The organism is bacterium, from assembly GCA_037127815.1.
Taxonomy (GTDB): domain Bacteria; phylum Patescibacteriota; class Minisyncoccia; order Phycocordibacterales; family CAIZLB01; genus CAIJKW01.
Genome location: JBAXXP010000002.1, coordinates 173014 through 214829, shown reverse-complemented (window position 1 = coordinate 214829; position 41816 = coordinate 173014). Strand labels below are relative to the sequence as shown.

The following is a 41816-nucleotide window of genomic DNA, read 5'->3' as shown; positions in this document are numbered from 1 at the left end:
TATGCCATATCACTTAATATTATATCAAGTGGTGCACTTACTTGTTGAACTCGCAATAAATATTTATGAACTCTGAGTGAGGCCTTTGTGTTTTCTTATTGACGATATAATCAGGGTAATATTTCAGGAGAAGGAGAATTCGGATGGTAAATAAAAACCCCCGGCAAGCGCTAGCGCTTGCCGGGGGTATCGGGAATTAGAAACTACTAGGATTCAAACGAGTTTACCGTGGGCCGTCCATGTCGAGTGAGTCCATGATTTCCAAACTTCGCATGGTCTCAAATTGCTCTCGGGTCATGTAGGTGACAACATATCCCTTGCGAATGAAAGCGGCTGGCACCTCAGACAGTTCAGGAAAGGCATCAATCATTGCCAGACGAAACGTCCTATTGAACCAACCCATCTCCTCTCGTAGATTGAGTTGTTGATCACGAAGCTCATCGATTTCCTGAGCAAGAGCATTCTGTACATTGATGCTCGAGGATGACAATCGGCGAATCATATCATTTTGCTTATCGATAACGACTTGCGGCATACTCATGGTCAGCTCGTAGCAGTCCTTGTACGCGTGAACCAACTGTTTCAGGTAGTCCGTCAAGACTGCTCCTTCAAGCACGGTTTCGCCGTCTTGAACTTCCTCAAAAATACTCGAGTCAACTTTTGTGAGGTCAATCTCGGCGATTTTTTCAGTGGAGGTTTTTGCGGTTTTTTTGCCGGCTGTTTTGTCTGCTGTTTTTGATAACGTACTCATCTGTGTGTTGTTTTCTGGGGTGATAGAATTGACCTGGTATTAGCAAAAGGCAATCAACGTTTGTTGATAGCTTGAATTGAAAAGGAACCGGTTTGGTAGAACAATACCACTAAAAATTCATCTGTCAATAAATTTAGGCTGAATTATTGCCCGGCATGAATATGAAAGGAACGCACTATCTTGACTTCATTACTGATATCCCATAAACTAATTATATGAACGGACACGGCATTAATAAATTAAACCTTCTCAACCTCCTTAAAAATGGTGGAGATTTTGCTTGTGTTTTAGCTAAGAATAAATAGTAGACAGATACAAGCCAGCTCTTCACCAAAGGAGCTGGTTTTGTTTTGCCTAAACGAAGGAGGTGATACAAAAGAAAATCGTAAATAGTTCTTTAGAAACATAACACATCAACAACAACCCCAACATCATGAATCCTACAAATAAATATAAAGCATTTCCAAGTATAGAATTAGAAGATAGAAAATGGCCGTCTCGTCAGATCACAGAAGCTCCAATATGGTGTAGTGTTGATTTGCGCGATGGTAATCAATCTCTTGCAATACCTATGACGGTTTCTCAAAAGACAAAAATGTTTTTGTCGCTTGTTAAATGTGGTTTTAAGGAAATTGAAGTTGGATTTCCAGCAGCTTCACCTACGGAATTTGAATTTGTTCGTCATTTAATTGAAGAAGATTTAATTCCCTCCGATGTGACAATTCAAGTTTTGGTTCAAGCAAGAGAAGATTTAATAATTCAAACAGTTAAATCTTTACGAGGTGTTAGAAAAGCTATTATTCACTTGTACAATTCAACATCCCCAGCACAAAGACGTGTTGTTTTTGGATTAGAAAAATCGGACATTGTTAAAATGGCGATACAGGGTACAAAGTGGGTTAAGGAATATTCATCGAAACTATATGGAACAGAGATTATATTTCAATATTCACCAGAAAGTTTTTCTGCTACTGAGGTAGATTTTGCACTTGAAGTTTGTGAGGCTGTGATGGACATATGGCAACCAACTGTTGAGAAAAAGATGATTATTAATTTGCCAGATACTGTGCAAGTTGCAATGCCAAACATATATGCAGATCAAATTGAATGGTTTTGTAGGAACATGGCTCGCAGAGATTGTGTTGTTATAAGTGTTCATACACATAATGACAGAGGAACTGGAGTTGCTGCAACTGAGCTTGGAATTCTTGCTGGAGCAGATAGGGTAGAAGGAACTCTTTTTGGAAACGGAGAGAGAACTGGAAACTTGGATATTATAATTGTTGCACTTAATCTTTTTACTCAGGGTATTGATCCGGGTTTGGATTTTACAAATATTGATTCTTTGCGCGGTGTATATGAGTGTTGTACAAATATGACTGTGCCACAACGCCATCCATATAGTGGGGAATTAGTATTCACTGCTTTCTCAGGTTCACATCAAGATGCTATTAGAAAAGGTCTTAATGCAAGAGAATCAGAAAATTCAATTGTGTGGGATGTTCCATATCTTGGTATTGATCCAAAAGATATTGGTCGTAGATACGATGAAGTTATAAGAGTTAACGGTCAATCTGGAAAGGGTGGTGTTGCTTATTTATTGGAGAATGAATGCAATATTCATTTACCAAAGGATATGGTTAGGGAATTTGGCGTAGTTGCTGGAAAGGAAATTGATGCACTTTGCCAAGAGGTAACAGCTGATGATTTGAGAAAAATGTTGTGGAAGGAATATATTGAAAAGAAATCACCTCATAAACTTTTGAATTTCTATTTTGTAGATGATGTTAAGGGCTGTAGTTGTACCGCCCTAATTGAATCGGACAATAATGAAAGAATTGATTTATCAGGAACTGGAAATGGCCCTATTGATGCTTTTGTTAATTCATTGCGTACAAAAGGTATTGCTGATATCAGTGTTATTAATCAATTTGAGCACGCATTAAGTGAAGGGGCAGAAGCAGAAGCTATTGCATATGTACAAGTTAGATTTGCTGATGGAAGTATTAAATGGGGAGCGGGAGTTGATAATAGTACGCCGCTAGCATCTGTTAGAGCTGTCATTAGTGCGTTGAACCGGTAAGTTTTGCTTTTTGAAATATAAACAAAAACAGACCTTAATATTATTTAACCACCGGCCCGAAGGGCCGGTGGTTTCTCTTTATAAATTTGGTATTCCTCTCTATTTTTTTAATGATATACTTCTGTTATGAAAATACATCCCGAAGTTACAATAGGACATGTTCACCTTACCGTTGCCAACCTTGATAGAGCGTTGGGCTTTTATAGAGATATATTAGGATTTGAAGTGACGACCAAATATGGAGACTCTGCAGTTTTTCTTTCAGCTGGTGGATATCATCACCATATTGGTTTAAATACTTGGTCAGGCCCTGGGGCTACACCTCCACCAAAAGGTCATAGCGGCTTATATCACTTTGCTATTTTGTACCCAACTAGGAAGGAACTAGCGGGAGCGTTGAATCGTTTGATTAATGCAAAGTACCCAATAACTGGCTCTGCTGATCATGGGGTTTCAGAAGCCTTGTATTTAACAGATCCAGATGGTAATGGTGTCGAGTTGTATGTGGATCGACCTCGTTCTGAATGGAAAGTTAAGAATGATGGGGAAGTTGAAATGGTTACCGAAGCACTGGACATTGATGATTTACTAAGTGAGTTAGAATAAACAAAACAGGCCCCGACACATGTGTCGGGGCCTGTTTTGTTTCCATACCTATTTGCTATTTGAACTTACAAACAAAAATTCTTGGATATAAATATATATTTTGAACAGATGTTGAAACAACAAGATCAAGAGTCTTAATAGTATCAAATTTAGAATCTTCCAACGCCTTCTCTAAAACTTTGTATTCAGTTGTACAGATTACCAACGTTCCATCCGCATTCAATGTCTCTTCACAATACTTTACAAAAGTACCGTAAAGACTATCTAGATTCACCTTGCTAGAAATTTGCATTCCAAAAGGTAAGTCGGATGCGATAACATCAAATTTTCCAAGATGGGGTTTGTTATAAATATCTGCAGTTTGTAAATGAATTTGTTTTATCAAACCCGCCTTCTTTATATTTAGTATCGCAAGCGCATTACTTTTACCATCGATATCAAATCCTATTAATTTCAAATCTGGATTAGAAATGCCAGCTTCAATTAAAAGAGTCCCGCTTCCTGAGAAAACATTCAAATATGATTTTGCAGTTTCAAGATTACAAAATGTATTCATCGCATATGCAATTGTAGGATTCAGCCCTCCTTTAATATTTGCAACTCTATAGTTTCTAAGTGATAGAGGCCTTGGAGAAAGTCTAACACCAACTTCCCAAATAAGACTTGGTTTGTTGATATAAATTTCCATATCAGCATCCTCAGTATTATTTAGTTTGTAAGTGGTTGTAATATAATTTTGAATTTCCTTTACCTCCTTAGTATCTGATCCTGCACATCTTAGTCTAAAACTCTTAAATGGAGTCTTCAAACTTTCTTGTTTGATTTTATTTAAGCGGGACTTTTCAGCTGGGGTAAGAGGGGTCTTACTTTTCCTTGGTTTTACGTCCTCAACTTTATTTCTTCCAAGAGCAATTTCAACAAGGTCCCCAATAGTTGCCTTGTGATTTGAAATATAGAATGGATTGTACTTTTCACCTCTTCTTATTACATAGGCATTAAGTACGCCTCTAAGTAATAGAACGTTTTGAAAATTTGGGATGTAGTCAAGAAATAGCTTATCTTCACCTTGTTCTGCAATGTTAAGTTCTGGATATTTTGCCAACTCATCAAGTACAGTTGCCTTAAGTCCTGGAATAAGTGTTATTTTAATAAGAATAGGCTCAATTACAGGGGCTACTTTAGGAGCAGCTGGTGCCACGATTTTTGACTTAGGTGTTGGTGATTTAGTTCTATATAACATAGTTGGCAAATAGTACATCATTTTTACGATTTTGTATAGACCTCGAGTCATTCGCGGTATTTGTCATCTCTCAATTGTAACCAATCCCAATATGATATAATAATAGGTATGACAACAAACCAAGAATTAGCAGGTATGCAAGAATTCGGTCCACAACTTCCATCAATGGATCAAGTTATTGAAGTTATAAAATTACACGGTGCTGAGGCAAAAGAATCAAAAGATACCATGTCTTTGTGGATGACAGAGCAACAAGAGCTATCTGATAAATCCACCAATAGGTATTCAAGAATTGAATTTAATATAAATTTAATAAAAATATATTTTGAATCAGGATTAATGAAGGATGCCAATGAAGTGGCATATGATACTTGGGATATGATTAATAATGAAATGCCGAAAGAAGGAGAAAGTTCATCCCCAGAATTTAGTGCTGTATATGATGATCTTCTGGAATTAAATATTCAAATCACAGCAGCTATAGAAAATAAACAATAGGTGGAAGTAGCAAAAATCGATAATAAAAAACACAAAGTAATCCTTCATATAGATGGAGATGCTTTTTTTGTGGGGGTGGAGATTGCAAAGAATCCAAAGCTTAGAGGTCTCCCCGTTGTTACTGGTGAGGAAAGGGGAATTGTATCCGCACTTTCATATGAGGCAAAGGCACTCGGAATAAAACGAGGGATGCCAATTTTTAAAGTACAAAGAGAGTATCCGAGTGTTCATATTTTGCCGGGGGACTATAAGTCCTATGTTAAATATTCAACAATGATGTTTGATATTGTTCGCAGGTATGTCGACGACGTAGAAGAGTATAGTATTGATGAATGCTTTGGCGATTTAACTGGCTTAGATAAACCACTTGGCATGACGTATAAAGAAATTGCTGAGAAAATTAAAAAGGAAGTAAATGAGGAGCTTGATTTGTCAGTTTCTATTGGGCTCGCTCCAACAAAAGTTCTTGCAAAGGTTGCTTCCAATTGGGTTAAGCCAAATGGTTTAACGGTGATGGAGCCAGATTCTGCCCCAGATTTTCTAGTGAAAGTTCCAATAGGAAAAATCTGGGGCATCGGTCCAAAAACCGCCGAGCTCCTAATAATGAAGGATATAAGAACAGCCAGAGACTTCTACGATAAAAGTATTGAATGGGTTAGATTAATACTATCAGCTCCGTATGAGGTTATTTGGCAAGAGCTTCATGGGGTAATGATAAATGAAATAAATAGTGAGGTGAAGGACTCGTATTCATCGATACAAAAAACCAGAACATTTCACCCTCCCACAAATGACAAAACTTTTTTATGGTCACAGCTTTCAAAAAATATTGAGGAGGCTTGTAGAAAAGCAAGACACTATAAATTGGTACCAAAAAAGATTTCATTGTTTCTTAAAACTCAAGAGTTTGAATTTGCAACAGGCTCAGTGCACCTTCCTGTTCCTTCAAACTCACCTGAGATATTATTACCATTAATGTATGCAGAGTTTGAAAGAATGCATACAAGAGGTGTGATGTATCGTACAACTGGAGTGACCTTGCAAGACTTAACACAAAATTTTGTACCACAAGCTGATTTGTTTGGAGGAACTAATAAGGCGGATAAGTTCGATTTAATTCATAAGCAATTAGATTCACTGGAAGACAAGCTTGGAAAGCGCGTTGTGTATCTTGCTTCAACTCACAATGCACTTGAAAATAAAGCTGGTGGAACAGATTCTGAAGATTTGGATCGGGACTTACTATTCTTATAGAAAATATATTCCCCGCACATTGCTGTGCGGGGAATATGTCCGAATGTATAGGTACGTGCCTATAAAAACGTACTTAGCAAAAATCCATTTCTTCGTAGAAAAGACATCCAAGAAGGCTTTGTTTTTTTGCCCACCGTACAATTGAGCTGTCATATGAACTTGTATGTTCAAAGGCTTTGATTGCTAGGTATTCTCGAGTCCATTCGCGAACCTGACCCTCATTAAGAAGTTCCTTGATTACTTGTGCATAATCATTTGGATCGGTGACTACAGTAACAGAAGCCCCATTTTGAGCTGCTGCCCGAATAAGTGCTGGTCCACAAATATCAATATTCTTGAACCCTGGCGCTTTCTTGAAGTCAGGGAGGTTCATTACAACCATGTCAATAGGCATAATTCCATAGGTTTCCAAATCCTCCATATCGCCAAGCCTCTCACGATTGGCAATGATTCCCACCAAAATATTGGAATCGAGTATTTTCATTTGCCCATTCAATATTATTTCTGTAAAACGGGAATCATCTACAGGTTTGCATGGTATACCAAGCAACTTAAGTCTGGCCGCAGTTTTGCCAGTTGAAATAATATTCCAACCACTATTGATTAATTGTCCAAAGTCCTCAACGGCCGTTTCATCTTCGACGGAAATAAGAACGTTTTTTTTAAATTTAACACTCATAATGTTTGTTTGTTTTGCGAATTGTTTTGTCAAGATTCTAGCCGGTTGGCTACCTATATAGAAGTAACAAGATATCCACTCGGATCTCTCTAATTAGCATGGTAGCACTAAAACGCCCTCTGTAAAGAGGGCGTTTTAGTTATCTGAAGATAGATTTATTAAATAGACTTGATAATCTTTCTACTTTACAAACATCTTTGTTAACCATCCAAACAAACTAAATGCATTTTCATTTTGAGTTACATAATTTGTCAGCTTTGTCTGTTCACCTTCTAATACCTTAATTTGGGCATCAAGCGCAGTACGATCAGTGTTTGTTGCTGCCTTATCAAGAAGTAATTTAAGCTGAGCGATATTTGCTGTTGTCGTTGCCATCTCATCCTTAATTACATTCAGATTTCTATAATCACTTCCAAAGAAGAATTTACTTATAGAACCTTTTTTCTCAACCTTTTCTATTGATGATGCTGTAGTAGTTGCTGAATCATTTTGATTTCTAGCAATCTCTCTTACTTTGCTTCCGATACCACCTTCTCTGTCTGCAACACTTAATAATGATTTAACAAAAGTTGCTACCGTACTGCGATGATCCTCTGATACGGACTTACCGTTACTGTCTTCTTTATTTGTACTTGAGGCTGTAGTGGAAGACTTTTCAGAGCGCCTACCGTCAGAAAATTGTTTTGTGTTGTTCCCATTATTTTTCTCAACAGATCTAATTTCCATTTTGTTTTGTTCTTTAATTTGGACTGCTGATGTGGCTGACGAGCTACCGTTTGTCTGACGATAAAGTTCAGACTGATTGTTTTCGATTTTATTCTTCTCCATTTCTCTTTCTGTGCTTGTTGATTCAAATTGCTCGTTCTTATTTGAATTTTCGTTCAATTCTTTTTGACTGTTCTCGCCTCTTGATTGAGACTCTGCGTTAGCAAGGGAAAAGCTTGAGACTAATAATGCAATAGCTAGGGTTGATAATATTTTCTTCATGTTTTATGTATGTTTAAAATTTTAAAGCCGATGTCTAATTATACCACCGATTCCTATAGTCAAGAGTTATTTTTGCACAACCAAGTTTATTTCCTAGGTGCTTATTACTTGGCCAAGAGTTGTGAATTTCTTTGTTTGCTTAAAAAAAACTGTGCTATAATTTATGCATTAAAAAATAATAAAAATTAAAATGGCTAAAGGGAATAACGCTCAAGGTAAGAATAAGAAAAAAATGAAGGCAAAGAAGATTGTAATAAAGCCTTAGATAAAAAAGACCCGGCCGGCGCCTTCGCGCCGGCCGGGTCTTTTTTATATTTAAGTACATAATTCCATATGCTATAATCATACATAGTAATGAAAAAAAACAAGAGAGAAAAAAAGGAAAATCCGAGTCTATTTGGTACTCTAAAGCCATACTCATCACTGATCTCCTTACTCGTTATACTAACTATTATTGCAAATGGTCTTACGTTGCTTGTTCCAAAAATAATCGCTAGAGCTATTGATACATATGCAAAAGGTTCTTTTGATATTAATGTTGTAACTTTAGAATTTTTCACAGTAGCGATTTTGATATTTATCTTTACATACCTTCTTGGTGTTGCCCAAATTTATACTTCTGGCAGAGTAGCAAGAGACCTTAGGAGAAAATTAATGGCCAAGATATCCGTTCAGGATTATTCATATATTCAGAAGGTGACACCGTCAAAACTTCTAACAAACTTAACATCGGACATTGATAATATTAAAACCTTTGTCTCTCAATCCGTTTCTTCGGTGGTCTCATCTATATTTTTAATAGTTGGTTCGATGACCCTTCTTTTGCTTATAAACTGGAGGTTAGCCCTTGCTGTTCTTTCTGTGATTCCAATAATTGGATTCACATTTTATTTCGTTTTTTCCAAAGTTAGAAAACTTTTTAAAAAATCACAAGAAGCAATTGATGCACTGAACAAAGTAATCAATGAAAGTATACTTGGTTCTGCATTAATTAGATTATTGAATTCACATGATTATGAATATCAAAAGTTTTTAATCGTAAATACTGAAGCAAAAAATATTGGATTAAGAATCTTAGGTCTATTTGCAGGGCTTGTTCCAGTAATTACATTTTTTACAAATATCGCAACACTTATAATATTAACACTTGGGGGTCATTATGTAATTGCAGGTACGATGACTCTTGGAAGCTTCAGTGCTTTTAATAACTATTTGATTATTTTAATTTTTCCCATAATGATTCTTGGTTTTACTAGTGCTGTTATTGCGCAAGCTACACCTTCTTGGGAGAGAATTTCAGAAGTCTTAAATGAGCCTAGGAAAAAAGACACAGGAACAACAGTTGCAAATATTGACGGTAATGTTTGTGTTAAGCACGTTTCTGTTACGCTAGGAAATAAGATGATTCTAAAAGATGTATCCTTTAGTGTAAAAGCTGGGACAAAGACAGCAATCATTGGTCCAACAGCTGCTGGCAAGACTCAATTGCTATATTTACTCATTGGATTATTTTCTCCAAACTCTGGAATTATTGAATATGATGAAAGGGATATAGATTTTTACAGCAAGGAATCTCTACATAAACAAGTAGGGTTTGTATTCCAAGATAGTATAATGTTCAATTTAACTCTAAGAGAAAATATTGCTTTCAGTAACACTGTAAAGGATGAAGATCTAGAAAAGGCTATTCAGACAGCAGAACTTTATGACTTTATAGATAGTCTCCCAAATAAACTCGATACTATAGTTTCAGAAAGAGGAACCAGTCTTTCTGGTGGTCAAAAGCAAAGAGTCATGCTTGCTCGTGCACTTGCTTTAAATCCAAAAGTCTTGCTACTAGATGATTTTACAGCCAGAGTGGACAATACAACTGAAAAAAAGATTTTGAAGAATATTGAAAGGAATTATCCAGGTATTACTCTAATATCAGTTACTCAAAAAATCGCTCCCATTGAAAACTATGATGAAATTATTCTACTGATGGATGGGGAGATTTTAACCACTGGTACACATGAGGAGCTTATGAAGACTTCTCCAGAATATGTTCAGATTTATGATTCTCAGCAAAGTACAAATAATTACGAAAGTACAAACAAACATGAAATACCAGCTTAATAAAACAGAAAAAAAAGACAGAAAGGTGAGTTTGTGGAGTGCTTTTAAGAAAATGAAATCCTTCATTAAGGGAGAAAAGCGTAATTTAATAATGGCTTTAATCGCTACAATAGTCACTTCATCTGCTGCCCTAGTTGCCCCGCTTATAATTGGTTATACAATAGACAATTATATTCAAAAAGGTAACTACAGAGAAGTTCTATTAACAGCTGTATTATTATTCATAATTTATTTCATTGGATTATTTTCGAGTTATATACAGACAACAAGAATGGGCGGAGTCGGAAGAAGGATTTTATTCAATTTACGTAATACTGTTTTCAATAAGCTTCAGGAGTTGCCCTTGGTTTTCTTTAATCAAAATAAAGTCGGAGATTTAATTTCTCGTATTAATAATGACACAGACCAACTGAATCAATTTTTCTCTCAGGCTTTGATGCAATTCATGAGAAACTTTTTCTTGATAGTTGGTGCTGGAATATTTCTTCTTGTGTTGAATCCTAAGCTTGGTATAGTAGCTTTAATTCCAGCGATTCTAGTTTTTATTATTTCAAGAATTATTTCTGGTTGGGTGAAGAAAAAAAATCTAGAAAATTTACAAAGTCTTGGAGGAATGAGTGCTGAGATTCAAGAAAATATAGATAATTTTAAGGTTGTTGTTGCTTTCAATAGAATGGATTATTTTCGCAAAAAGTTTGACAATGTTAATGAAACAAATTTCAAAGCTAACTTTGGTGCTGGTATTGCAAATAACTTGTTTACACCAATATATAGTTTGGCATCAAATATTGGTCAACTTCTTGTTTTAGTTTATGGTATTTATCTTATTTCCGCTGGACAGCTTACCATTGGTTTGCTGATTGGTTTTATGCTTTATACAACAAGCTTTTATGGGCCATTGCAACAGCTTGCTTCTGTGTGGTCATCTCTACAGCAGGCGCTTGCCGGCTTAGATAGAATATCGGAAATTCTTGTCCTTAAATCAAATCTAGAGGTTTTAGATCTAACAAAAGAAGATAAACAGAAGGGTATTCCATCCGGAAATTTACCCACAAAAAATGAGAGCCTTATTATCGAGTTTAAAAATGTTTCATTTGGTTATCCTGATGGAGGGAGCGTGTTAAGTAATATTAATCTTAAATTTGATAAAGGAAAGACCTATGCACTTGTAGGTCCAACTGGCGGAGGAAAGACAACAACAGCTTCCTTAATGGCTAGATTATTTGATCCAACAGAAGGAACGATTTTTCTAGACGGCATTGATATTAGGTCGTATCAGCCAGCAGATAGAGTTAAAAAAATTGGTTTTATTCTACAAGAACCATTCCTTTTTTCAGGTACAGTTAAAGATAATATTATTTATGGTAATGACAATTATGCGAACTATTCAAATGAAATGCTTCGCGATGAACTTGAAAAAGCTGGATTATCAAAGTTGTTAGCAAGATTTGAAAACGGTCTTGATTCTAAAGTGACAACATCAGGTGATGGTATTAGTTTGGGACAGAAACAATTAATTGCGTTTATTCGTGCAATTTTGCATAAACCAGAGATTTTAATTTTAGATGAGGCAACAGCAAACATTGATACTGTAACCGAGCAATTATTGGAAGAAATACTTATGAAGCTTCCGTCTGAAACTACAAAAGTAATTATTGCCCACAGGCTAAATACAATAGATAGGGCCGATGAAATTTGTTTTGTAAATTCTGGAACAATAACCGTTGCTGGTTCAATGGAACATGCTGTGAAGATGCTTATGCATGGCGGGCATAATTAGCTTTTATTTGGGGTCAGGCACCATGGTGCCTGACCCCAAATATATGATACAATAAGTGTATGGAAAACCCTGGAGAAAAATGTGCAGTATTTGGAATCTATGGTAAAGGTCTAGACGTAAGCCGTCTGACCTTTTTTGGTTTATACTCTCTACAACATAGAGGGCAGGAGAATTCAGGAATTGCAACAACAGATGGGGAAGAAATATTTTGTCATAAAGGAGTTGGATTAGTATCGCAAGTCTTCAATGAGAAAATAATACAAAGTCTACCAGGATACATTGGAATAGGTCACAATAGATATTCAACCTCGTCAGGTGCCGGAGTTGAGTACGCACACCCCATAGAAACTTCTGACAAGACAATCACCTTGGTGCACAATGGAAACCTACCTAGCACAACGCTATTAACAAAGTTTTTGAAGGATAGGGGAATAGAATTGCAAAAAGCTTCCGACTCTATGATAATCACAGAAGCACTGCACGCCCTTGTTACTAAAGGTAAAACAATAGAAGATGCTATAGAAGAAATTTTCCCGCTAATGACGGGATCTTTTTCTATATTAATAATGACTAAGAATAAGTTGATTGCACTTAGAGATCAATATGGAATTAGACCACTATCTATTGCCAAGTTAAATGGAGGCTTTGTTTTTGCATCAGAAACCTGCGCCTTTCATCCAATTGGTGCAACTTTTATGAGAGATGTGAATCCAGGAGAAATGGTTGTTGTAGATGAGAGCGGGCTTAAGATAAAACAAATCGTAAAAGGAATTCAGAAGCTGGATATTTTTGAATTCGTATATTTTTCCCGACCTGACAGTACTTTGCTTGGCAAGTCAATTTATGATGTTAGAAAGAATTTTGGAAAGCGCTTAGCAGAGGAGTATTTAATTGATGCAGATGTTGTTATACCAATTCCTGAGACTTCAATTCCTGTTGCTATAGGTTATGCAAATGCATCTGGAATTCCATTTGAAATGGGAATTATTAAAAGTAGATATATTCACAGAACTTTTATCGAACCAGAACAGCATATTAGAGAACAGGGTGTTAAGTTAAAACTAGCACCACTTAAAGAGATGATTGAAAATAAAAGGGTTATTGTTGTCGATGATTCAATTGTTAGAGGAACTACATCTCGCCAAATTGTTAAAATGCTTTTTGAAACGGGCGCAAAGGAGGTTCACTTTGTTATAAGTTCTCCGCCAGTTAAATATCCAGATTTTTATGGAATAGATTTACCAAAGCAATCTGACTTACTTGCATCTAAAATGAGTATTGAAGAGATGAATAAATATTTAGGTTCTACATCTTTAAATTTTCTGTCCTACGATGGAATGATAGAATCAACTGGACTTAGCGAATCACTATTTTGCACATCATGTTTTAATGGAAAGTACCCAATTGATTTAAGAGAGAGAAAGGATGAGGTTTCGTACGAATAATCAGGGTCCATACACTGTAGTACATGAGTTCTGTGTGATATAATATTTCTATGACTGAAAATGTAGAAAATGAAATACCAGCTTTGGTGCCAACTACAGTTGAACCATTGTTGGAAAAAGCAAAGGATCCATCTTCAGAACTAGAACAAAAGGATATTCTTGTTAGACATATTACAATTAGTATTACAACTGTAATTGTGCTAATGGGACTTTTGTTTTGGGTCACCCCTTTCTTCACTGATATATTTTTATATCCTCAAAAATATTTTAATCTAGAAGGAGCGGGTACTGGAGGAGGAATGTTCACTAGTTTCTCTGCTTCTGGATTTGAAGCATTGATATTGTTGATTTCTGCCTATATAACTACAGTACTTATTGGTTATATAGTGTATCTTCTTTTAACATCAACAACGCGAGCAGAGCTTATCTCTTCATATAAGACAAAAAAACTACTAGGTTCAAAGATGGAGCTTGAGGAAATATATGAAAATGCACCAATACCATATTTAACAATTAACGAAGAAGGTGAAATACATGGATGTAATAAATCTGCTCTAAGATTTTTTGGAGTTATACCAGCCGAAATTTCAGGAAAAAATTTCTTTTTTTATACAGCAGAAGAAGATAAGGAACTGGGTGAGAAATTCCTTAATTTTTACAAATCTAATCTACCAATCAATAAGGAGGAAATTAGAATGATAACAAAAGAAGGTTCAGTTAAATGGGCTTCAATTTCAATATTTCAAAGTAAAGATTTTTCAACAGGTAAGAAAAGTGGTTTGGTTACAGTTTTTGATATAACAGAGCAAAAGCAATTGGATCAAGCAAAGACAGAATTCGTCTCCTTAGCTTCACATCAATTGAGAACACCTCTTGCAACAATTAAATGGTATACAGAAATGCTTTCATCTGGAGATTTAGGTGTCTTAACAGATAAGCAAAAAGAATATTTAGGTAGAATGGCTAGGGTTAATAAAGATATGGTTGATTTAGTAGAGACTTTATTAAATGTTTCAAGAATAGAAATCGGTACACTTGCAATAACAAAAGAATCTACAAATGTGCCCCTAATTGTTGATGGAATTATCGTTGAACTTGCGTCGCAAATTGATGCAAAGAAAATCGTATTTAATAAGAAATACAATAATGCATTATCAAATGTGAATAGTGATCCAAAACTTCTCAGAATTGTTATTCAAAACCTGATTACAAATGCCATTAAGTACAATAGAGACGGCGGAAGTATAACAATTGATTTGCAGGATGGAGTAAGTCTAGATCAAGGAGAAATAAGCGTAACAGATACTGGTCTGGGAATTCCAAAGGATCAGCAAAACAGAGTTTTTTCAAAGCTGTTTCGTGCGAAAAATGTACAGGATGTTAGTAGTAGCCAAAGTACTGGACTTGGTCTATATCTTGTTAAATCAGTTGCTGAGGCACTTGGCGGAAGTATTAGTTTTGCATCAGAGGAGAATGTTGGCTCAACTTTCACTTTGAGGTTATAATATATTAACAAAAATATGCGAATTTTTAAAAAATACAAAGAGGAAGGAATCTCAAAACTGATAGGGGGGGGCTCTAGATCTAGGTTCAAGAAAGCTGGCTTCACTCTAATTGAACTTCTGGTGGTTATTTCAATTATTGCTTTGCTTTCATCTGTTGTTTTGGCTTCAGTAAATACAGCGAGACAAAAGGCTCAGATATCAAAGGTGAGAAGTGATATGGAGGAATTTGCCAAGGCCTTGGAGTTATATAGGACAAGTTTTGGATCATATCCGAAATTTCCTCTAGGCTCTTGGCTTCAAGATCAGTACCAACTTGGTGTACCCGCATCTACCTTAACTGAAGTTACTGATAATGTAAGCGCTTTACTTAAAACAAAAAAGCTATATATGGGTGATTTGACTAAATCACTAATCTCTCTTCCTAAGTTGGGTTATATGTATATAGCTTATGTCACCGATCCTGTTGAGTTATCGGAGTATTTTTCACGCTACTACTCTTGCGGTGGTATTAAAACATTTAATAATTATTATATACAAATTTATCTTCAAGATATTGATAGTCAATTGTATGGTCAACCTTCTTTTCCATTTACGAGTTCCTACTGGAATAAGGAAATAATAGATTGGGGAGAAGGGCCTTCTGAATTAGGTGATTATTGCATGGGAAACTGATTTAACTACTTACCTTGGCCAAAACCCCAAATTAAGGCTATAATATAACCATCATGGAACAACAAAACACAACAAATCAAACTGATGCAAATCTAGACGTAAACACAGCTGCTGAGCCGGCAGTAACTATTAAGAAAAAAGTATTAGTAATTGATGATGACGAGAACCTTTCTTCCGTTTTAGTAGATAAACTAAACTTCTCAGGTTTTATCGCTGAATCAGCTGGAGACGGAGTAATTGGTCTAAAGAAAGCATTTGAAATAAAGCCAGACGTAATTTTGCTTGACGTAAAAATGCCAAATATGAGTGGTTGGGAGACATTAGAAAAACTAAGAACTGATCCTTGGGGAGAACATGCAAAAGTTATGATGCTTACATCAATTGATAAGCCAGAGAGTGTCGCTCATGCAATGGAGCAGGGAACTACCGTTTTTCTAGTTAAAACAAACTACACCTTAGATCAAATTGTGGAGAAGGTGAAGGAGGTTTTAACTATGTAATCATTTTCGGATTTCTTGCATTATAATTCTTAAACTTTTTTACTTATAGTGATATAATATTACTATGTTTTTGAATATCGAAAAAAAACACTCGAACATGGACAATGACAGAATCTTAAAAAATAAAGGTTCTGTTACTTTTGTTTTCTATTTTATAATAGGTCTTACACTACTTGCGGTAGCTGCATACTATATTGGTATAAATGAGCAAGGAAAGCTATTTCAATCTATAGTAACTAAGAAGCAACAACAAGAAGATGCTGTACTTAGAGGCCCAATTACAGATCAAAATCCCGCAGGTTCAGAAGCTCCGACAGTTGAGGAAGTTGCAATCAAAAGTCTTATAGATTCGCCAATTACTGTGCTTAAAAATATTAAAAATTCAGTCAACACTGCAAAGACTGTTGCAGGCGGTGGAATAAACAGTGGTGTTGGTGCTATTGGCAAGATCACGTTTGGAGAAGGTGTTGATCCAAATTCATCTGATGTCTCAAATATTATCATGGCAGCAAGTGGCTCTCAGTATCTAATTAAAACCAATAATGATAAGAATGGTGTAAATATTACCTTATCAAATGGAGAGGCGATGGGGGATGTTTGCTACAACACGCCAACAGAAAGACTTTGTTTCCCATATTATAAGCTAGATAAAATTTGGGCTATCGGCGATTTAAATAAAGACGGCATAAATGATGCTGTAATTTCTATATCTGCAACTGAAAATGGTACAGCAAACAAAACTATAACAAATAATTTTTATACTCTGCTTTCAGAAGCTCCAATTGCTGTCGTTGCTCCCGCTCCAGCGGTTAGTTCTTCAAGCTCTATAATTTCTGTACCTTTACCTCGATACACTATCGTCCCATTTAATTATGGTGTATATTCGCCATCAATCTCATCAGTAGAAATTAGTGATAACGTTGCAACATTGATTGGAGGTTTTTATGTGAGTGGCGATAAGATTGGTAAGCCATCGGTCAATAAGGTGATTAGATATGATGTTGCAACTAGCACATCTATAGAAGGTGGCGACTCATCTGTTGCCACCAGTCCAGCGGTCCCTTTTATATATTCTATGCGCAAAATTGCAGAGGCGAGGTTATTTAAAGAACAATCTGAAAGTACATCAATTTGGTATCCGTATAATTATGCATATAAAGGTCTAAATTTTTCATTCCGTGCTCCAGATACTTGGCAAAGAAAGGAGAACTTTGATAAGGGTACGATGATAACATTTACAGAGCCAGAGGGTAGAACAATAGTATTTAGTACATTGTCGATAATGGGAACTTGTGCAGAATATACTTTTGGATTAAGTAATTCAACAAGTGTCAAAGTTAAAAGTTCCGAGTTTATTGATCTAGGTCAATTTGGTGTTGGTTCATATATTAAATACGCGGTAACTTCTGGGGGTGATAGCACATATCATGCGGATATTTGTGTAAGCGATAAAAATGGAGATAGGAGCATTTTTGGATTGTATGCAATAGCAAAGGAAGATAGTAGTCCATACTTTTCAATTTTCGATAAGATATTTAGTACTTTCAAGATTAATTAGCAACCTCTTTACAAATGGCATATATGTGCTAATATCCAGATATAAATAAGCCTATGAATATCGCTACAAACAAATACATTAAAAATGCCACTTTCCCATTTGTAATTTCTATGGCTATTTTTGCTATTATGTTTGTTGCTGTGCCTTTTAATAAGGTAGAGGCATGTGGCGGTTCTTATGATTATAATTACGGGGGGTATGGCGATTACAGTGGTTGTGGGGGTAGCAATAACTATTCGTACTATTCTTCTGCATCAAACTACAATCAGCCGTATCAATATCAAAGTTATCCTCAAATAACCTACGTACCAAATCAAACTAATAATAATGGTATAGGTCAGCCATATCAATTTCAATATTATCCTCAGATAGTTTATGTGCCAAATAACACATCGAACAATGGCATAAGCACTACAATGGATACTTTTGGAAAACAGACTCCTGTTTATAATACTACGTACGGTAATTCAAATAGTGGCAACGTTGGTGTATATGGTGGTATAGGTCAAACTACAGCAACCGCAGCGGGCACAGCGGCAATCTCTCTTTACTATCAAGCAAGTACTGGTTATCCTGCTTATGTAAACAATGGCTATGGTAATAATGGCAACAATAGTGGATATGGGTATCAAAATCAAAATTATTATTCCAACTCAAACTCATATTATCAATACGGTAACGGACAGTTTATAAGGACTAACTAGTCAAATTCAGTTATTTGTTGTGCATCGTGAATTTAGCCGTACTGCTTTAATTTTCCCTAAGTAAAAGTCATTTTTTCTGATATAATCAATCTATGTTAGATTTTCTAATCAAACCAATAATAGACTCAATGCCTTATTTTGCATCAATGGGCGTTCTTGTTTATTTGATAGTTTTTATAATTTCAGGTCTAGAATCAAGTCCTGTTGGAGCCGTATTTCCAGGAGTTATTGTGATGCTTTATTTTGGCTCAGTAATTTCTCAGGGCTATATGCATTTTTTCCCATGTGTAATTGCCTCAATAATAGGTGCGACACTTGGTGATATGATTAGTTATTCCCTGGGTAAATACGGCAGAAGATTCTTCAAGGATCATCATAGATATTTAAGTACAAAAAATCTGAAGGTGGGGCATTCTTTTTTTGATAAATATGGGGCAAAAAGCCTTGTTATGGCCAGATTTATTGGCCCAATACGTCCCGCTGTTCCAATAGTAGCAGGGACAACTGGTATGGACTTCAAGACATTTAACCTATGGAATATTGTCGGTGCAACAGTTTGGTCTGTCGCTTATTTAATGCTTGGAGTTTTGGTTGGTAGAAAATGGCATCTATTTGGAAAATATTTCTCTGAGGTTGGACTTATCCTTTCTGTAATAGGTATAGTTGCATTCCTGTGGTGGTTAAAAATAGAAAGAAAGAAAGTGGTTGGAATCTAGGGTACAAGAAGAGGTTTGAGATATTGTAATATATAGACAGTCGCTGGAATATTCCGCGTAAAATTAAAAGTAGGGTAATTCTTTACCTTTTCTTTATCGTGACTTTATGTCTATTTGATATAGTTTCTTGGTGCTAAAATTTAATGAAAGAAAGAAATCTGGGAATCGTGTGATTTTGCGAGTGTATGAGAATGGTTTTGCATTGCTTATTTTTGTCATAATAGTATCAATGTCATTACTTTTGATGATGATAAAATACTCTGAAAATCAGAAGAAAATTGCTGATAATGTGAGAGAAATAATAAAGTCAGAAAGGGCTTTGCAGAGCTCTTTTTTGTGTGTTGGACAGATTTCAAATATCTTAGCAAAGTATCCATCATTAAACACTGATTTAATTGACTATCTACAGAGATTGGAAATAAATTCACCTATAGACAATAATTATTGGATACACAACGTCGGGGCAAATGGTAATGGTATGGGAGTCATTGGTCAGGTAGATGCAAATATCTCTAGGTATTCAATAAATGGTAGAAGTGGCTCTGAAAACTACAATTGCAAAGTGATAGAATTGAAAGCTTGTGATGTAGGCTCCGGTTGCAGCTATAGATCTATAATAGAAGGTTACAGCACCCTCGGTGTTTTAAGTGTTGGTGGGGTAGGAAAAGATCAATTTGTAGATGAGGGTAATCGTTCAAGGATATATGTAGAGTGGAGATTGGATGAATATAGGTCATATATTAGTAAACTACATCTCATAAATAACTTTATCGATTCTTTAGAAAATATTTAGAGATTCTTTATGTTGCTTTGATACGATTTGAACATGAATAAAATAAATGTAATTGGAAGAGCTGTTCCTGTGACGCGTAATCAAAGCGTGGCACAAAAGACCGCTATTTCAAATTTTTTGAAGAAGTATAAGTTTGTGAAGAAAAATACTAATGTATCCAGTACAGTTGGTGCTACTGCTGGTTTTACTTTGATAGAGGTTTTAGTGGTAATTGGAATTCTGGCAATTCTTGCAACTGTTGTTTTGGTCGCAGTGAATCCTGCCAAGCAATTTAAGACAGCAAGAGATTCTCAACGTACCGCAAATGTTGCATCAGTTCTAAATGCAGTGAGTCAAAACATTGCAGATAATGGTGGGGTATTCAGTTGTAATGGGGAGGCAAAAAATATACCAACAACATTTGAGCCTATGAAGAGTGGAGTTGGGGCTGGAGTGTTTGATATAGCGGATTGTATTTCCCCGACCTATATTTCCTCATTACCCTTTGATCCAAAGAAAACAGGCGCCTTCTGGGAGACTCCAGACAGCTATGATACAGGATATCTGATACTTCAAGACATAACAGGAAGAGTGACAGTTAAGTCTGATGTAGCTGAAACTACAGCCTCTGGGGACATAATGGTGACAAGGTAGATGGGGAAATATGGGTGGGGTGTAGCCCTTTAAAACCTAACCTATTATAGAGTTTACAAAAGATGTACATTTTGCTATTATCTTTGTATCAAGCCCTACACAGGGAATGATGTAAACAATCCGCGGTAGCTCAGTGGTAGAGCAGTTCGCTGTTAACGAATTGGTCGTAGGTTCGAATCCTACCCGCGGAGCAAGACAGGATGAGAGGGCACGAAAGTGCTCTCTTTTCCTTTGTTAGAGCCATAGTTTTGTGGTTCGAAACTATCATTTAGCACAGGTAGCCATTCTGTAAGAAATTTAAAGGCTAATGTGTATTCTGGCGTTATATTATCATCTCCTAATGACAGGTTCGAAAATATCTTACTAAGAAGTAGTCTTTTGTCCTCCGTTGTGGCTTTAGGGCTCTTGTAGATAAGTGAAGCATTTGAAGCAAGCTCGTGAATTTTGAAACACGATTCATAATATTTTATATTTCCCTTACTGGCTTTGACTAATAATTTTGTAGCCTCCTCATTTTCTTTTGTGTATTCAGTAAATTTCTTGTTGTAAAAATCAATAGAAATTTTTCCATCAATCTTGTCTTCATAAATTGCCTCTAGTCTACGTTGTGATGTCTCTATACGTCTATTAACTTCAATTAGTGAATTAGAATTATCTTTTGTATCATCACTGTGACTCTCTATAATTGCTCTTTCAATAATTTGTAATACCTTAGCGGTTTTGGGTGCTACTCCTTCAAAGTATGGGAATATCCTTTCCTCAACCTTTTCTTGTTTCCACCAATTTTTTTGACCACATTTTTTATGGTGGTTACAATGACCATACCAATGACCCTTCTGGGTTTCCCATGTAATAGTTCCATTACATTCCTCACATTCGATTTTAGCTTTAAATATTGGTAAATGTTTTTGATATCTAGGAATTTTAAACTTACGATTCATCTTTTCTTGAACTAAATCAAATAGTTCTTTTGTGATAATAGGTTTATGTTTTGCGGAATATATTTGGCCATTCCATTTCATTTCTCCACAGTAGAAAGGGTCTGATAACAGGTCGTGTAATCTAGACTTTCCAACCTTTTTACCCTCTCTGTTTCTGAAACCATCTGTGTACATGACCTCAACAAGGGCGGGTATGGAATAGTTGCCTGTAGAATAAAGCTCAAACATCTTTTTGATATAAGAAGATTTTTCTGTATCAACTAGATGTATTTTGTGACCTTTGTCTCCAGTCGTTATATATCCTAGAGGGGGTTTTGTTGGTAACCAACCTTGAGATATTTTTTCCTTCTGTCCCTTTTTAACCTCTTCTGATAAATTTGAAATAAATTTCTTCGCCAAAACAATCTCAATATCCCAACGAAATTTTTCATCAGATTTAGAAGCTTTGTGTATAACAAGATTTTGTTTTACAAAGTGAATTTGTCTTTTCTGATTAGCCTCAATCCAATCATTTGCAACCACAGCTTCTTTTAAATTTCTCGATAGACGATCAACTTTTTCACATAACAATATAGATATGCCCTTATTTTCCATATACTCCATCATTTCACTAAATATCTTTCTTTGTTTTGCTCCACTTGCAGATTCAGCTACAGCAAATACTTTAGTCACATCTAATCCCTTCCTGTTTGCATACTCAGCAAGTAACTTCTCCTGTGATGGTAGGGAATAGCCAGACTCCTCTTGTTCTTTAGATGACACCCTACAGTATGATACAGCTTTAGTTTCCATGGTTGTTAGATTAATTTATAAGTATTTTACCCAGTATATCACTCAGGGGTCTTGTTGCATAAGATGGTTTATTTTTGCAAGCGTGTCAAAATAGGCCACCAAACCACAAAGTATTGAGGATGCTTCTTGAAAGGTTACGTTCCTGCCGTACTCTTCTTTTAGAACCTCCTGAAACTCACTAATAATTTCTTTGCTTAACATCTTGGTTGGTGTTAAGGGTCTAAGCAAAAATGTCTCTTTTTGGTATTGATAAAATATCGTAAGTATCGTCATCTCTAACGCCAATAGGAATCTGCTTATTTTTCTCTATAGATTCCTTAGCTTTAGAAATATTTTTTATATCAATGTACCTTTCCTTGCCAGTAGTACTAATGTTTACAACTATTCCCATTTGCTTTAGATACGTGCTTAGTTCATTTAATTTACGAGATAAAGAGCCAGCACTTTTTGGCCAAAACTTCTCATACTTAGCGAAATAATCCGTAGGAGTCTTTGAATATAGACTATCCAGAAGTTCGCTAGCAGTTCCTCTCCAATTTGATTTATCTTCCATGAATGAAAATAACGTAGTAGCTATGATATTTTCATTTAACAGCATTTCAGCCTGCCTGTTGATATTATTTTCATACGCCTTCAAAAAATCTTCTTTTGTATATCCTAATGCTTCTGAAATTGCACATCCCCAAATAGTCCAGTCTGCCATACGAGGTAGAGAGTTAATTTTGATTGTAGACTTGATTTCTAAAGTTCTTACTAATATATCGAATATTCCTCCCAAAATAGATGGTAAATCTTGTGCAAAATTCTCGTAGAGTTCTTTTTCATGCTTTCTCTTTGTCGGGTCAATTCTTTCCAATTCTATTAGTAGGCTTCTTTCAAGTAAATCTGGTCGAATAGTAACAAGGTTTATTCCGTTAATTCCTAAACATCTGTTAAATTTGTATATGATATCCTCATCATTTTTGTAGAGCTTTCTTTTTGAAAAACCACTACCAGTAATTGCTCGACAAATTGTATCTGATGTATCTTCACTGACGTGAGATACATTGTCAAAAAATACGGCGTGATGATGCGCAAGTATCTGTACAAGTTCATTTTATTTTTCTGGTAACGCAACAACATCAATCATTGATGGGTCTATTGTCATTCTCGTCAATTTTGAAAAAGTTGATTTAGACGATCCTTGGGCTCCAAATATCACGAGCATTACATGAGGAAAATCTGGGATAAAACAACTAACTAAAAAAACTAAGAATAACAAACGGTGTTCTGGATTAGTTATGTTTATATACCTTAAAAATAAGTCTATATTTCCGTTTTGATTCGGAGTAATTTGAGACTGCTGGTGGCTGTATCGATTAAAGATGATTGGTGGTTTGCCTATAATTTCCCAACCGCTTTCACATATTTTTATTGCCTGCCACTGTTTATTTGTAAGATCATACCAAAGACTGCCATCGTGCCAAGCTACACGATTGTGTAATTTAATCTCTTTTCCTTCAAAACGTGCCTTACCTTCCATTACGGCTATTATGCTTTTAGTACTCTCTGAACCTAGAGGTTTTTTGTTTTTATTCCAAGACATATAAGCTAGTAAATTTTTTATTGAACTACCATCACAAGGCCAAATCTCTTGATGCCCCAAAATGTCTAAGGCAATATAAGTATCTTTTTGCTCATCACAAAATAGTGTTACATCACTTCGGTTACAAATCTCATTAAGTAATGTGTTATCTTTTGCTACTTCCGTCTGAATATTGTTAACGTCAGACTTATCTTCTTTCTGTTGTCTTGATTTTGAATATACTTCTGAACAACCATTTATCGCAGTCTCGATAGTTCTATCTCTATAGTCTTTACGAGATTGAGTTTTTTCTCTTTTACCAAGAGGGGAATTGAGCCATACACGTTCAATCTGACTGTGATCTTTTTGTGTCCAAAAAGCTAGGTAAGAACATAATGCTAGGTCTGCTGAAGAATCATCGTCACCGTATGTTGATATGTCGCCATTGTAAAGTGATTTAATTTTGGCTCCATTTTTTGAAGAGAATATTTTAGTTATAATCTCTTCATCACTGAGTGATAAAGTATTAAGCGTTACAATATTTTGTTGAAAGTCTTCTTTTTTATTCCAAGGATAACCAATAATTGATAGTAGTTTAAAAGCTTCATCTGGTGTTACTGTACGAACAGGACGAGCTTCTATGTATGGGTTGTTTGTTACAGTAAAATAACGCCCAGATATATAAACTTCAAAAGGGGCACTTTTATTTTTTAGAATTTCTAGAGGTTCAGTCAAAGAAAGAAATAAATGCAGTCCTGTATTGGAGGGGGATATTTCTGTATAAGTATTTGCCTTGATGACTAGTTTCTCAATCTTTTCTTTTTCTACGTGAGAAATCACCCCGTCTTCAAGACAGTGATCAATATCAATACCAAGAAGTAATTTATCTGGAGTAAAGATTATGCCAACATTAGGAGATGATTTTATAGCATCTTCGTAGTTAGACCATGTACCGCTGTCGGTCGATGATGCGAGACTCCCGTCTGTTTTGAATGGAGGCTTTATTAATTTACCGTCTTTTTCAATTAATTTGTAATTTACCCAACGTTTTTGTTCGCCAAAAGTTTTGGCGAGGATGTTTATATTGTTCATATAATCAGTTACATGCCGTGTGATAACCCTAAGTGGTAACTGATTAGATTCTTCACTTAGAGCTATCACACAAAACAAGATTAATATTAATAAGTAAGTGTTGGAGTTTTGAATAAATAGGTTTGTTGCTTCTATCTAAACAAAAAACAACCCTTTGGGGGTTGTCTTTTCTACATGATTGTTAATATGTAAAATTGACAACTTAATAGGAAAAACCTATTAGATTGTCAGCTTCACACATTTACCCTTGATAACTTACCATAAGGCGGGAGTTATCTATTTTAAATATATTGTTCTGAACATTCCCTTTGAATTTGACTGATCATAACTGTCCCATACAACAAATCAATTCTCCAGAAAATTTACTACGATGCAAAGAGCTTCTATATAAGCCTAGCAAGTTATTTGTAAAAGTCAAATTTTAGTCTTGTCTAATACAAGTTTTGCTAATTACACTTATCGTAATATTTTTCCATCGCTCTTGATTTTGAAAGCATGTAGTCCTCCACCCAAGCTCTACCGCTTCGTCCGCTCCTGTTTGTGACATCTTTCATCCCATAACTGTTTAGGTTCCCATATATAATACCCCCTTCTACTTGGACAAAACCTCCATACCATTCGAGTAGTGAATAGCCTAAACTTGTTTCAACTAAATAATAATCACATCCAGATTCAGAGAGAACCACTGTACCAACATTTCTTCCTGATGATGATTCTAATGATGCCTCAGCAATTGCAGATCGTTCTCTTTGCATAGTATCAACTTTGCTTAAGGCTGTATTGATCGCAGGGTCATAAACTCCAGCATAAGCACTTTCAATGGCTTTTAATTCTGCTGGGGTGTATGCAATACCTGATGTTGATAAAATACCATAGGGATCGGTTGTACTAGTTGCAATATTCGATTTTGTATTTTTTGTTGGTATTGTGTTGGTTTTTGAAATAGACGTAGTTTCGGTATTTTCAGTGACTATCTTTTTTGGTTCCTCATGAACATTTTTTGTGGTAGTAGAAATAGGCGCCTCGGATACAGGTTTTTGCTCAGATTGATTTGTGGTCTTTTTATCAATAGGGTTATTTAAATTTTCTGGATTCCACTGGTAAGCAGTAGTTATAAAAATAATTGCTATTATAAATGGTGTTATTATTTTTTTCATATACTTGAATTAAAAACAACTCGCATATTTTGCTTTTAGGGCGCTATCTGCATTTGCTCTGGCACCAGAAAAGAGGGTTCCATTTTGGGCATAACTCTCATCGAGTTTTTTCTGTTCTACTTGATATGACCAACAATCAAAGACTTGTTTTTGAACAGAAGCAGGTTGAACATCTTGGTAAATGGTGGTCATTGGTTTACAGTTAGTTCCATGATATGTACAGTCAATTAAGTTTAGTTGATCTGGAGTATAAACATCGCCTGATTTCAAGGGTACTACACCATAAGGATCTATATTTTCAATATTTGAACCGTTGATATTTAGTGACACTGAGTCAGACACATTATCTCCATCGGTAGAAACACATTTAATTACGAAAGGGTTTGTTGTTTGTGCATTAATATTTATAATTTCACTACCAGAAAGTGACTTGTTGTTCTTATTTGAAACACAAGACAGAACACCTTTTGATGTCCAAGAAACAGTAACGTAAGAGTTCAAATTTACGGTAATTGGACCATCTTGCCCATTAACCTTAATATCTATATATGGTTTAATAGATTCATCTTGTTTTAATAAGGAACTTTTTTCTACCTCGTTAGTTTTTTGTGGCAGATCTTGAACTGATGATATATAAGGTTCAACATTTGATTGTTTTTGAATATGAACTTCTGTTTTTGAAGACTTTTTAGCTTTATCACCTATTAAATTTATTGAAGTAGTTGCATGAATATTCTTATAAGTTGATGTTGCAACCGATGATGTTGTAGTTGACAATTCCTGTATAGTTTGAGTATTTATAGTTTTACCAAGCCATGCCCAAGTGAAGGGATTCCACCACGAGGCTAGGGCAATCGAAGGAGTTATTATTATAAGTAGGACTATAATTGAAAGATATTTTTTCATGTATTTTTATTTAAAATAAATATAATCAAGAACGCAAAAAGCCCACCACATGAGTGGAGAGCTTGCGCTCTCCAATACCAGTTTCCCAGTACGGCCTGACAGACACCCCATATGATGGGTTTTTTATGTCTGTCAGGACTTTTTTCACCATGCCTATATATTTCAACATAGGTTTAGGCTACTTCTTTTATTAAGTTGTACTAAAATACTACCACATTTTAAATAAATATAAAGGGAAGTGGAGTTTGAATGTTGAAGTATGGAAATTCCTTATGTTTATTAGATTTTGGCCATAAAACGCTCGTGAGTCTTTGAAATTACATCAAGAGAGTAAAGTAAGGTCTTGTTGTCCATCTTACTCATATCACGCACCTCAAGCTCGTACATGAGCTTCATAGCGACGTTCTCCATCTCTCCAGCTATCTGAGCGATAGCAAGCTTAAAACCTATCTTATTTTCGATTGAGTTGGGAACTCGGGCAGTACTTGGCGAGAAACCAGAATCAAGGGCTATTTGCTGTTTGGTTTTATTTTCATTCATTAATCCGTAGGCATATTTGACTTGTCTTATAGATGGGTGTTTTTTCATATTATTTCATTGGAAAATCATAACTAAATTACTACTTAATTATTCCATAATGTATCCAAAAGTCCATCTGATATTGTTTTTCTTAAGACATATTTTAGTTGCGTGTGATAGAATAACCATATGAAAAAAATAAATCAATATAAACACATAATAGTTATCGTCTCTGCTCTGGTTATCTTAGCTGGTGTTTTGTATTGGTCTCAAGTTCAACCTACTAAAGCTCCTGTTGTTTCTGAAACACAAAAGGGGACTGTAGATCCAGCTAAAATAGAAGGTGCTATAAAAAACCTCGAGGTAGAAAACCCTCCTGTAATTGGAAAAAACCCAACTGAAGAAGAAATTTTTAATAGTCCATACATAAAACAAATTCGTACTGCTCTAAATGGATATTTGGATGGAACAAATAATGGATTGGAAGTAGAAGCTTTAGAGAATATAAGCAAGGATATGAATTGTGGTTTGAATAATTTTAGTAAGAAATATTATCAAAGCAAGTTTGTAATTTTGGATGCCTCAGATAATGATTATGGGGGAGTACAGGCAGACATATCTTTTATAGATAATCCTGACACGGTATTTTTCGTATGGATTTATGGAGAAGTTGGTCAACAAAAATTGAGAGCAATTTGTGGAAAGGCAGTATCTACAAAGACTGTTTCTGATATCGTTAATGAAACAATCAAGAATTCTACGCATAACTTATAATTACTTAAGTTAATAGGTAACACTACTTTTTTTCTATAACTGACGGGGACTAGTGTAAAAGGAGTATCCCCTCCCAGCCTTTCAAAATCCACAGACGATACTTACGATATTATCTTTATATTAAAGACAACAGGTGATTAATTTCTTTGTTTGTTGTTTCTATGTCCCCCACAGCTTTTGACCAGTCAAAGGTTCGGAATGCGAACTGCCAAGCGAGCCGACGAAAATAGCCCCATTAATATGGGGTTATTTTTATACCTAGGTATGGGCTTCTTTTTTTCCTTGTATGTTGTATACTTTACTAATAATTATAATATACAAACAATGATCTCCTTTGAAAAAAATCATCCAGTTCCACAGGAAAAGAAACATGACGCTAATGGCGCAGAGATTGAAGATGGTCAGGACATAACCTTTGTTGGGAGTGAGTCTATAGAATCAGGCTTAGAAAATAATGTTGAAAAAAATCCCGAACCTAAGGAAGAGATGTTGTCTGAACAAGAAATTGGTGGAGAAGTATTGAAACGTGTTTCTGCTATTGAAACAATTAAAAATGGTATCGAGTTTACGGCAGACAAGCTGTCGTCAATTCGAGGTAGTTTAGGAATGAAAGAGGGCTCTTCCCAAGAACCTCCCAGTATCTCAAGTGAAAGAGCAAGGATTAAGACACTCGAGGATCAAATTTCCACTCTGGAGAGCGACAGATCTAGTAAAGATGAGAATCCACCAAAGCAAGTCGGAGCTTTTAATGGCCGTGCCACTGAAATGGAGGACGGCATGGAAGGTCGTAAAGTAAAATACATGACTGATGAAAATAAAGACAAATTAAAAGAGGGTGCTTTTCTTTTTAACGGACAACATTTCAATGTTGGAGAGGAAGTAATTGCTGATGGAAAAAGATGGTTCGTCCGTGATGTAAGAGCTGGAAGAATAGCTTCTAATAAGGAACCAGATTGGGATGCTGATCCTATGGGAAGAATTACAAAAGAAGTTGCAAAACCATCTGAAATGGGATTAGTTGGAGTAAATGGTGGATTTAGAGAATATTTAAGCGTAACAGACGGTATGAGTTCTGTTGAAAAAGTTACACCAGAAGCTTTAGCTAGATTCAAAAAAATGAAAGAGACAACCCAACCTGAATAAGTATTAAATTATATATTGGACTTCTGTTTCTTTTTAACTTTCTCAATCTTCGCTAAATCATCCAAACCATCCTCAATGAGTGCTAGTCGAACAGAATCAAGTCCGCGGAGCATTAGAATAAAAAACACCAGCTTGTCTGGTGCATTTTTATTTCTAACTGATCCGCGAGAGAAGGGTACGAATTTCGACGGAGGAGGGGCGAATCCTACCCGCGATTAGAGTGAAAATAAAAAGATGTATATAATATTTGATTCTGATACAATTGTAATATGAAAAATACACAAAGAGGATTTATAGTTCCTCTAATGATGATGGTTGTAGTTTTATTAGGGGTTGGGGTGGCAACATATTTTTATATGCAAAACACTTCAAACAATAAAATAAAACAAGAATCTACGCCAGAGAATCCTTCGCCTGTAAAAGAATTAACAAATAATTCCTCATCAACCACATCTTCGATTATTAAAAATTCAGACAATATTAATAAAAAAACTTTAAAAACTACAGTTGATGTGTTTCCGGTTGTTCCAACCTTGGGTAATGATGTAAATGAAAATTGGTCAACATACACTAATGATAAAATAGATTTTACTTTTAAATACCCACCAACAATGGGGCAACCTACGGTCAGTGAACAGAGTACGGGTATAGAAATTAGTTTTGCTAATAGTTTAGATTTTAGAGAGGGTATTCGTTACAACCAGGTGCTTGGAAGAAATTTTACTTATGAGGAAACGGTAGATAATGAGGTCAAGAATCCCGAGTATTCTAATGTGATAAAAAGAAATATAACTGTGGGAGGTAAAAAAGCGATTGAGGTTATTTATCATAATGAAATATCTGGTGGTGGGGGAGAGATGGTGTTTATTCCTGTGGATTCAAAAGGGAATATTCTTGAAATTTCTAGTTATAGCCGTGCTGTGAACAATGTTGGTGGCGTAGGAATCGATGAGATTATTCCAACTATTATTTTTACTAATAAAACTAATAGCGTGCTTGATGATGTATCCACATCTGCTAATACTTCAAATACAAATGGAGGTTCTGCTGTAAAAATAATCTCCCCAAACAAATCAACAGTCTGGAAAGCAGGAAAGTCAGTCCAAATTAACTGGAGTGGTCCAATGCGTGTAATAACCATTTCAGCTATGTTAGGTTGGGGAATTTATGATTCATCTAGACATGATTATACATATTTTAATCCGAACCCGGGTGTATCAATAGGTACATATACTTGGAATATACCGTCAGATATTTTACCAGGTCTTTATCAAGTTCAAATAGAAAATTCAGGTCTTGGTATGAATGCAGCGAGCGATATATTTACAATTGAAAATCCATTAATTCAGAATTTACAACAATAATTCGAACATCGCCCCAAGTTCGGAGCAGCAGAAGAAAAGGCGTCAGCACAGCTGGCGTTTTTTCTTTTGCCTGATTCCGCGAGATAAGGGCACGAATTTCGAGCCCGAAGGGCGAGGGGCGAATCCTACCCGCGGAGCAAGACAGGATGAGAGGGCACGAAAGTGCTCTCTTTTCCTTTGTTAGAGCCATAGTTTTGTGGTTCTAAACTATCATTTATTACAGGTAGTCATTCTGTAAGAAATTTAAATGCCAATGTGTATTCTGGCGTTATGTTATCATCTCCTAATGACAGGTTCGAAAATATCTTACTAAGAAATAATCTTTGTATCTTCTGTTGTAGCTTCTGGATTCTTATAAATTAACGATAATTTTTAGTAGCCGAGAATATCTATGTTATACTAATTAGTATAACATTGGTTTTTATAAATAAAAATAAAATAAAAAATGAATAAATATTTAGTAAATTCCCCTCCAAATTTATATTTCCTTGAATATAAAAATTAGTTACCGAGAAATCTAGGGACATGCATACTAAGAATAATACGATTGAGAAAATTATACGTGAATTAAGACTGGATTTCAGCTTGGTAAGTATCCTCATTCTATTCCTCAACTATAGGTGAAGCTAAAAACGAATCTTTGCCCTTTGTATGAGGTATGAAATCTATTTCTCCATCTCTATACATTTTGTCGAAAATTTTGGAGAATTCAACATTTTTCTTTGGTCCCTTAAGTCCATAGTATTCTATGAATGCTTTTTGATATGTACTCATAAGTATGATTCTTCTTGAACTATCTCTAAAATTTGGAGCCATGTATCCACATTTATTCATCGCTAAATCAAAGAAATCCTTGGGAGGGATCTTTTCAGAATCTTCAGGTGATAAACCCATTTTTTCTAGCATCTCTATATGTTTTTCTTTTCTCTCAACAGGTTGCTGTAATTCAGGAGTTGGCTCTGATTCTGTTCCTCCTGATAATTGACTGAATGATTTTAGACTTTCCATACGATAATTTTAACCTAATCATGCTCATTAATCAAATAATTAATAGAGCGTGATTGTATTGCAAACTGAGTAGTGCTACAATGTAGCCACAACTAAATTAGTTGTATCACGAGTATGGCGAGAGCAACTGGCTCAACGACCCATCGGCAACCCTCAGAAATGAGTAGGTGCTAAATCCAGCCAGATAGTGCGAAAGCATTATTATGGAAAGATAAGACTAGTCATCTATCTTTCCTCTTTATGAGGAATTTTTAATTTAATAGGCTACTACACTCATTTAAATAATATGGGTGTTGTGGCGATTCGTACAAATATGAAAAGAACAGCAGAATTTGTTAGTCCAAAGCATCCAGATAAGATTTGCGATTTTATCGCAGATAGTATTCTAGATGCATATATGCAAGAAGATATAAAAAGTAGAGTTGCAGTAGAGGTGATGGGTGGTCATGGTTTGATTACAATAAATGGAGAAGTTACATCAAAAGCAAATCCTGATATTGAGTTGATTGTAAAGGGTATCGTAGGTGATTCATATAAAATAATATCAAATTTAGTTTTACAAAGTCCTCAAATTGCACAAGGTGTTGATACTGGAGGAGCTGGAGATCAGGGGATTATGAAGGGATATGCAACAAATGAGACCGTATCATTATTACCTTTAGAATATGAGTTGGCTAGAAATTTGTGTAAGAAAGTTTTTGAAGTTTATCCTTACGATGGAAAGACTCAAGTTACAATTGAGGATGGTAAAGTCACTACAGTTGTCGTAAGTTTTCAAAACTCAAAAAATGATGAGCTTCTGAAAATCGTAAAAGATATTATCCAAGCTGACGAATATTTAATTAATCCAGCAGGAGAATGGGATCAAGGTGGGTTTGATGCAGATACGGGACTGTCTGGTAGGAAATTGATTGTTGATAATTATGGACCAGAAATAACAATTGGTGGTGGCTCATTCTCTGGAAAAGACTATACAAAAGTTGATAGATCAGGCGCTTACATGGCACGTAAAATTGCAATTGATTTGCTTAAGAAACATAATGCAAATGAGGTTTTTACGAAGCTTGCATATGCCATTGGGAAAAATGAGCCGGTTATGGCTATTGCTGTTATTGATGGAAAAGAGGTTGAGATTACAGATTATGATTTAACTCCAGCTGGAATAAATAATCATCTAAATTTCAAGGACGTAAAATTTAAGGATACATGTACCTGGGGACATTTTGGGAGAGGTTTTGAGTGGGACAGATAGAGTTTGTAATTTGGGGTCAGGCACCATGGTGCCTGACCCCAAATGTTATAGTGAAAGTTTTTCTAATAACTATCGTACTAATAGTATAGGTGGTGTGATAGTGCTGGTGTATAATAATAATTATGATAAATAAAACAACGTATTTTCTGGAGCTTTATGCTCCTGTGGTATTAAGAATTGGTATGGCGGCAGTCATATTGTGGTTCAGTTTGCAACAATTCCTGCATAATAGTATGTGGGTGGCTTATATTCCTGAATCCTTGGTTTCAATGACCAATATAAGTGCATCAAACTTTGTATTTCTAAATGCTAGTTTTGAATTAGTGTTTGGCCTTGCGCTCATGTTTGGTTTATTTACAAGATTATCAGCTCTTTTGTTAGGCCTTCATATGCTAGATATTATGTGGGTTGTTGGATATGGAGATACTGGTGTCAGAGATTTGGGAATAGCTATAGGAACCCTTGTTGTGTTTATGAATGGAGCAGATGTCTTTTGTATACAGCAAAAGAAAGATCAAGTGCAATCTCAGGCCTTATTAAAATAAAAGTTTAAATATAAAACAAAATAATGAATTCAAATAATCAATTGTATAAAAAAAACGGAATATTACTGGGTGTCGTTGCTGTACTTGCTGTTGTAATAGTCACATATTCGCAGGAAAAAACCTCTTCAAATGTAGCTGTTGACACATCAACACAGCAAAGTACATCGGAGGTATCAAATAATGTAGTTGCAAATAATCAGACTTCAGATGATTCTGAGTCTGATGATGATAATACGCAGGCTCCATCCAACACCATCCCAGCAGTAGTAACAACGCAGGTTGGTACTACAAAGAAGGGTGTGTCTACAAATAATTACAAGAATGGAACATACACTGCCGATGGTACTTATGGAACACCAGATGGAGATGTGACAATAAGGGTTAGTCTTACAATCGCAAATAATATAATTACTGACTCAAATGTAACATCAGTCTCAGGAGATAGAACATCTGTAAGGTATCAAGAGAAATTTATTTCTGGATATAAACAGTATGTGATTGGAAAAAATATTGCAGACCTTAAGTTATCAAAAGTCTCCGGTTCATCTCTAACACCTGAAGGCTTCAATAAAGCTTTGTCTAGTATAAAGACACAAGCAGCTGCATAATTAGCGTTATACTGAATTGACGGAAATTTATGACTCAATTTAATTTTAAAGCGATAGGTACAACATGGCAGATAGATATATATAAGGAGCTCGATTCTCAAAAGGAAGAGGAGCTCCTTTTGATTATAAAAAATAGAATAGAAGTTTTTGAGAGTAATTATTCAAGATTTAGAGAGGATTCTATTGTAACAAAAATTTCCAAACAGGTAGGGGAATATGGGTTACCAGAAGATGCTGAGAAGATGATGTCTATATATCACGAGCTTTATAATCTGACAAACGGTTTCTTTTCTCCATTTATGGGTAATCTTTTATCTGATGCGGGGTATGACTCTAATTATTCTTTACAGCCTAAGGATGAATTGAGTGTGCCTCCAGAATGGAATGACGTATTTGAGTATTCTCATCCAAAACTTACGGTTAAGAAATCTGTGATGCTTGATTTTGGAGCGGCAGGTAAGGGTTATATTGTAGACATAATAGGGGAGTTACTAAATAGCGAAGGTGTTGACGAGTATTGTATTGATGCTGGTGGAGACATTTTGCATAAAGGTAAAAATACAATTAGGGTGGGCTTAGAGAATCCAAAAAACTTAGATCAGGTTATTGGTGTTTGTACATTACAAAATGGAAGTATCTGCGGATCATCAGGTAACAGAAGGTCTTGGGGAAAATATAATCATATAATGAATCCAAAAACATTAGAATCTTCAGATGAAATTATTGCAATTTGGGTGACTGCAAAAACTGCCATGATTGCTGATGCACTGGCTACATGTTTGTTCTTTGTTGACGCAAGTATGTTGGCCCCACTTTATGATTTTGAATATGTACTAATTAGAAAGGATTTTTCTATGGAGAAATCGGAAGGTTTTCAGGGGGAGTTTTTCTAGTTTGATTTACCATTAAGATATGGGGTTGGTCACCATAAAGCCTGAGACTCGGTGGCTTTTTTTTGTGATTAATATATACTTAGTTTGTCTAACATTTAATTTGGCTAAGTATAATACATGAAATTAACCCAAAATAACAAAAAAAAGGCTGTAACAAAGGTTGTAATGGAAAATGAGCTTCAGGATGCTTTCATGAAATTTCACAAGAAATTTGTTATTGGTTTAAGAAAAGAGGCTGATAATCTTCATTTTACGATTTCCCAGCTTGAGATTCTTAGGTTTGTAATAGAGAATAAAAACCCCACAATGAAGAGCATAGCTTCTCATTTGGATGTTACAGCACCATCTGCTACATCTTTGATTGAAACACTTTATGAAAAAAAGTTAGTTAATCGAAAAAGCGACCCTAAGGATAGACGAGGGATTCTTATTTCAGCAACTCCAAAGACAATAAAATTGTTTTCTATGTTTAAGGATATAAAGGTTGGAATTATTAGGGAAATGTTGGTACCCCTTACAGAAGAAGAAAAAAAACAGCTTACAGTTATTCTTAATAAAATTAATTAATTAATCAGTGTTGCGCCAAAAGGATGGAGACGCGACATGAGTTCTCAAAAAAAATGAAAAATAAAATAATCAGCATATTTCAGAAACCTAAAATTGTAATTTCAGCATCAATGGTTGTTGCAATAATTATCGGAGCGTCACTTTATAATTATGTTGGTAATGCTCCTTCCGTCGTACTTCCTTTAGATCAAAATCTTGCTATATCAGTTGAAGGAACATCTAGTAACTCAGTGAACCTTGCTTTTGTTAAAGCAGGGCGTGTCGCTACAGTTACTGTTCGTTCTGGAGATATTGTAAAAGCAGGTGACGTACTGGCAACTCTTGAGGCAGATGATGCAAAAGGTGCGGTGAATCAAGCAAGGGGGTCACTTGAGCTTGCGAAAGCACAGTATGCATCACTGAATGTTCAATATGCTAGTGCAAAAAAACAACAAGATGTGCTGGTTGCAAATGCTTATAGAACAATGTTATCTAGTAATCTTATTGCAGTAGGTAAAGATAATTATAATGAAAATGCAACAGTAGATAATAGTTTAATTCCACAGATAAGTGGGACGTACACCTGTGAAAAGGAAGGTGAATATGTTGTAGCACCTTATTCATCGGGTGTTGTATCAGGCTATTCATTTAATGTAACAGGGCTTGAAGATGGTAATGGAAGTGTAACATATTTTGCTCCACAGCCTCTTGGTTCATGTGGTTTATTTATTCAATTTCCATCAGGATATTATTCTGCTTCAACTAAGTGGGTAATAAGCATTCCAAACAAACGTTCTGTTAGCTACGTTGCAAATAGAAACGCATATGATCTAGCTGTAACAACTCGTAATCAAGTATTAAGTCAGCTAGAAGCAAATCTTGGTAAGAATGGATCTTCAGAGGCCAATATTGCACAAGCTACAATAAATTCTGTGCAGGGGTCATATGAAATTGCTTTGGCTGCGTATAAGAATTATACAATTGTCGCTCCAATGGACGGGGTTGTATCATTTGTTGATTCACATTTAAAAATTGGTGAATCAGCTATTGTAAATAAGACACTTCTAACAATCGTAAAACAATAATCATTTGGGGTCAGGCACCATGGTGCCTGACCCCAAAATCAAAATACAAAATATGGAAAATCCTAACAATACAAAAAAGAGTTTCTTTAAAAGGCCGTTGGTTCAAAGTGTGACTGGTATAATAGTAATATTTGGTATACTCGGAGGTCTTCTTTATTTGAAATCAACCTCAGCTTATGTTTCTATTGATATGTCTCAAATTTCTGCTCCAGTTATAAATGTTGGACCAGAAGCTGAGGGTATTCTTTCAGAGGTTTATGTTAAGGCGGGTGACAGGGTTACTGTTAATCAATCATTAGCACGAGTTGGTTCAGAAGTACTCTCTGCAAAAACTGCAGGTGTAATTATTAATGTGCAAAATACTCCAGGGCAAGTGTTTATGGCAGGAGCTACAGTTGTATCAATGATTGATCCTAATCAATTGAGAGTGGTTGGGAAAATTGATGAAGATAAAGGTCTATCTAGAATTAAAGTTGGCGATACTGCTGTGTTTACCGTTGATGCATATGGTAGTACACAATTTATGGGTATTGTTGATGAGGTTAGCCCAACATCAAATCAATCAGGTTCTCTATTTAGTATTTCTGATAAACGTGAAATAAAACAATTTAATATAAAAGTTAGATATGATATTTTACTTCATCCAGAATTCAGGAATGGTATGTCTGTAAAATTAAGGGTTTATGCAAAATAATAAGGAGGAAGGTAGAACAAAACTTCAGTGGTGGATTCTTCTTACTGTTATAGTGGGTACTTTTTTGGGGCGTCTTGATCAGACAATTGTTAACTTGGCTTTGCCTAAAATCATTAATGATTTTGGGCTTACCATCTCGTCTGCAGGTTGGATTGCCACAGCTTATATTATTGCAAATGCAGTGTTTGTTCCAATCTGGGGAAAGCTTGGTGACTCACTTGGAAGGAAGAAAATATATATATTAGGATTTTCGATTTTTATTGTTGGATCAGTACTGGCTGGTCTTGCTTGGAATCTTCAATCGATGATTGTTTTTAGAATCATTCAAGCAATTGCAGGGTCCGCTGATTATCCAACAGCTATGGCTATTATTGCTATAACCTTCAAGGAAGGAAAGCAAAGAGCACAAGCGCTTGGTATATGGTCATCATCTTTTGCTGCCGCTACAGTTTTTGGCCCGCTTATTGGTGGTCCACTTATTGATAATTTTGGATGGCGTTCCGTGTTTCTTATTAACCTACCGATTGGAATTATAGGAATCTGGATGGCTTTTCATTTTATTAACGAGTCTGTTGCTCCAGTTAAATCAAAACATTTCGATTGGTGGGGAGCACTGACTCTTGGGGGTATGCTTTCATCTCTGGTTTTGGTGCTGGAGAAGGGGAACGATTGGGGATGGCTTTCATCAGGAAGTATGATTTCATATTTTATAATAGTCACACTTTTTGGATTATTTATAAAAATCGAACAGAAAACAAAAGAGCCTATTGTTGATTTGAAATTCTTTAAGATACCCGCCTTTGTTTATGCACTTATTAACAACTTTGTTGTGTTTATGGGTATGATGGGAGGATTATTTTTAATACCGGTATTTGCACAAACATTTTTGGGATACACAGCAAGTCAATCTGGATATTTATTTATGCCCCTTGCTGCAGCGATGATGATTGCTTCACCTCTTGGGGGTTCATTAACTGGTAAGGTACAGCCAAGATATATTATTTTCGCGAGTACGATTGTAGCGTCAATTGGAATTTTTATGCTTTCTTTTCTTGATGCAAAATCAACAGCGATGGATATAATGGTTCCATTATCTGTGATGGCCTTTGGTCTTGGCTTTGGTATGGCTCAACGTACGAATATCGTCGCATCAGTTGTCGACCTTAATGAAATTGGCATTGCGTCATCAATACTCGCACTTGTTAGAAATATTTCTGGAGCTGTTGGTATCGCGTTATTTGGTACGATTTTGAGCAATAGGATCAGTACAAACATCCTATCTATAAATCAAATGAGTATATTGAATAGTACTAATCCAACTACCATTCAACAGTATATGTCACTTGTTGTTTTGAAGGCCCAGATAAACGCTTATAATTATGTGTTCCTAATTGCAGCTGCGATAGTTTTTGTTGGAGCATTTACTTCATTATTTATAAAAATCAAGAATGAAAGAGTAAACGTAAAAGTGATGGTGGAATAAATTATGCAATTTACCTCGAGTAGGTTCCAAATATCTCCGATTGATCTAAAATGTGCCCTCTCATTGCTTCAAGAAGAATATTTTTTGTTGAGCCTTTCTCGATTTCAAGACGTGAATCTAGGGCGTATACTTTAAAAAAATATCTATGAGTAGGGCCTTTTGGTGGGCATGGTCCTAGGTATGCAATTTTTCCCGAGCTATTCACTCCCATAGTTCCTTCTTTGCCAAATCCTTCATTTAATTCAGTTGTATTTGGTGCAATATTCCAAATTAAAAAATGACTCCATGTTCCACTTGGTGCGTCAGGATCCTCGACAATTATCGTAAGGGACTTAGTTTTGGAAGGGACGTTTTTTATCGATAATGGTGGTGGGGTATTGGCTCCATCACAGCTATACTTAAAAGGTATCTTTTCTCCATTGCTAAATGCCGAGCTTGATATGCTTATTCCCATTGGTAGATTTACTTGTGTTTCTGTTGTAGCCTTATTAGGTGATGAGGTAGTTTCATTTTTCATAATTGTTTTATTGAATATAAATGGTGTGGCAATTACTAATAAAAAAATAATTATGATAATTATAATATTTTTTTCTTTCATGCATTAATTATCTCACTTGTTTTTGAAAAAACAAGATATAAATAATTGGTCTTGAGTTTTAGGAAAAACGTGGTAATATATTGAATTAGACCTCTGGCTCATTGAGACGAGACACTGTTTGCCTGTCAGGCATCAATTCAACAAGTAGAAACAAGATATCATGGCTTTTGGAACACAATGCACGGAATGTGGTTATTTGGAATCTGATCATTATACGAGGAAGTTTGTTTTTGGACCTCCTACTGGACACGGTGTCCGTGGTTATCAAAAAACTCTGGACAATTGCTCTGGCTTCAAGTCTGACAATGTGGGTGTGGAATTTTCATTTGTCTGCCGTCCTACTTGCCTCAATGGCATTAATGGCGAAGCTGACTTTGATGGTCTCTCCAAGATCCCTTACCTTAGTGGTCTTCCTTATATCGTTGTCTTGATCAGCAGAATGAAGGAGTATCATCGTAATCTGAAAGTGGCCTCGGCTACTTCTGAACGGCGAGTGGTTGGTAGTGAGATAGCGAAAGTGGGGACACTGATCATGTTCTAGGAACGAATATGATTATGATTCGAAACACGGCCCGCCTGCTTAAGCAGGCGGGCCAATTAATTTACCTTAATTTTATATCTTGTATTCTGTTATTTTACTATCACCTCCAGTTTTTCATGAAAAATCTCAGAAGATTCCTTTATATATCTCTCAATATTATTTTTGAAATATGGTGGATTGGCCTTTTGAATCTGACCAATAATATAATATGCAACAGCCATTAATGTTCCATAATTAAATTTTTCTGATAGGGGAATATTTATTCTATTTTTTCCAAATAAATTATTTTCATAACCGAGGCTTATAAATAGCTCTGTATCAGATTCAGTTACTGTCTTTGCGTGCTTTGTTTGTTCTGGGGTATAGACTCGACCTACAAGCATTGGTCCAAATAACTCGTCAAACTTTGTAATAAGCATTTCTCTTAAATTTTCAAACTCATTTGGGATGATTATAAAATATGCATTATACTTAGATAAGTCTGTGGGTATAATATTTTTTATACTTTCTATCGTTTCAATAATTTGTGATGGGTTTTCTTTTGTTTTAGATAAAATCATACCAAGATAGGTAGAGGTATTGTATGTGTAAGGTTCTGTATTTTTATTAAAGATATATGTGTGATCAACAATCCTTCCAGCCTGTGAGTTTTCTGTATTTGTGAAAAGAATTGATTCAATTTTTCTATTCTTAAGTTCTTCTGCAATTATCGGTGCGTGTTTTCCTCCTGATGCTGATAATATAACCGCCCCATCTATATTTTTTGTAGTGTCTAATTTTTTAATGAAATTACTCTCATCTGCAAAGACAGCATCGGTATCCTCAAAAATTATTTTTCCAGCTACTAGGGCATTACTACTTCCTAATACAATGGGTCTATTGAAGCTAATGTCTTCCAATTTTGGAATACCTTTCTTTTTGAATAAATCCAGAGCGTTTATAGCGCATTCATCTAAATCGATAAGTTTACTTGTGTCTATCATATGTTCTGATTATCTCATGCTTGATATGTTAGATGATATTGACAAAAGTTGTTACACAATTTCTTATGTGGTTTAAGGTTGGTGTGTCTGGTGTTAAATATGGTTTATATGTATACTGTTAGTATTACTTTTCTAAGAAGCTCTAGAAGCTCAAGTATATTTTTATTTCTCTAAATATACAATTTTGGACAAATTATTTTTAAATGAGCAAAGATGCCAATGCGGCAAGCTTCTACTTAAGGGGCTGTTTTTTGACGGTGCACTTGAGATAAAGTGTAAGAAATGTGGAACCATAAATAGAATAGGTAGCATAAAATTGGCTGATGATGATACTCATTATATGCTTATAAGAAATAGTAAGGGCGTTATTACAAACGTTAGTCAATCAGCTTGTCTTCTTTTAGGATACACACATGAAGAATTGATAGGGAAAAACTTTAGTGAAATAAATCCACTTCTATCTAAAAGACTTGATGAAAGTTTCTTCTTTACTGACTCATTATTGGGCGACGACAATTATATAAAATTTGATACTACTCATAGAACTAAGGATGGAAGGAATGTTCCAATAAATGTAGTAGCAAGATTATATCATCCAACTGAAAGTGATAAACAAATATTGTTGCTTGCTGAATTAATTGATGAGGAAAAGAATGAGAATGTTTCTAAAAAAAATGACTTGGAGTTTATGGCTAATGTCTGTGATCTATATTTTGATATTGATAAAAATGGAATGATAGAATATGTTAGTCAGTCCGCTGAAAAAATCACAGGATACTTACAAGATGAGTTTGTTGGAAAGAAGTTTT

General features: G+C 35.4%; 41 protein-coding genes, 1 tRNA gene and 1 riboswitch (1 of these 43 running past the window's edge). Of the genes, 29 read left to right on the top strand and 13 right to left on the bottom strand.

Annotated features, from left to right (window positions below; all coding sequences use genetic code 11):
- Positions 1–223: 223 nt before the first annotated feature.
- Positions 224–751 (bottom strand): hypothetical protein, encoded by a 528-nt coding sequence (locus tag WCQ00_02900; GenBank protein ID MEI6042489.1) that lies wholly within the window; start codon positions 749–751, stop codon positions 224–226.
- 433 nt (positions 752–1184) lie between these two features.
- Between WCQ00_02900 and leuA the strand changes: the two genes are divergently transcribed.
- Positions 1185–2834 (top strand): 2-isopropylmalate synthase, encoded by a 1650-nt coding sequence (gene leuA, locus WCQ00_02895; protein ID MEI6042488.1) that lies wholly within the window; start codon positions 1185–1187, stop codon positions 2832–2834.
- A gap of 126 nt (positions 2835–2960) precedes the next feature.
- Entirely contained in the window at positions 2961–3440 is a 480-nt protein-coding gene (locus WCQ00_02890; GenBank protein MEI6042487.1) for a VOC family protein, read from the top strand.
- A 55-nt stretch (positions 3441–3495) separates the two neighbouring features.
- Here WCQ00_02890 and WCQ00_02885 read toward each other — a convergent pair whose 3' ends face one another.
- Positions 3496–4680, bottom strand: a complete 1185-nt coding sequence (locus tag WCQ00_02885) for a methyltransferase (GenBank protein MEI6042486.1) — start codon at positions 4678–4680, stop codon at positions 3496–3498.
- 108 nt (positions 4681–4788) lie between these two features.
- On the opposite strand from WCQ00_02885, the gene WCQ00_02880 reads away from it, so the two are divergent.
- A complete protein-coding gene (locus WCQ00_02880) occupies positions 4789–5178 on the top strand; it encodes a hypothetical protein (GenBank protein ID MEI6042485.1) in 390 nt (129 codons plus the stop codon).
- Positions 5179–6432 (top strand): DNA polymerase IV, encoded by a 1254-nt coding sequence (locus WCQ00_02875; protein MEI6042484.1) that lies wholly within the window; start codon positions 5179–5181, stop codon positions 6430–6432.
- A gap of 73 nt (positions 6433–6505) precedes the next feature.
- Here WCQ00_02875 and WCQ00_02870 read toward each other — a convergent pair whose 3' ends face one another.
- Both WCQ00_02870 and WCQ00_02865 read right to left on the bottom strand, forming a co-directional pair.
- Complete coding sequence (locus tag WCQ00_02870; protein MEI6042483.1) at positions 6506–7144, bottom strand: hypothetical protein; 639 nt, start codon at positions 7142–7144, stop codon at positions 6506–6508.
- A gap of 147 nt (positions 7145–7291) precedes the next feature.
- Positions 7292–8098, bottom strand: coding sequence for a hypothetical protein (locus tag WCQ00_02865; protein ID MEI6042482.1), 807 nt, complete (start codon positions 8096–8098; stop codon positions 7292–7294).
- Positions 8099–8452: 354 nt separating this feature from the next.
- On the opposite strand from WCQ00_02865, the gene WCQ00_02860 reads away from it, so the two are divergent.
- From WCQ00_02860 to WCQ00_02805, 12 genes are all read left to right on the top strand, one after another.
- Positions 8453–10213 (top strand): ABC transporter ATP-binding protein, encoded by a 1761-nt coding sequence (locus WCQ00_02860; protein ID MEI6042481.1) that lies wholly within the window; start codon positions 8453–8455, stop codon positions 10211–10213.
- Positions 10197–11993: an ABC transporter ATP-binding protein gene (locus tag WCQ00_02855; GenBank protein MEI6042480.1), complete on the top strand. Its 1797-nt coding sequence runs from the start codon at positions 10197–10199 to the stop codon at positions 11991–11993. The genes WCQ00_02860 and WCQ00_02855 overlap by 17 nt, the downstream gene beginning before the upstream one ends.
- Positions 11994–12052: 59 nt before the next feature.
- Positions 12053–13438, top strand: a complete 1386-nt coding sequence (purF, locus tag WCQ00_02850) for an amidophosphoribosyltransferase (GenBank protein ID MEI6042479.1) — start codon at positions 12053–12055, stop codon at positions 13436–13438.
- 50 nt (positions 13439–13488) lie between these two features.
- Positions 13489–14943: a PAS domain-containing sensor histidine kinase gene (locus tag WCQ00_02845; protein ID MEI6042478.1), complete on the top strand. Its 1455-nt coding sequence runs from the start codon at positions 13489–13491 to the stop codon at positions 14941–14943.
- Positions 14944–14958: 15 nt separating this feature from the next.
- On the top strand, positions 14959–15615 hold the full coding sequence (locus WCQ00_02840) for a prepilin-type N-terminal cleavage/methylation domain-containing protein (protein MEI6042477.1): 657 nt from the start codon (positions 14959–14961) through the stop codon (positions 15613–15615).
- Between the two features lie 53 nt (positions 15616–15668).
- Positions 15669–16115, top strand: a complete 447-nt coding sequence (locus WCQ00_02835; GenBank protein MEI6042476.1) for a response regulator — start codon at positions 15669–15671, stop codon at positions 16113–16115.
- A gap of 64 nt (positions 16116–16179) precedes the next feature.
- Positions 16180–17673, top strand: a complete 1494-nt coding sequence (locus tag WCQ00_02830) for a hypothetical protein (protein ID MEI6042475.1) — start codon at positions 16180–16182, stop codon at positions 17671–17673.
- Between the two features lie 53 nt (positions 17674–17726).
- The gene (locus WCQ00_02825) at positions 17727–18377 is read left to right on the top strand and encodes a hypothetical protein (protein ID MEI6042474.1); all 651 of its coding nucleotides are present in this window, start codon (positions 17727–17729) and stop codon (positions 18375–18377) included.
- Positions 18378–18469: 92 nt separating this feature from the next.
- The gene (locus WCQ00_02820) at positions 18470–19093 is read left to right on the top strand and encodes a DedA family protein (protein MEI6042473.1); all 624 of its coding nucleotides are present in this window, start codon (positions 18470–18472) and stop codon (positions 19091–19093) included.
- Between the two features lie 229 nt (positions 19094–19322).
- Positions 19323–19886, top strand: coding sequence for a hypothetical protein (locus tag WCQ00_02815; GenBank protein MEI6042472.1), 564 nt, complete (start codon positions 19323–19325; stop codon positions 19884–19886).
- Between the two features lie 33 nt (positions 19887–19919).
- Positions 19920–20519, top strand: coding sequence for a type II secretion system protein (locus WCQ00_02810; protein ID MEI6042471.1), 600 nt, complete (start codon positions 19920–19922; stop codon positions 20517–20519).
- A 119-nt stretch (positions 20520–20638) separates the two neighbouring features.
- Positions 20639–20710, top strand: a tRNA-Asn gene (locus WCQ00_02805).
- On the opposite strand, the gene WCQ00_02800 is transcribed toward WCQ00_02805, so the two are convergent.
- From WCQ00_02800 to WCQ00_02775, 6 genes are all read right to left on the bottom strand, one after another.
- Positions 20699–22252 (bottom strand): recombinase family protein, encoded by a 1554-nt coding sequence (locus WCQ00_02800; protein MEI6042470.1) that lies wholly within the window; start codon positions 22250–22252, stop codon positions 20699–20701. The genes WCQ00_02805 and WCQ00_02800 overlap by 12 nt on opposite strands.
- Before the next feature lie 220 nt (positions 22253–22472).
- Positions 22473–23108, bottom strand: a complete 636-nt coding sequence (locus WCQ00_02795; GenBank protein MEI6042469.1) for a hypothetical protein — start codon at positions 23106–23108, stop codon at positions 22473–22475.
- A gap of 240 nt (positions 23109–23348) precedes the next feature.
- Positions 23349–24908, bottom strand: coding sequence for a hypothetical protein (locus tag WCQ00_02790; protein MEI6042468.1), 1560 nt, complete (start codon positions 24906–24908; stop codon positions 23349–23351).
- Positions 24909–25354: 446 nt separating this feature from the next.
- Positions 25355–26065, bottom strand: a complete 711-nt coding sequence (locus tag WCQ00_02785; protein ID MEI6042467.1) for a hypothetical protein — start codon at positions 26063–26065, stop codon at positions 25355–25357.
- Between the two features lie 9 nt (positions 26066–26074).
- Positions 26075–26971: a hypothetical protein gene (locus WCQ00_02780; protein MEI6042466.1), complete on the bottom strand. Its 897-nt coding sequence runs from the start codon at positions 26969–26971 to the stop codon at positions 26075–26077.
- Between the two features lie 279 nt (positions 26972–27250).
- On the bottom strand, positions 27251–27559 hold the full coding sequence (locus WCQ00_02775; protein ID MEI6042465.1) for a hypothetical protein: 309 nt from the start codon (positions 27557–27559) through the stop codon (positions 27251–27253).
- A 120-nt stretch (positions 27560–27679) separates the two neighbouring features.
- On the opposite strand from WCQ00_02775, the gene WCQ00_02770 reads away from it, so the two are divergent.
- The 3 genes from WCQ00_02770 (at position 27680) to WCQ00_02760 (ending at position 30771) form a co-directional block, all read left to right on the top strand.
- A complete protein-coding gene (locus WCQ00_02770; GenBank protein ID MEI6042464.1) occupies positions 27680–28264 on the top strand; it encodes a hypothetical protein in 585 nt (194 codons plus the stop codon).
- Between the two features lie 324 nt (positions 28265–28588).
- On the top strand, positions 28589–29407 hold the full coding sequence (locus WCQ00_02765; protein MEI6042463.1) for a hypothetical protein: 819 nt from the start codon (positions 28589–28591) through the stop codon (positions 29405–29407).
- 269 nt (positions 29408–29676) lie between these two features.
- Positions 29677–30771, top strand: a complete 1095-nt coding sequence (locus tag WCQ00_02760; GenBank protein ID MEI6042462.1) for a Ser-Thr-rich GPI-anchored membrane family protein — start codon at positions 29677–29679, stop codon at positions 30769–30771.
- A 603-nt stretch (positions 30772–31374) separates the two neighbouring features.
- Here the strand turns inward: WCQ00_02760 and WCQ00_02755 are convergent.
- Entirely contained in the window at positions 31375–31779 is a 405-nt protein-coding gene (locus tag WCQ00_02755) for a hypothetical protein (GenBank protein ID MEI6042461.1), read from the bottom strand.
- A gap of 100 nt (positions 31780–31879) precedes the next feature.
- Positions 31880–31997: riboswitch (SAM riboswitch) on the top strand.
- Positions 31998–32092: 95 nt separating this feature from the next.
- Between WCQ00_02755 and WCQ00_02750 the strand changes: the two genes are divergently transcribed.
- The 8 genes from WCQ00_02750 (at position 32093) to WCQ00_02715 (ending at position 38885) form a co-directional block, all read left to right on the top strand.
- Positions 32093–33031 (top strand): methionine adenosyltransferase domain-containing protein, encoded by a 939-nt coding sequence (locus WCQ00_02750; protein ID MEI6042460.1) that lies wholly within the window; start codon positions 32093–32095, stop codon positions 33029–33031.
- Positions 33032–33153: 122 nt separating this feature from the next.
- Positions 33154–33576, top strand: a complete 423-nt coding sequence (locus WCQ00_02745) for a DoxX family protein (GenBank protein ID MEI6042459.1) — start codon at positions 33154–33156, stop codon at positions 33574–33576.
- A 23-nt stretch (positions 33577–33599) separates the two neighbouring features.
- Entirely contained in the window at positions 33600–34184 is a 585-nt protein-coding gene (locus WCQ00_02740; GenBank protein ID MEI6042458.1) for a hypothetical protein, read from the top strand.
- A gap of 29 nt (positions 34185–34213) precedes the next feature.
- Positions 34214–35077, top strand: coding sequence for an FAD:protein FMN transferase (locus tag WCQ00_02735; protein ID MEI6042457.1), 864 nt, complete (start codon positions 34214–34216; stop codon positions 35075–35077).
- Positions 35078–35194: 117 nt separating this feature from the next.
- Complete coding sequence (locus WCQ00_02730) at positions 35195–35644, top strand: MarR family transcriptional regulator (protein MEI6042456.1); 450 nt, start codon at positions 35195–35197, stop codon at positions 35642–35644.
- Positions 35645–35697: 53 nt separating this feature from the next.
- Positions 35698–36708, top strand: a complete 1011-nt coding sequence (locus tag WCQ00_02725; protein MEI6042455.1) for a biotin/lipoyl-binding protein — start codon at positions 35698–35700, stop codon at positions 36706–36708.
- Positions 36709–36760: 52 nt separating this feature from the next.
- Entirely contained in the window at positions 36761–37402 is a 642-nt protein-coding gene (locus WCQ00_02720; protein ID MEI6042454.1) for an efflux RND transporter periplasmic adaptor subunit, read from the top strand.
- The gene (locus WCQ00_02715) at positions 37392–38885 is read left to right on the top strand and encodes a DHA2 family efflux MFS transporter permease subunit (protein MEI6042453.1); all 1494 of its coding nucleotides are present in this window, start codon (positions 37392–37394) and stop codon (positions 38883–38885) included. Before WCQ00_02720 ends, WCQ00_02715 begins: the two co-directional genes overlap by 11 nt.
- 10 nt (positions 38886–38895) lie before the next feature.
- Here the strand turns inward: WCQ00_02715 and WCQ00_02710 are convergent, their stop codons facing one another.
- A complete protein-coding gene (locus WCQ00_02710) occupies positions 38896–39402 on the bottom strand; it encodes a YbhB/YbcL family Raf kinase inhibitor-like protein (GenBank protein ID MEI6042452.1) in 507 nt (168 codons plus the stop codon).
- Between the two features lie 241 nt (positions 39403–39643).
- Between WCQ00_02710 and WCQ00_02705 the strand changes: the two genes are divergently transcribed.
- Positions 39644–40024 carry a hypothetical protein gene (locus WCQ00_02705; protein MEI6042451.1) on the top strand — a complete coding sequence of 127 codons (381 nt, stop codon included), beginning with the start codon at positions 39644–39646 and terminating at the stop codon, positions 40022–40024.
- An 89-nt stretch (positions 40025–40113) separates the two neighbouring features.
- On the opposite strand, the gene WCQ00_02700 is transcribed toward WCQ00_02705, so the two are convergent.
- A complete protein-coding gene (locus tag WCQ00_02700; GenBank protein MEI6042450.1) occupies positions 40114–41007 on the bottom strand; it encodes a hypothetical protein in 894 nt (297 codons plus the stop codon).
- A gap of 184 nt (positions 41008–41191) precedes the next feature.
- Between WCQ00_02700 and WCQ00_02695 the strand changes: the two genes are divergently transcribed.
- Positions 41192–41816: the 5' portion of a PAS domain S-box protein gene (locus tag WCQ00_02695; protein MEI6042449.1), read on the top strand. It continues 212 nt past the right edge of the window; only the first 625 of its 837 coding nucleotides appear in the window; it begins with the start codon at positions 41192–41194; its stop codon lies off the right edge, out of view.

Excerpts from the sequence above, each read along its gene's own strand:
- WCQ00_02900 (MEI6042489.1), bottom strand. The coding sequence starts at position 751 with ATGAGTACGTTATCAAAAACAGCAGACAAAACAGCCGGCAAAAAAACC.
- leuA (MEI6042488.1), top strand. The coding sequence starts at position 1,185 with ATGAATCCTACAAATAAATATAAAGCATTTCCAAGTATAGAATTAGAA.
- WCQ00_02890 (MEI6042487.1), top strand. The coding sequence starts at position 2,961 with ATGAAAATACATCCCGAAGTTACAATAGGACATGTTCACCTTACCGTT.
- WCQ00_02885 (MEI6042486.1), bottom strand. The coding sequence starts at position 4,680 with ATGTTATATAGAACTAAATCACCAACACCTAAGTCAAAAATCGTGGCA.
- WCQ00_02880 (MEI6042485.1), top strand. The coding sequence starts at position 4,789 with ATGACAACAAACCAAGAATTAGCAGGTATGCAAGAATTCGGTCCACAA.
- WCQ00_02865 (MEI6042482.1), bottom strand. The coding sequence starts at position 8,098 with ATGAAGAAAATATTATCAACCCTAGCTATTGCATTATTAGTCTCAAGC.
- WCQ00_02860 (MEI6042481.1), top strand. The coding sequence starts at position 8,453 with ATGAAAAAAAACAAGAGAGAAAAAAAGGAAAATCCGAGTCTATTTGGT.
- WCQ00_02855 (MEI6042480.1), top strand. The coding sequence starts at position 10,197 with ATGAAATACCAGCTTAATAAAACAGAAAAAAAAGACAGAAAGGTGAGT.
- purF (MEI6042479.1), top strand. The coding sequence starts at position 12,053 with ATGGAAAACCCTGGAGAAAAATGTGCAGTATTTGGAATCTATGGTAAA.
- WCQ00_02845 (MEI6042478.1), top strand. The coding sequence starts at position 13,489 with ATGACTGAAAATGTAGAAAATGAAATACCAGCTTTGGTGCCAACTACA.
- WCQ00_02840 (MEI6042477.1), top strand. The coding sequence starts at position 14,959 with ATGCGAATTTTTAAAAAATACAAAGAGGAAGGAATCTCAAAACTGATA.
- WCQ00_02835 (MEI6042476.1), top strand. The coding sequence starts at position 15,669 with ATGGAACAACAAAACACAACAAATCAAACTGATGCAAATCTAGACGTA.
- WCQ00_02830 (MEI6042475.1), top strand. The coding sequence starts at position 16,180 with ATGTTTTTGAATATCGAAAAAAAACACTCGAACATGGACAATGACAGA.
- WCQ00_02825 (MEI6042474.1), top strand. The coding sequence starts at position 17,727 with ATGAATATCGCTACAAACAAATACATTAAAAATGCCACTTTCCCATTT.
- WCQ00_02820 (MEI6042473.1), top strand. The coding sequence starts at position 18,470 with ATGTTAGATTTTCTAATCAAACCAATAATAGACTCAATGCCTTATTTT.
- WCQ00_02815 (MEI6042472.1), top strand. The coding sequence starts at position 19,323 with ATGTCATTACTTTTGATGATGATAAAATACTCTGAAAATCAGAAGAAA.
- WCQ00_02810 (MEI6042471.1), top strand. The coding sequence starts at position 19,920 with ATGAATAAAATAAATGTAATTGGAAGAGCTGTTCCTGTGACGCGTAAT.
- WCQ00_02800 (MEI6042470.1), bottom strand. The coding sequence starts at position 22,252 with ATGGAAACTAAAGCTGTATCATACTGTAGGGTGTCATCTAAAGAACAA.
- WCQ00_02790 (MEI6042468.1), bottom strand. The coding sequence starts at position 24,908 with ATGAACAATATAAACATCCTCGCCAAAACTTTTGGCGAACAAAAACGT.
- WCQ00_02785 (MEI6042467.1), bottom strand. The coding sequence starts at position 26,065 with ATGAAAAAAATAATAACACCATTTATAATAGCAATTATTTTTATAACT.
- WCQ00_02780 (MEI6042466.1), bottom strand. The coding sequence starts at position 26,971 with ATGAAAAAATATCTTTCAATTATAGTCCTACTTATAATAATAACTCCT.
- WCQ00_02775 (MEI6042465.1), bottom strand. The coding sequence starts at position 27,559 with ATGAAAAAACACCCATCTATAAGACAAGTCAAATATGCCTACGGATTA.
- WCQ00_02770 (MEI6042464.1), top strand. The coding sequence starts at position 27,680 with ATGAAAAAAATAAATCAATATAAACACATAATAGTTATCGTCTCTGCT.
- WCQ00_02765 (MEI6042463.1), top strand. The coding sequence starts at position 28,589 with ATGATCTCCTTTGAAAAAAATCATCCAGTTCCACAGGAAAAGAAACAT.
- WCQ00_02760 (MEI6042462.1), top strand. The coding sequence starts at position 29,677 with ATGAAAAATACACAAAGAGGATTTATAGTTCCTCTAATGATGATGGTT.
- WCQ00_02755 (MEI6042461.1), bottom strand. The coding sequence starts at position 31,779 with ATGGAAAGTCTAAAATCATTCAGTCAATTATCAGGAGGAACAGAATCA.
- WCQ00_02750 (MEI6042460.1), top strand. The coding sequence starts at position 32,093 with ATGAAAAGAACAGCAGAATTTGTTAGTCCAAAGCATCCAGATAAGATT.
- WCQ00_02745 (MEI6042459.1), top strand. The coding sequence starts at position 33,154 with ATGATAAATAAAACAACGTATTTTCTGGAGCTTTATGCTCCTGTGGTA.
- WCQ00_02740 (MEI6042458.1), top strand. The coding sequence starts at position 33,600 with ATGAATTCAAATAATCAATTGTATAAAAAAAACGGAATATTACTGGGT.
- WCQ00_02735 (MEI6042457.1), top strand. The coding sequence starts at position 34,214 with ATGACTCAATTTAATTTTAAAGCGATAGGTACAACATGGCAGATAGAT.
- WCQ00_02730 (MEI6042456.1), top strand. The coding sequence starts at position 35,195 with ATGAAATTAACCCAAAATAACAAAAAAAAGGCTGTAACAAAGGTTGTA.
- WCQ00_02725 (MEI6042455.1), top strand. The coding sequence starts at position 35,698 with ATGAAAAATAAAATAATCAGCATATTTCAGAAACCTAAAATTGTAATT.
- WCQ00_02720 (MEI6042454.1), top strand. The coding sequence starts at position 36,761 with ATGGAAAATCCTAACAATACAAAAAAGAGTTTCTTTAAAAGGCCGTTG.
- WCQ00_02715 (MEI6042453.1), top strand. The coding sequence starts at position 37,392 with ATGCAAAATAATAAGGAGGAAGGTAGAACAAAACTTCAGTGGTGGATT.
- WCQ00_02710 (MEI6042452.1), bottom strand. The coding sequence starts at position 39,402 with ATGAAAAATGAAACTACCTCATCACCTAATAAGGCTACAACAGAAACA.
- WCQ00_02705 (MEI6042451.1), top strand. The coding sequence starts at position 39,644 with ATGGCTTTTGGAACACAATGCACGGAATGTGGTTATTTGGAATCTGAT.
- WCQ00_02700 (MEI6042450.1), bottom strand. The coding sequence starts at position 41,007 with ATGATAGACACAAGTAAACTTATCGATTTAGATGAATGCGCTATAAAC.